The 56389-nt window shown below is 60.6% G+C and carries 53 protein-coding genes, 4 tRNA genes and 1 riboswitch (1 of these 58 cut by a window edge); of the genes, 34 read left to right on the top strand and 23 right to left on the bottom strand.

The annotated features are described in order from the left end of the window. The 5 genes from QWI20_RS06010 to QWI20_RS05990 all read right to left on the bottom strand — a co-directional run. Positions 1-365 carry the 5' end (the start) of a sensor histidine kinase gene (locus QWI20_RS06010; RefSeq protein ID WP_369304648.1) on the bottom strand. Its footprint begins 973 nt before the window's first position, so the window shows 365 of its 1338 coding nt (coding positions 1-365); it begins with the start codon at positions 363-365; the stop codon falls past the left edge of the window. Between the two features lie 93 nt (positions 366-458). After that, on the bottom strand, positions 459-902 hold the full coding sequence (locus tag QWI20_RS06005) for a Spy/CpxP family protein refolding chaperone (RefSeq protein ID WP_369304646.1): 444 nt from the start codon (positions 900-902) through the stop codon (positions 459-461). Positions 903-1145: 243 nt separating this feature from the next. Further along, the gene (locus QWI20_RS06000) at positions 1146-1823 is read right to left on the bottom strand and encodes a response regulator transcription factor (protein ID WP_074890298.1); all 678 of its coding nucleotides are present in this window, start codon (positions 1821-1823) and stop codon (positions 1146-1148) included. A 273-nt stretch (positions 1824-2096) separates the two neighbouring features. Beyond that, positions 2097-2396, bottom strand: a complete 300-nt coding sequence (locus QWI20_RS05995) for a YciI family protein (protein ID WP_369304645.1) — start codon at positions 2394-2396, stop codon at positions 2097-2099. Position 2397: 1 nt separating this feature from the next. Further along, positions 2398-3006 carry a septation protein A gene (locus QWI20_RS05990; protein WP_369304644.1) on the bottom strand — a complete coding sequence of 203 codons (609 nt, stop codon included), beginning with the start codon at positions 3004-3006 and terminating at the stop codon, positions 2398-2400. A gap of 65 nt (positions 3007-3071) precedes the next feature. Between QWI20_RS05990 and QWI20_RS05985 the strand changes: the two genes are divergently transcribed. From QWI20_RS05985 to rluB, 6 genes are all read left to right on the top strand, one after another. Beyond that, on the top strand, positions 3072-3932 hold the full coding sequence (locus tag QWI20_RS05985) for a PHP domain-containing protein (protein ID WP_369304643.1): 861 nt from the start codon (positions 3072-3074) through the stop codon (positions 3930-3932). A gap of 13 nt (positions 3933-3945) precedes the next feature. Then, a complete protein-coding gene (locus QWI20_RS05980) occupies positions 3946-4578 on the top strand; it encodes an L-threonylcarbamoyladenylate synthase (protein ID WP_108121457.1) in 633 nt (210 codons plus the stop codon). A 140-nt stretch (positions 4579-4718) separates the two neighbouring features. Next, complete coding sequence (locus QWI20_RS05975; protein WP_192171059.1) at positions 4719-5417, top strand: ScpA family protein; 699 nt, start codon at positions 4719-4721, stop codon at positions 5415-5417. A gap of 17 nt (positions 5418-5434) precedes the next feature. Then, a complete protein-coding gene (gene scpB, locus QWI20_RS05970; protein WP_369304642.1) occupies positions 5435-6226 on the top strand; it encodes an SMC-Scp complex subunit ScpB in 792 nt (263 codons plus the stop codon). 54 nt (positions 6227-6280) lie between these two features. Beyond that, positions 6281-6469: a DUF1289 domain-containing protein gene (locus QWI20_RS05965; protein ID WP_369304641.1), complete on the top strand. Its 189-nt coding sequence runs from the start codon at positions 6281-6283 to the stop codon at positions 6467-6469. 213 nt (positions 6470-6682) lie between these two features. After that, positions 6683-7930, top strand: coding sequence for a 23S rRNA pseudouridine(2605) synthase RluB (gene rluB / locus QWI20_RS05960; protein ID WP_369304640.1), 1248 nt, complete (start codon positions 6683-6685; stop codon positions 7928-7930). An 83-nt stretch (positions 7931-8013) separates the two neighbouring features. Here rluB and QWI20_RS05955 read toward each other — a convergent pair whose 3' ends face one another. Continuing rightward, positions 8014-8982 (bottom strand): leucyl aminopeptidase, encoded by a 969-nt coding sequence (locus tag QWI20_RS05955; protein WP_369304639.1) that lies wholly within the window; start codon positions 8980-8982, stop codon positions 8014-8016. A gap of 70 nt (positions 8983-9052) precedes the next feature. After that, positions 9053-9190, bottom strand: coding sequence for a hypothetical protein (locus QWI20_RS05950; RefSeq protein ID WP_163022139.1), 138 nt, complete (start codon positions 9188-9190; stop codon positions 9053-9055). 517 nt (positions 9191-9707) lie between these two features. Between QWI20_RS05950 and QWI20_RS05945 the strand changes: the two genes are divergently transcribed. Both QWI20_RS05945 and arfB read left to right on the top strand, forming a co-directional pair. Further along, on the top strand, positions 9708-11132 hold the full coding sequence (locus QWI20_RS05945; RefSeq protein WP_369304638.1) for an amino acid permease: 1425 nt from the start codon (positions 9708-9710) through the stop codon (positions 11130-11132). A gap of 53 nt (positions 11133-11185) precedes the next feature. Continuing rightward, positions 11186-11599 carry an alternative ribosome rescue aminoacyl-tRNA hydrolase ArfB gene (gene arfB / locus QWI20_RS05940; RefSeq protein ID WP_065986956.1) on the top strand — a complete coding sequence of 138 codons (414 nt, stop codon included), beginning with the start codon at positions 11186-11188 and terminating at the stop codon, positions 11597-11599. 15 nt (positions 11600-11614) lie between these two features. Here the strand turns inward: arfB and QWI20_RS05935 are convergent, their stop codons facing one another. The 5 genes from QWI20_RS05935 to phhA form a co-directional block, all read right to left on the bottom strand. Beyond that, a complete protein-coding gene (locus QWI20_RS05935; RefSeq protein WP_369304637.1) occupies positions 11615-12829 on the bottom strand; it encodes an MFS transporter in 1215 nt (404 codons plus the stop codon). Positions 12830-13064: 235 nt separating this feature from the next. Beyond that, positions 13065-13202, bottom strand: coding sequence for a hypothetical protein (locus QWI20_RS05930; RefSeq protein WP_192170990.1), 138 nt, complete (start codon positions 13200-13202; stop codon positions 13065-13067). 180 nt (positions 13203-13382) lie between these two features. Further along, entirely contained in the window at positions 13383-14579 is a 1197-nt protein-coding gene (locus QWI20_RS05925; RefSeq protein WP_369304636.1) for an amino acid aminotransferase, read from the bottom strand. Further along, the gene (locus tag QWI20_RS05920; protein ID WP_369304635.1) at positions 14580-14936 is read right to left on the bottom strand and encodes a 4a-hydroxytetrahydrobiopterin dehydratase; all 357 of its coding nucleotides are present in this window, start codon (positions 14934-14936) and stop codon (positions 14580-14582) included. Between the two features lie 52 nt (positions 14937-14988). After that, positions 14989-15777 (bottom strand): phenylalanine 4-monooxygenase, encoded by a 789-nt coding sequence (gene phhA, locus QWI20_RS05915; RefSeq protein ID WP_369304634.1) that lies wholly within the window; start codon positions 15775-15777, stop codon positions 14989-14991. Positions 15778-16049: 272 nt separating this feature from the next. On the opposite strand from phhA, the gene QWI20_RS05910 reads away from it, so the two are divergent. After that, positions 16050-17603 (top strand): sigma-54-dependent transcriptional regulator, encoded by a 1554-nt coding sequence (locus QWI20_RS05910; protein ID WP_346631111.1) that lies wholly within the window; start codon positions 16050-16052, stop codon positions 17601-17603. A 148-nt stretch (positions 17604-17751) separates the two neighbouring features. On the opposite strand, the gene QWI20_RS05905 is transcribed toward QWI20_RS05910, so the two are convergent. Next, positions 17752-18018 carry a DUF2790 domain-containing protein gene (locus QWI20_RS05905; protein ID WP_369304632.1) on the bottom strand — a complete coding sequence of 89 codons (267 nt, stop codon included), beginning with the start codon at positions 18016-18018 and terminating at the stop codon, positions 17752-17754. 446 nt (positions 18019-18464) lie between these two features. On the opposite strand from QWI20_RS05905, the gene acs reads away from it, so the two are divergent. The 14 genes from acs (at position 18465) to astE (ending at position 35158) form a co-directional block, all read left to right on the top strand. Beyond that, positions 18465-20420, top strand: a complete 1956-nt coding sequence (acs, locus tag QWI20_RS05900) for an acetate--CoA ligase (RefSeq protein ID WP_122624629.1) — start codon at positions 18465-18467, stop codon at positions 20418-20420. A gap of 1339 nt (positions 20421-21759) precedes the next feature. Beyond that, positions 21760-22536, top strand: a complete 777-nt coding sequence (locus QWI20_RS05895) for an ABC transporter substrate-binding protein (RefSeq protein WP_369304629.1) — start codon at positions 21760-21762, stop codon at positions 22534-22536. Between the two features lie 91 nt (positions 22537-22627). Beyond that, a complete protein-coding gene (locus QWI20_RS05890; protein ID WP_065986205.1) occupies positions 22628-23317 on the top strand; it encodes an ABC transporter permease in 690 nt (229 codons plus the stop codon). Further along, complete coding sequence (locus QWI20_RS05885; protein ID WP_133773343.1) at positions 23314-24012, top strand: ABC transporter permease; 699 nt, start codon at positions 23314-23316, stop codon at positions 24010-24012. Before QWI20_RS05890 ends, QWI20_RS05885 begins: the two co-directional genes overlap by 4 nt. Before the next feature lies 1 nt (position 24013). Beyond that, a complete protein-coding gene (locus tag QWI20_RS05880) occupies positions 24014-25126 on the top strand; it encodes a succinylglutamate desuccinylase/aspartoacylase family protein (RefSeq protein ID WP_369304628.1) in 1113 nt (370 codons plus the stop codon). A gap of 21 nt (positions 25127-25147) precedes the next feature. After that, positions 25148-25912 (top strand): ABC transporter ATP-binding protein, encoded by a 765-nt coding sequence (locus QWI20_RS05875; RefSeq protein ID WP_192170999.1) that lies wholly within the window; start codon positions 25148-25150, stop codon positions 25910-25912. A gap of 147 nt (positions 25913-26059) precedes the next feature. Continuing rightward, on the top strand, positions 26060-27043 hold the full coding sequence (gene argR / locus QWI20_RS05870; protein WP_369304627.1) for a transcriptional regulator ArgR: 984 nt from the start codon (positions 26060-26062) through the stop codon (positions 27041-27043). A 223-nt stretch (positions 27044-27266) separates the two neighbouring features. Further along, positions 27267-28487 carry an aspartate aminotransferase family protein gene (locus QWI20_RS05865; RefSeq protein ID WP_369304626.1) on the top strand — a complete coding sequence of 407 codons (1221 nt, stop codon included), beginning with the start codon at positions 27267-27269 and terminating at the stop codon, positions 28485-28487. Between the two features lie 211 nt (positions 28488-28698). Beyond that, entirely contained in the window at positions 28699-29730 is a 1032-nt protein-coding gene (gene aruF / locus QWI20_RS05860) for an arginine/ornithine succinyltransferase subunit alpha (RefSeq protein ID WP_369304625.1), read from the top strand. 121 nt (positions 29731-29851) lie between these two features. Further along, entirely contained in the window at positions 29852-30877 is a 1026-nt protein-coding gene (gene astA / locus QWI20_RS05855; protein ID WP_369304623.1) for an arginine N-succinyltransferase, read from the top strand. Then, positions 30874-32343, top strand: a complete 1470-nt coding sequence (gene astD, locus QWI20_RS05850; RefSeq protein ID WP_369304622.1) for a succinylglutamate-semialdehyde dehydrogenase — start codon at positions 30874-30876, stop codon at positions 32341-32343. The genes astA and astD overlap by 4 nt, the downstream gene beginning before the upstream one ends. A 70-nt stretch (positions 32344-32413) precedes the next feature. Further along, on the top strand, positions 32414-33760 hold the full coding sequence (astB, locus tag QWI20_RS05845) for an N-succinylarginine dihydrolase (protein WP_369304621.1): 1347 nt from the start codon (positions 32414-32416) through the stop codon (positions 33758-33760). A gap of 76 nt (positions 33761-33836) precedes the next feature. After that, positions 33837-34130 (top strand): topoisomerase II, encoded by a 294-nt coding sequence (locus QWI20_RS05840; RefSeq protein ID WP_237250524.1) that lies wholly within the window; start codon positions 33837-33839, stop codon positions 34128-34130. 20 nt (positions 34131-34150) lie between these two features. Further along, positions 34151-35158, top strand: coding sequence for a succinylglutamate desuccinylase (astE, locus tag QWI20_RS05835; protein ID WP_369304620.1), 1008 nt, complete (start codon positions 34151-34153; stop codon positions 35156-35158). 314 nt (positions 35159-35472) lie between these two features. Here the strand turns inward: astE and QWI20_RS05830 are convergent, their stop codons facing one another. Then, positions 35473-35967 carry a 6,7-dimethyl-8-ribityllumazine synthase gene (locus QWI20_RS05830; protein ID WP_065986193.1) on the bottom strand — a complete coding sequence of 165 codons (495 nt, stop codon included), beginning with the start codon at positions 35965-35967 and terminating at the stop codon, positions 35473-35475. A gap of 126 nt (positions 35968-36093) precedes the next feature. Continuing rightward, positions 36094-36253: riboswitch (FMN riboswitch) on the bottom strand. Between the two features lie 183 nt (positions 36254-36436). Here QWI20_RS05830 and ltaE point away from each other — a divergent pair. The 7 genes from ltaE to QWI20_RS05795 all read left to right on the top strand — a co-directional run bounded on the left by ltaE (position 36437) and on the right by QWI20_RS05795 (position 42445). Next, entirely contained in the window at positions 36437-37441 is a 1005-nt protein-coding gene (gene ltaE, locus QWI20_RS05825; protein ID WP_369304619.1) for a low-specificity L-threonine aldolase, read from the top strand. A gap of 142 nt (positions 37442-37583) precedes the next feature. After that, complete coding sequence (alaS, locus tag QWI20_RS05820) at positions 37584-40202, top strand: alanine--tRNA ligase (protein ID WP_369304618.1); 2619 nt, start codon at positions 37584-37586, stop codon at positions 40200-40202. A gap of 90 nt (positions 40203-40292) precedes the next feature. Further along, complete coding sequence (locus tag QWI20_RS05815; RefSeq protein WP_122537559.1) at positions 40293-41525, top strand: aspartate kinase; 1233 nt, start codon at positions 40293-40295, stop codon at positions 41523-41525. Between the two features lie 178 nt (positions 41526-41703). After that, positions 41704-41892, top strand: a complete 189-nt coding sequence (csrA, locus tag QWI20_RS05810; protein ID WP_002554426.1) for a carbon storage regulator CsrA — start codon at positions 41704-41706, stop codon at positions 41890-41892. A gap of 62 nt (positions 41893-41954) precedes the next feature. Next, positions 41955-42045: transfer RNA gene (locus QWI20_RS05805), tRNA-Ser, on the top strand. A 107-nt stretch (positions 42046-42152) separates the two neighbouring features. Continuing rightward, a tRNA-Arg gene (locus tag QWI20_RS05800) sits at positions 42153-42229 on the top strand. A 139-nt stretch (positions 42230-42368) separates the two neighbouring features. Continuing rightward, positions 42369-42445 (top strand) — tRNA-Arg (locus QWI20_RS05795). A 41-nt stretch (positions 42446-42486) separates the two neighbouring features. Here QWI20_RS05795 and QWI20_RS05790 read toward each other — a convergent pair. Further along, the gene (locus tag QWI20_RS05790; protein ID WP_369304616.1) at positions 42487-42972 is read right to left on the bottom strand and encodes a DUF4124 domain-containing protein; all 486 of its coding nucleotides are present in this window, start codon (positions 42970-42972) and stop codon (positions 42487-42489) included. 321 nt (positions 42973-43293) lie between these two features. On the opposite strand from QWI20_RS05790, the gene mgtE reads away from it, so the two are divergent. Next, complete coding sequence (gene mgtE / locus QWI20_RS05785) at positions 43294-44736, top strand: magnesium transporter (protein WP_074890355.1); 1443 nt, start codon at positions 43294-43296, stop codon at positions 44734-44736. 125 nt (positions 44737-44861) lie between these two features. Here the strand turns inward: mgtE and QWI20_RS05780 are convergent, their stop codons facing one another. The 3 genes from QWI20_RS05780 to QWI20_RS05770 all read right to left on the bottom strand — a co-directional run bounded on the left by QWI20_RS05780 (position 44862) and on the right by QWI20_RS05770 (position 46121). Continuing rightward, entirely contained in the window at positions 44862-45188 is a 327-nt protein-coding gene (locus QWI20_RS05780) for an Arc family DNA-binding protein (RefSeq protein ID WP_192171010.1), read from the bottom strand. A gap of 413 nt (positions 45189-45601) precedes the next feature. After that, positions 45602-45799 (bottom strand): PA3371 family protein, encoded by a 198-nt coding sequence (locus tag QWI20_RS05775; protein WP_369304613.1) that lies wholly within the window; start codon positions 45797-45799, stop codon positions 45602-45604. Between the two features lie 73 nt (positions 45800-45872). Continuing rightward, positions 45873-46121 (bottom strand): hypothetical protein, encoded by a 249-nt coding sequence (locus QWI20_RS05770; protein ID WP_369304612.1) that lies wholly within the window; start codon positions 46119-46121, stop codon positions 45873-45875. Positions 46122-46407: 286 nt separating this feature from the next. Here QWI20_RS05770 and QWI20_RS05765 point away from each other — a divergent pair. After that, positions 46408-46479, top strand: a tRNA-Arg gene (locus QWI20_RS05765). An 87-nt stretch (positions 46480-46566) separates the two neighbouring features. On the opposite strand, the gene QWI20_RS05760 is transcribed toward QWI20_RS05765, so the two are convergent. The 4 genes from QWI20_RS05760 to QWI20_RS05745 all read right to left on the bottom strand — a co-directional run bounded on the left by QWI20_RS05760 (position 46567) and on the right by QWI20_RS05745 (position 52629). Further along, positions 46567-48042 (bottom strand): diguanylate cyclase, encoded by a 1476-nt coding sequence (locus QWI20_RS05760; protein WP_369304887.1) that lies wholly within the window; start codon positions 48040-48042, stop codon positions 46567-46569. 124 nt (positions 48043-48166) lie between these two features. Continuing rightward, positions 48167-48763, bottom strand: a complete 597-nt coding sequence (locus QWI20_RS05755; RefSeq protein ID WP_369304611.1) for a chemotaxis protein CheB — start codon at positions 48761-48763, stop codon at positions 48167-48169. Between the two features lie 206 nt (positions 48764-48969). Next, complete coding sequence (mqo, locus tag QWI20_RS05750; RefSeq protein WP_369304609.1) at positions 48970-50610, bottom strand: malate dehydrogenase (quinone); 1641 nt, start codon at positions 50608-50610, stop codon at positions 48970-48972. 378 nt (positions 50611-50988) lie between these two features. After that, positions 50989-52629 carry a methyl-accepting chemotaxis protein gene (locus QWI20_RS05745; RefSeq protein WP_369304607.1) on the bottom strand — a complete coding sequence of 547 codons (1641 nt, stop codon included), beginning with the start codon at positions 52627-52629 and terminating at the stop codon, positions 50989-50991. A 311-nt stretch (positions 52630-52940) separates the two neighbouring features. Between QWI20_RS05745 and QWI20_RS05740 the strand changes: the two genes are divergently transcribed. Continuing rightward, positions 52941-54545 (top strand): response regulator, encoded by a 1605-nt coding sequence (locus tag QWI20_RS05740; RefSeq protein WP_369304606.1) that lies wholly within the window; start codon positions 52941-52943, stop codon positions 54543-54545. Further along, complete coding sequence (locus tag QWI20_RS05735) at positions 54542-55234, top strand: sensor histidine kinase (RefSeq protein WP_369304605.1); 693 nt, start codon at positions 54542-54544, stop codon at positions 55232-55234. Before QWI20_RS05740 ends, QWI20_RS05735 begins: the two co-directional genes overlap by 4 nt. 90 nt (positions 55235-55324) lie before the next feature. Here QWI20_RS05735 and QWI20_RS05730 read toward each other — a convergent pair whose 3' ends face one another. Next, a complete protein-coding gene (locus tag QWI20_RS05730) occupies positions 55325-56047 on the bottom strand; it encodes a FadR/GntR family transcriptional regulator (protein ID WP_369304604.1) in 723 nt (240 codons plus the stop codon). Positions 56048-56389 lie beyond the last annotated feature (342 nt).

Genomic DNA, 56389 nt, shown 5'->3' with positions numbered 1-56389 from the left:
TCACTGGTGTATTCGGTGGTCAGGCGCCGCCACGGCAGTGGCCGTGTGTCGTCATTCTGCCGCTCTTCAAAGGCCGCCGCGCGGGGCGGGAAGGTGCCGGGGATCACCGCTTCGCCGCTGTCGTTCAGCACCTGAACGTCGATGTGGTATTTGCGCTTGAGATCTTGCAGATAGTCCTGGGCAGATTTTTCGCCTTGGCCTTCGTACAGCTCGACCCACTTCTGCGGCAAGTTGTGCAGACCGGGATGGCGACTGAGGATCCAGGCGTCCTGATTGAGCACATGCCCCATCAGAATCGACAGGCCCGCCACCAACGCGATCGCCAGCCAGAAGCTGGCCAGGATTCTCCAGAACAATGAACGCACGTGCTGCCCTCGACCCGGTTCGTCAAATAGAAAACCCGACACGCCGGGGAGCGTGTCGGGTTGGGGGAAGTGTAATGCCGCGCCAGCAGCCGGTTACTGGGTTTTTTGCGCTTTCTGCGCTTTCCAGGCTTCGAACTCGGCGCGGTCCGCACGGCGCTGGGCTTCATCCTTCTGGATCTGGTCGAAGGTCTTTTGTTGCTCCGGTGTTAGCAGTGCACGGATGTCGGATTGGGTTTTGGCCCGGGCAGCTTCCTGTTCATCCTTCATCGCTTTTTGGTCGGCAGCCGACAGCTTGGCCAGGTACTTCTGGGTGATCTCGTTGCGGCCGTGCCATTGAGCGCCCATCAGCCTGTCGACTTGCTGACGTTGCTCCGGAGTCAGGTTCAGCTGTTCCAGAGGACCTTTGCGGTGATGCATGCCAGGGCCATCAAAGCCTGGACCACCAGGGCCACCCATCGGGCCGCCTTCCGGAGGCATGGCCATTGCAACGGTAGGCAGGGCCGCGGCGAACATCAAAGCCATCAAAGTCTTGCGCATGGTGAATCTCCTTGTCTCGATTTCGGCTCTGTGCCGGTTGAGGCCAGTGTAGGGAGATCAAGGTCAAGGGAGGTCAGGCGTCGGTAAAGCTTGGGTAAAGGGGGCGCGCTGGTGTGTTGACGTAGTGTGCCTGCTACCGAGTGCGCGGCCAGCTGCAAGCTCCAAGCGGCAAGCTACAAGAAGTGCGCGTCGCTGGTGTTGCTTTTACTTGCAGCTTGCAGCTTACCGCTCCCAACTCCCTCGTCAGAGGCTGTAATAGTACCCACGACTGCGCAGGGCCACGATGCGCGGGCGGCCGTCGGCGTGGGGGCCGATCTTCTTGCGCAGGTTGCTGACGTGCATATCAAGGCTGCGGTCGTAGAGCGTCAGCTTGCGACCCAAGGCCAGTTGCGCCAGCTCCTGCTTCTCCAGCGGCTCGCCGGGCTGGCCGAGCAAGGCCTCCAGCAGACGCGCTTCGGACACGGTCAGGGTGAATTCCTGCTCATCAATCGTGACCACCCCCCGCGCCGGGCTGAAGCACAGGTCGCCCAGCTCGATCTGCGACGAGACCGCCGTCGGATGGCTGCGGCGCAACACCGCGCGCAGACGCGCTGTCAGTTCACGGGGATCGCAGGGCTTGGCCAGGTAATCGTCGGCACCCAGTTCCAGACCGAGGATGCGGTCCAGCGGTTCGCCGCGCGCCGACAGCATCAGCACGGGGAGGTCGGGGTGATCGGTGCGCAATTGTTTGAGCAGTTCCAGACCGCTGCCGTCGGGCAGCATCACGTCCAGCACCACCGCAGCGGGTGCGGATTCGGCGAGCGCCTTGCGCGCGCTCTGGCCGTCGTGGCAGGCGCGCACGGCGAACCCTTCCTGACTCAACCAACTGCTCAGGAGCTCACAGAGCTCCTGGTCATCATCAATAAGTAACAGCTCGCTCATGACTCACTCAATTTAACCGTTGCCGACGACGTCTACGCCGGCCGCTGGCAAAGATACCGCACTGGAGGGCCACCCTTGTTGCGCGGCCCCTCGCTACAAATCGTTGTTGTTCGATCAATACCCGCAAAGGCATGACCGCCCGTGCCTCTTTGAGCCGCCGTCAAAGCTCTTGGTTCTAGCAACTTATCGGCAGGCCAGTGCGAAGGGTGAGCAATGTAAAGCGGGTTGAAGGCGGTCCGGCTCATGTACGGAGCCGGGCGCTGATCAGGCCTATCAGGGCAGGACTTGCTTGAACGGTTTCACGACCACGCCGGCGTAGACACCGGATGCAACGTAGGGATCGGCATCAGCCCAGGCCTGGGCATCCTTGAGGGACTCGAATTCCGCGACGATCAGGCTGCCGGTAAACCCTGCAGTGCCCGGGTCGATGCTGTCCACTGCAGGCATCGGGCCGGCGAGAACGATGCGGCCTTCAGCCTTCATCGCGTTCAGGCGATCAAGGTGCGCAGGGCGGGCGGCCAGGCGTTTTTCCAGCGAGTTGGCGACGTCGGTTGCCACGATTGCGTAGAGCATGTCAGTCCTCTCTTTTCTTGTTTGAAGGCTGGGTGGACGGGTCGGCGTCATGGATGTGGCGGGCCAGGTAAATGCCCTGGCCCACCAGGAACAGCAGGGTCATGCCCAGGCTGCCGAACACCTTGAAGTCGACCCAGAATTCTTGATAGGTAAAGGCCACATAGAGATTGGCTGCGCCGCAGAACAGGAAGAACACGATCCACGCGATGTTCAGCTTGGTCCAGACCGCCTGCGGCAGTGTGAGCGCGTGGCCCATGATGCGTTGAATCAACAGACGGTCGCCAATGAAGTGGCTGCCGGCAAAGATCAGCGCGAAGACCCAGTTGACGACCGGGGCTTTCCACTTCAGGAAGGTTTCGCTGTGGAAAGCCAGGGTCAGGCTACCGAAGACCAGACAGGCAATCAGCGTCAGCCACTGACTTTTTTCCAGTTTGCCCTGACGGACATAAAGAACGCCGTAAACCACGAGGGAGCTGGCGATCAGCATCGCAGTGGCGCTGTAAATCCCGCCTACCATGAAGCTGTGGCCAAGGACATCGACGGCTTGCGGGCTGATTTTGTAAACGATGAAGAACAGGATGAGCGGGATGAAGTCGATGAATTGTTTCACAGTAAGAGCCAGAAGCTGGATGTGACGGCATAATAACAAACATCAATGACTGCGAAAGCGCCCCTATGAACGTCGATCTGCACTGCCACAGCACCGCTTCCGATGGCGCCCTTGCGCCCGCGGTACTTGTCGCACGTGCCCACGAGCACGGCGTGAAAGTCCTCGCGCTGACCGATCACGACACCCTCGAAGGCCTCGCCGAGGCCCGTGCTGCGGCGCTTGCGCTGGGTATGCAGCTGATCGACGGCATCGAATTGTCCTGCACCTGGGGCGGTGCCACCATTCATGTGTTGGGCTATGCGTTCGATGTGAACGCCCCGCAATTGCGTGAGGCCATCGAGCAATTGCACACCGGCCGCTGGTTGCGGGCCGAGGAAATAAGTCGCAAGTTAGCGATGAAAGGTATGCCCGGTGCGCTCGAAGGTGCGCGCGCGGTGCAGCAGGCCCTGGGCGACAGCGGCAATGCGCCGGCCCGACCGCACTTTGCCGACTTTCTGGTCAATCAGGGGTTCGTCAAAGACCGCGCCGAAGCGTTCCGCAAATGGCTCGGCGCGGGCAAACTGGGCGACGTCAAGCAACACTGGCCGACCCTTGAGGAAACGGTGGCGACCCTGCGCGCCGCCGGGGCCTGGATCAGCCTTGCGCACCCTTCGCATTACGATTTCACCCGCAGCAAGCGTCGCAAGCTGGTCGCCGACTTCATCCAGGCTGGCGGCCACGCAATAGAAGTGGTCAACGGCCTGCAGCCTGCCGATCAGGTCGGCAGTCTGGCGATTCTGGCCCGTGAGTTCGGTCTGCTGGTCAGTGCCGGCAGTGATTTTCATGCCCCAGGCGCATGGTCTGAAATCGGCGTTTATCGCCCATTGCCCGAAGACCTGCCGCCCCTTTGGTGTCGGTTCAAACATGACCAGCCTACTGCCGTCTGAACAGGAAATTACCGTGAGTCAATTTTTCCAGGTCCACCCGGAGAATCCGCAAGCGCGCCTGATCAAGCAGGCCGTGGAAATCATCCGGGCGGGCGGTCTGGTGGTGTATCCCACCGATTCGTCCTACGCGTTGGGTTGCCAGATGGGCGACAAGACCGCCGTCGAGCGCATCCGTCGCCTGCGTCAACTCGATGACAAACACAACTTCACGCTGATGTGCAGCGACCTGTCCCAGCTCGGGTTGTTCGCCAAGGTCGACACGGCGGCGTTTCGCGTGCTCAAGGCGCACACGCCGGGGCCGTACACCTTCATCCTCGGCGCCACCCGTGACGTGCCGCGTCTGGTCTTGCACCCCAAGCGGCGCACCATTGGTTTGCGCGTTCCGGGCCATCCCATTGCGCAGGCGCTGTTGCAGGAACTGGGCGAGCCGCTGATGAGCGTGAGCCTGATCATGCCCGGCGAGACCATTCCGATGAGTGACCCTTACGAGATGCGCGGGATCCTCGAGCATCAGGTGGACCTGATCATCGACGCAGGCGAGGGCGGCATTTCGGCCTCGACCGTGGTCAACCTGACCGATGGCGAGCCTCAGGTGGTGCGCGTGGGTTGCGGCGATCCGACGCCGTTCGGGGTCGAAGTCGAGTGACCCAGGCGCAAACGCTGGATGTTCAGACCGACGCTCACATCGACCCGCAGGCCAACGCCCAGCAAGAGCTGCCGTTTGCCATGGTCTACGGTCAGGCCGTCACGCAGATGCCGGTCGACCTGTACATCCCGCCGGATGCGCTGGAAGTGTTCCTCGAAGCCTTCGAAGGCCCGCTGGACTTGCTGCTTTACCTGATTCGCAAACAGAACATCAACATCCTCGACATCCCCGTGGCGGAAATCACCCGTCAGTACATGGGTTACGTCGAGCTGATGAAAACCGTGCGCCTGGAGCTCGCCGCCGAGTACCTGGTCATGGCGGCCATGCTTGCCGAGATCAAATCGCGCATGCTCCTGCCGCGCTCGGAAATGGCTGAGGAAGAAGAGGGTGACCCTCGCGCCGAGCTGATTCGCCGCTTGCAGCAATACGAGCGGTTCAAGGCGGCAGCTGAAGGCATCGACCAGCTGTCTCGCGTGGGCCGTGATGTCTTTATACCCAGGCTTGAGGCGCCCGAAGCGCGAGTGCGCAAGTTGTTGCCGGACGTCGCCCTCGAAGAGCTGTTGATGTCGATGGCCGACGTGCTGCGCCGTGGCGACATGTTCGAAAGCCATCAGGTCAGCCGCGAGGCGCTGTCCACCCGCGAGCGCATGAGTGATGTGCTGGAGCGCTTGAAGGGCGCGGGGTTCGTGCCCTTCGCCGAGCTGTTCACGGCAGAAGAGGGGCGGCTGGGCGTGGTGGTGACGTTCATGGCCGTGCTGGAACTGGTCAAGGAGCAACTGGTGGAGCTGGTGCAAAACGAGGCCTTCGCCGTTATTCATGTGCGGGCGCGAGCCGAATAAAGAGCAAGAGCTGATCAATGAACCTGAATGAACCCCGCGATCTGGCGCCGTTGCTCGAAGCGTTTTTGCTCGCCTCCGGAAAACCGCAGTCCCTGGAGCGGCTCTACGAGCTGTTCGAAGAGGGCGAGCGGCCCGAACCTCCGGTCTTCAAGAAGGCCCTGACGCTGCTGGCCAAATCCTGCGATAACCGCGCCTTTGAACTGAAAGAAGTTGCCACCGGATACCGCTTGCAGATCCGCGAGAAGTTCGCGCCATGGGTCGGGCGCTTGTGGGAAGAGCGGCCCCAGCGTTATTCCCGGGCCCTGCTGGAAACCATGGCGCTGATCGCGTACCGCCAGCCGATCACCCGTGGCGAGATCGAGGACGTGCGCGGCGTTGCGGTCAACACCAACATCGTCAAAACGTTGATGGAGCGCGAGTGGATCAGGATCGTCGGCTACCGTGACGTCCCCGGCAAGCCGGCAATGTTTGCCACCACCAAAGCCTTTCTTGACCACTTCAACCTGAAAAACCTCGACGAACTGCCACCGCTGGCCGACCTGCGCGAGATGGAAACCGAGCCGGTGCTGGAATTCGACGACGCGCCGGTGCCCGCGCATTTGCAGGCGTTGGCCGACGCCAGCCTGCCGCTCGATGCTGACGCAGAGCCTGAAGCGCCCCGGGATGAGACCAGTTTCCGCAGCCTGCTGGCCGAGCTGGATACCATGGAGCAGGGCCTGAAAATCGACTTCGACGATTTATTGCTCGATGAGGCCGATAAAGAGTCTGAATTGGAAGAACCGCCGCAGGACGATGAAGATCCGCGGTGACGAACGCTGTGGCGGAAATGTGCGCAGCGCCCAATTCCTCACTCAGGCGAACCCATGAGCACCAAGAATCCCTGCATCAGCCTCTGCAAATTCGACGAGGACATTTGCCTCGGCTGCGGTCGCAGCAAGCGCGAAATCAAGTCCTGGAAGAAGATGGAGAAGGACGAAAAGCGCTCGGTGCTCGCCGAGTCGGCTCTGCGGCTGATCAAACTCAAGGGCGCCAGTCGGCGGAAAAAGAAGTGAGCCTGAATTTTTCATCTAGTCTCTGGTGCGCAACGCGCGTCAGGCGCGTATGATTCGCGACCTTTTGGCGATCCACACGCGCCAGGGATTTCAGTTTTCTGCCCGTTCCGCCTCAGAGTTGTTCTGATCCGGAGCCGCTCTCGTCCAGAGAGCCGGGCCACAGGCCATGCCCACTCGCGCATGCCCTGATTCGACACACCGGGAGGTGCCCAGATGAGTGAACAAGACAAGCAAGACAAAGAGATCGGCCCAGCAGGCGAAAAACTGCAGAAAGTCCTGGCGCGCATTGGCGTCGGTTCCCGTCGCGACGTTGAAGCCTGGATCGGCGAAGGCCGCATCAAGGTCAATGGCGTTCAGGCCACGCTCGGTCAGCGCGTCGACCTGCACGACGCCATCACGGTCGACGGTCGCGTGATCCGCCGCGAAGAAGCCGCCGAAACCGTTCGCCGCGTCGTCATGTACAACAAACCAGACGGTGAAATCTGCACCCGTGACGACCCTGAAGGCCGTCCGACCGTATTTGATCGCCTGCCGCGCCCGAAAGAAGGCCGCTGGATCAACATCGGTCGTCTGGACATCAATACCACCGGCTTGCTGATGTTCACCACCGACGGTGAACTGGCCAACCGCCTGATGCACCCCTCGTTCGAAATGGACCGCGAGTACGCCGTGCGCGTCCGTGGCGAAGTCGACGACGACATGCTGGCGCGCCTGAAGGCTGGCGTGGTGCTGGAAGACGGCCCGGCGCGTTTCACCGACATTCAGCAGGCGCCGGGTGGCGAAGGCTTCAACCACTGGTACCACTGCGTGGTCATGGAAGGCCGCAACCGTGAAGTTCGCCGGTTGTGGGAATCCCAGGGGTTGGTGGTGAGCCGCCTGAAGCGTGTGCGTTTCGGTCCGGTGTTCCTCAATTCCGATCTGCCGATGGGTCGCTGGCGCGAAATGAGTCAGCAGGAAGTCGACATCCTCAGCGCCGAGGTCGGCCTGACGCCGGTCGCGATGCCGCAGATGAATGCCAAGACCAAGGACAAGCTGGAGCGTTTGCAGCGCCAGTCCTCCCGTCCGTTGGGCAAGGGCGAGCGCGTGCGTCAGCTGCGTCCGGCCAAGGATGCGGTGTCCCCGGATCGTCCGGCCCGCGAGCCGCGTCTGGCTGATGGCGAGCGCCCTGCGCGCAAGCCTGCGGAAAACGGCCGTCCGGCGCGCACCCCGCGTCCGGCCATCGGCGGCCGTGGCGACACTGCGCGTGGCGGCAATCCACGTGGCGACAGCGCTCGCAGCGACAACGGTCGTGGCACGCCAGTTGCGGAACGCCCAAGCGACATGAACAAGCGTCCTGCCAAGCCGAAGCCTTCGCGTCCCGGCATCGGTCTGGTGGACGACAAGACCCCGTCGGGCAAACGCCGCGGCCCGCCAAGCGGCTCCGGTCAACGTCCTGGCTTTGGTCGTCGTAAGCCTGAGTAATGCCGTTGTGAAACACTGACAGCGGTCTGCACTACGAAAAACGCCAGTCGAGAGACTGGCGTTTTTTTATGCCCGCTTGGGAGTCAGACGACGTAGGCAGTCCCGTCGAACACCACGCGCTTGTCCACGGCCAGTGATCCGCTGTTGAAAATCAGGTCCATGTGATGGCTGCCCTTGGCACCACCGCCCAGTCCGAGATGCAGCCCGCAGTGGCGCTCTTCAAAGCCTGCGTTGCGCGCGTACAGCTGACTGACGCCTTCGTTGGTGCCGATCCCCAGTTCTTCGATACGCCGGTTCGAGGGGTTGGCGTCCAGGTATTTATTGAAGTCGTGCTCCAGCCCCGGTACGTCAGTGGCGATGCGGGTCACCACGGAGTTCTCGATCCACAACTCCAGCGGCGATTCGATGATTCCGTATTTGCGCGCGAAAGGGATGGTGCTGAGAAACGTCCCGAGAAACCGCACATGACCGTTGATGGATTCGCTGTGGGTGGCGATCTCGCCGGACGCCAAGTCGTAGTTGCCGACGCCGTTGATGTTGGTCCACTTCTTCAACTCGCGCAGCGGGGCCTCTAAGTACGAACCGTGGTCGTCACTGAAGCTGAGGGTCTCGCCTTGGTTCATGGTGTCGATCAGCGCCGCATTCAGCTGCGCGATGCGCTCGGGCTCAACGCTGAAGGCGTCGTAGAAATAGTCGCCGTAATCTTTGAACAGCAGAGACTTCTTCCACTGCGCCGACATCACCTCCTGCAACTGGCGAATGAACGGCGGCCCCTCCGCGCGAGGATTGGGCAGCGTTGAGGAATCGTAGAACAAGACGAAGAGATCGGAACCGGTGATGGCCTCTGTCAGCTCGCCGACCGGGGTGGTGTCCAGCGGCAAGGTGCTGAAGCGAAAGAAATCCCGCGCCGTCGAGCTTTCGATAATGCCGTCGACGATGCCGCGATATTCCGGGGTGTGGGCCAGTAGTACTTGGGGAGTTGTCATGCCTGTGACGGCGGGGTGGCGTTGCAGGTAATACAGGAAATGTTCGATGGCGCTGCTGTTGTCCATGGGTGCGCTCCGCTCCGAATGCTTAAAACAAGAGGGCGAACGCGTTAGCCACGTTCGCCCTTCAGCTGTTTTAGAACGGCCACATCGCGGTGCCAAACGGCACTACGGCGTCAGCCTGCATCATCTCCACAGCGGCATCATGAGTCGGTGCTTCAAACCAATCGTCCAATTGCAGTTCTTCTTCCAGAGCCAGTTCAACTGTTTGCATAGGTGAATCTCCTGAGAATGACGTACTTGCCGAATGCAGCGAGGACGAAAGGGCTGAGCCCCGGTCCTCGTCATGGAAGCACACTGACCTTCGTGGCCAGCAAGCACTGAAAAAACTAGTGCAAGAGTCAGACTGTTGCAACGTTAAATTTGGCTGCCAAATGCTGGCATTTCGCCGGACTTATTGAAACTTGTAGGGAAAACAACGTTAGGGAGCTTTCGATTTCAGTGAATTATTTTCGCGACAGAATTGTGTCGGGGGTTGGCATAGAACAGCTTCCCGGCTGAAGCCGGTCTCTACAAAAGCACCGGTCGAATAAGGTGGGAGCGGCGTCAGCCGAGAATTCTTCGCCGCCAATCGCCATGTGAGCGGTGTACAATGCGCGCCCGTTTTTTCTGTGATCCACCGGCGTATGGACGCCAATCCCTCGGGGTTACCCACTCCGTTTCCCTCCGGCGCGTCATGAGCGCGTCGGGTTCGATTCCGTCACAGACAAGCGCGCCAAGGTGGTTTGCCAATGAGTGAAAACATGTCCCATTCGGGTGACTTGAAGCGTGGTCTGAAGAACCGTCACATCCAGCTGATCGCCCTCGGTGGCGCGATCGGCACGGGTCTGTTTCTGGGCTCGGCAGGGGTGCTGAAGTCCGCTGGCCCATCGATGATTCTTGGTTACGCCGTCTGCGGCTTCATCGCCTTCATGATCATGCGCCAGCTCGGCGAAATGATCGTCGAAGAGCCGGTGGCCGGGTCGTTCAGCCATTTCGCCCACAAATACTGGGGCGGCTTTGCCGGTTTCCTGTCGGGCTGGAACTGCTGGGTCCTGTACATTCTGGTGGGCATGTCAGAGCTGACCGCCGTTGGCAAATACATCCAGTACTGGTGGCCCGAGGTCCCGGCGTGGGCCTCGGCCGCGGTGTTCTTCGTGATGATCAACGTCATCAACCTGGCCAACGTAAAAGTCTTTGGCGAGGCCGAATTCTGGTTCGCGATCATCAAGGTCGTGGCGATTCTGGGGATGATCGCCCTGGGCAGCTATCTGCTGGTGAGCGGCGAGGGTGGGCCGCAAGCATCGGTCAGTAACCTGTGGGATCGGGGCGGCTTCTTCCCCCATGGCGTGAGCGGGCTGGTCATGGCGCTGGCGTTCATCATGTTCTCGTTCGGTGGCCTTGAGATGCTCGGCTTCACCGCAGCCGAAGCGGATCAGCCGCGAACCATCATTCCCAAGGCGATCAATCAGGTCATCTACCGGATTCTGATTTTCTACATCGGCTCGCTGGTGGTGCTGCTGTCACTGACGCCATGGGACGCTTTGTTGATCGACCTCAATGCCTCCGGCGATGCCTACAGCGGCAGCCCGTTCGTGCATGTGTTCTCGATGCTGGGCAGCACGACGGCGGCGCACATTCTCAACTTCGTGGTGCTGACGGCGGCGTTGTCGGTCTACAACAGCGGCACGTATTGCAACGCGCGCATGCTGTTTGGCATGGCCGAGCAGGGCGATGCGCCGCAGTCACTGGCGCGGGTCGACAGCCGGGGTGTCCCGGTGCGGGCGATTCTGGTGTCGGCGGCGGTGACCCTGATTGCCGTGCTGCTCAACTACCTGATGCCGCAAAATGCCCTTGAGCTGCTGATGTCGCTGGTGGTCGCCACGCTGGTGATCAACTGGGCGATGATCAGCTATTCGCACCTCAAGTTCCGCCAGCACCTGACCCGGGTCGGCCAGCAGCCGCTGTTCAAGGCACTGTGGTACCCGTACGGCAACTACGTCTGTCTGGCGTTTGTGGTGCTGATTCTCGGGATCATGCTGATGATTCCCGGCATCCGGATTTCGGTGTACGCGATCCCGGTCTGGCTGGCGGCGATGTGGGTGTTCTACCTGATCAAGAACAAGCGTCGGGCCAATAGCGAGTCAATGGCCCAGCGGACGTCGATCATCAAATAAGGCGAGAGCCGCCGGTGACGTCGCGGCGGCTTCGAACCAGGACACAGATTGCCATGCTGATCATCTCCAACAACATCCATCTGCCGGACAGCGACGTCGAGCTGACCGCCATCCGTGCCCAGGGTGCCGGTGGTCAGAACGTCAACAAGGTGTCCAGCGCCATGCACCTGCGCTTCGACATCAACGCTTCGTCGTTGCCGCCGTTCTACAAGGAACGCCTGTTGGCGCTGCGTGACAGCCGCATCACCAGCGACGGCGTGCTGGTCATCAAGGCGCAGCAATACCGCACGCAGGAACAGAACCGGGCCGATGCGCTGGAGCGTTTGAGTGAGCTGATCATCAGTGCGGGGAAGGTCGAGAAGAAGCGTCGGCCGACCAAGCCGACCCTGGGCTCGAAGACCCGCCGGCTGGAATCAAAAACCAAGCGCGGGTCGATCAAGGCAGGGCGGGGCAAGGTGGATTTTTGAGTGTCGCTTGCGGGATCAGCTGGCGACCGGCTTTTCCCGCGTCCTGTTCGCGTGCTTGTACAGATACACACTCAGCCCCAGCCCGCTCAGCGAAGCCAGCGCGGCGAACAGGAAAATCGACGCAAAGCCGAAACCTGCCGCCACGGCGCCCGCCACCGGCCCGGTAATCCCCAGCGACAGGTCGATAAACAGCGAATAAGCCCCGACTGCCGCACCGCGACTGGCGGGCGGTACCAGATTGACCGCTTCCACGCCCAGCGCCGGGAACACCAGCGAGAAGCCGAAGCCGGTCAGTGCCGCGCCCGCCAGCGCCAGATTCGGGCTGGGCGCCAGCCACAGCAGCAACAACCCCAACGTCTCCACTGACAGGCAGGCAATCGCCACGCGGAAGCCGCCGATGCGGTTGATCAGGTTGCCGAACAGCAGGCGTGCGCCGATGAAGCAGGCGCCGAACAGGCTTAGACACAGCACGGCATTCGGCCAGGTGTGGCTGGCGTAGTACAGCGTGATGAAGGTCGCGATGGTGCCGAATCCGATCGAACCCAGCGCCAGCCCGGTGCCGTGGGGCAGCACGCGGCCGAGCACGTGAAGAAAGGGCAAACGCTCCCCATGCACCAGCGGCGCCGGGGTTTTCTTCCAGGCCAGGGAAATACCCAGCGCCGCCAGCAGCATGATGCTGACGCCCATGCTCCACAGCCCCAGCGCGTTGACCAGCAACACACCCACGGGCGCGCCGATGGCCAGTGCGCCATAACTGGCGATGCCGTTCCATGAAATCACTTTGGCCGTATTGGCGGCGCCAACGCGGCCGATGCCCCAGCCGATCGAGCCGGAACCAACCAGGCTCTCTGCACTGCCAAGCACCAGCCGGCCCACGAACAAGCTGATCAGGCTGACCATCGGCCAGGCGTCGAGCCAGTCGGCGAGCAGCATGAACACGCCACTCAACCCGCAGCCGAACAGGCCGATGATCACCGCTTTCTTCGGGCCCCGGGTGTCGATGAGGCGCCCGGCGTAGGGGCGGCTGAGCAGGGTTGCGAGGTATTGCACGCTGATCACCAGCCCGGCGGCGACCGCGCCGAAACCAAGGTCGGTGTGCACATAACCGGGCAATACGGCCAGCGGGATACCGATGTTCAGGTAGCCGATGAAGGTGAACAGCACGATGGAAACAACCTGCAGCGTGACAGCCATAGGACGTTGAGGGGCAGCGCTCGAAGCGTCTGGCATGGGCATAGATCCACGGTTACGACGGAAAAAGAATAGCGAGGGGGGAATCGGGTTGAAGCGTAGACGCTTGAATCCGCGCGAGGGCACATGATAACGAGGCACGGCGGTTCATGGGAGTGGCGGATGGGTGGATATGGGTCGGGGTGGAGCAGAGGTGAAACCTGTCGCGGATGATTCAGCCCTTATGGAAATACACCTTGAAGACGCTCTTCCATAGGGGCTGGACAATTAGCCTTCAGCGCGGGCTTTGGGCTTTGCTGCTCTCGTTGCGTTTACCGCTGGCCTTCATCTCGATCGGCTGACCGAGTTCCTGGCGGGCTGCTGCGCTTTGCTGGGTTTGGCTTGGGAAGGGGAAGTTCGGGATTTCATGCATATCGTCGCTCCTCACAAGTGTGTTGCGGCTGAATTGAACAGCGCGTCCGAAAACGCTCAGTGAGGATACAGCAGTACAAATGACAATCAGACTTTTAAATGCGGGCCGCCGGTCATGTAGTGAGGATGGGTTCCTGCAACATGCGCGCGGCCCGCTAAGCGCGTCGGTTCGGTGATTGCTTCAGTCCTTGCAAACCGCTGCAAACGCTGCCGCCAGCTCGTCCAGTCGCGTGGCGTCGATGCCCGCAACGTTGGCTCGACCCGCCGCCACCATGTACACGCTGTGCTCGTTGCGCAGACGCGCCACCTGATCGTCGTTCATGCCGGTGTAAGAAAACATGCCGCGCTGCACGCCGATGTGAGCGAAACGTTCGCCCAGGCCAAGCGGTGTCAGTGCTTCCACCAGCCCGACCCGCAGTTGCGCAATGCGGCTGCGCATGGCTTCCACTTCTTCAGCCCACAGGGCTTTTAACGCAGGATCGCCCAGAATCTCCGCCACCACCGCGGCGCCATGATCCGGCGGGTTCGACCACAGATTACGGGCAGTCGCCGACAGCTGACTGCGCACATCCATCAGCTTCTCGGGGGTGTAAGCGCAGACCAGCAAGGCGCCGGTGCGTTCGCGATACAGGCCGAAGTTTTTCGAGCACGAACTGGTGATCAGCAGCTCAGGCAGTTCGCCGGCAAACAGACGAACCGCCCAGGCGTCTTCTTCAAGACCGTCGCCAAAACCCTGATACGCGAAGTCGATCAGCGGCAGCAGGTTGCGTTGCTTGACGATGTCCAGCACCGCGTACCAGTCATCACGGGACAGGTCGAACCCGGTCGGGTTGTGACAGCACGCATGCAGCAGGACAACGTCGCCTTCCGGAATAGTCTTCAACGTCGCCAGCATGGCCTGCACGTTGAGCGTGTTGTCGCTGCCCACGTAGGGGTAGTGACTGACCTTCAGGCCTGCAGCAGCGTAGATGGTTTCGTGAATCGGCCAGGTCGGATCGCTCAGCCAGATGCCTTTGCCCGGCAGGCAGTTGGCAATGAAGTCGGCGCTCAACCGCAGCGCGCCCGTGCCGCCAGGGGTCTGGGTCGCGCCGACGCGTTTGCTGGCGATCAGCGGTGAATCGGCGCCCATGACCAGCTCACAGATCAGCGTGCCGAAACGCGGTTCGCCATGGCCACCGATGTAGCTCTTGGTGGGCTGGGAATCGACCAGCCGTTGCTCGGCGATTTTCACCGCGCGGGGGATGGTGGTCAGGCCCTGCGCATCTTTATAGACGCCCACGCCCAGGTCGAACTTGTTCGGATTCGGGTCTTTGGCGTAGGCCTGAATCAGGCCCAGGATGGGATCGTCCGGTACGCGCTGGATCTGTGAAAAATGCATTTACTTACGGCCCTCGGCGCTTTTGGCCACCTCGTCTGTGCGGGAGGCCATGATGAAATCGTTGCGGTGCAGCCCCTTGATGGAGTGGCTCCACCAGGTCACGGTCACTTTGCCCCATTCGGTCAGCAGACCCGGGTGGTGACCTTCAGCCTCGGCAATTTCGCCAACCGCGTTGGTAAACGCCAGCGCAAATTTGAAATTCTTGAACAGAAAGACTTTTTCCAGCTGCATGACGCGGTCACGCACTTCGATGTTCCAGTCCGGGATCTGCTTGAGCAAATCCGGCAGCTCGGCATCGCTGACCTGTGGGGCGTCGGCGCGGCAGGCTTCGCATTGGGATTGGTTGAGAGCGGTCATTGAAAGATTCCTTGATCGGGTTCGGGCTGCTTTTTTTGGGGCGGCTTTTGTTTTAAGCGGCTTTATTTTTCGGTGGAAATTTCGGCGCGTGCAGCCCCCGTTCAGCCGCCGTGCGGGCCATGCCCATGATGTCTTCATGGGCTAGGTCGAACAGGCGCTTGAGGTCCGGCAGCACAAAATACACCGGCTGCAGAATGTCGATGCGGTAGGGCGTGCGCATGGCTTCAATCGGGTCGAAGGGTTGATGTTCAGGGGTTGTCGACACGCTGTAAACGGTTTCCCTGGGCGAGGAGAGGATGCCGCCGCCGTAGATCTTGCGCCCCTGGGGCGTGTCGACCAGGCCGAATTCGATGGTCATCCAGTAGAGGCGGGCAAGATACACGCGCTGCTCTTTGCTGGCTGCCAGACCAAGCTTGCCGTAGGTGTGGGTAAATTCTGCAAACCAGGGGTTGGTCAGTAAGGGGCAGTGTCCGAAAACCTCGTGGAAGATGTCGGGCTCTTGCAGGTAGTCGAGTTCTTCTTCGCTGCGAATGAACGTGGCGACCGGAAATCGCTTGCTCGCCAATAGCTCGAAAAAGGTCTGAAAGGGGATCAGCGCCGGCACGCGCTCGACTTGCCATCCCGTGGTTGCGCCCAGCACGCGGTTGACTTCGCCAAGCTGCGGAATACGGTCGTGGGGCAGGGCGAGCTGCTCGATGCCCTCCAGGTACTCCTGACACGCACGACCTTCGATCACCTTGAGCTGGCGGGTGATCAGGGTGTTCCAGATTCTGTGCTCGGCTTCCGAGTAATGAATGAATCCGGTGGCGTCCGGCTCGCGGGCGACGTACTGCGTACTCATGGGGCTCTCCTGATGGCTTGTTCTTATATGGAGCAATGCGATTGGGGGTAAAACTGATTGGGCTATTGATAGCTGATTTGGCGCCTCTCAACTGCCAGGCTCCAGCCCGATCTGCGCAGCCCTGTCCGAGAATTCGTAAAGAAATCGTGACGGTTAATCTGCTTCGCCTGAATACATCCGCCGTGCTGCCTCATTCGGCCCTTGCGCTGTAACATATTCTTGACGCTAAACTCGCTCGATTCCGAAATCGATGTCACGCCGGCGAGCCCTCCATGCGTATCAAAGTCCACTGTCAGAACCGCGTCGGTATCCTGCGCGACATCCTTGAGCTGCTGGTCGCTTACGGCGTCAATGTCTCCGGCGGAGAAGTCGGCGGTGAGCATGGCGACGCGATCTACCTGCGCTGCCCGAACCTGATCAATCTGCAGTTCCAGGCGCTGGTGCCGAAATTCGAGACCGTCGCCGGGGTATTTGGTGTCAAGCGTGTGGGACTAATGCCCAGCGAGCGTCGGCACATGGAGCTAAACGCCTTGCTTGGCGCCCTTGAGTTTCCCGTGCTCTCCATCGACATGGGCGGCTCCATCGTCGCGGCCAACCGCGCCGCGGCGCAGTTGCTGGGCGTGCGGGTCGATGAAGTACCGGGCATTCCGCTGTCCCGTTACGCCGAGGATTTCGACCTGCCGCAACTGGTGCGCGCCAATCGCTCGCGCATCAACGGTCTGCGCGTGAAGGTCAAAGGCGACATCTTTCTGGCTGACATCGCGCCCCTGCAATCCGAGCACGAAGACAGCGAAGCCATGGCCGGCGCGGTGCTGACGCTGCACCGCGCCGACCGGGTCGGCGAGCACATCTATAACGTGCGCAAGCAGGAGCTGCGGGGGTTCGACAGCATCTTTCAAAGCTCGAAAGTGATGGCGGCCGTGGTCCGGGAGGCCCGGCGCATGGCGCCGCTGGATGCGCCGTTGCTGATCGAAGGCGAAACCGGAACGGGTAAAGAACTGCTGGCGCGGGCCTGTCACCTGGCCAGCCCTCGCGGCCAGTCCCCGATGATGGCACTCAACTGCGCAGGGTTCTCCGAATCCATGGCCGAGACCGAGTTGTTCGGCTATGGCCCCGGCGCGTTCGAAGGTGCCCGTGCCGAAGGCAAGTTGGGGTTGTTGGAGCTAACCTCGGGCGGCACGTTGTTTCTCGACGGCGTTGCGGAAATGAGTGCCCGGTTGCAGGCGAAACTGCTGCGCTATTTGCAGGAAGGCTGCTTTCGACGCGTAGGCAGCGACGAAGAGGTGTACCTGGACGTGCGCATCATCTGCGCGACGCAAGTGGACTTGTCCGAACTCTGTGCCCGAGGCGAATTCCGCCAGGACCTCTACCACCGGCTGAACGTGTTGTCGCTGCACATTCCGCCCCTGCGCGACTGCCTGGACGGCCTCGCGCCGCTGGTTGAGCACTTTCTCGATCAGGCCAGCCGGCAGATCGGCTGCACCTTGCCCCGGCTGGCGCCTGCGGCAATGGAACGCCTCAGTCAATACGATTGGCCCGGCAATGTACGGCAACTGGAAAACGTATTGTTCCAGGCTGTTTCCCTGTGCGACGGCAAATGGGTGAAAGCCGAACATATTCGTCTGCCGGATTATGGCGTGCGCCCACCCTTGGGCGACTTCTCTCTGGAAGGCGGGCTGGAAGATATTGTCGGGCGATTCGAGAAGGCAGTACTTGAGCAGCTCTATGCGGCACACCCGAGCAGCCGTTTATTAGGCAAGCGATTGGGTGTTTCCCATACAACTGTCGCCAATAAGTTGAAGCACTATGGAATAGGCCAGAGTTGATAGTTGTTCATGACTGTAGAAGCGCGCATGTTCGCGAATTCGTAATGCTGCCAGCGGATATATAAACTCATACACCGCAATTCGCGGGCAAGCGCGCCGCGCTCTTGCAAGTAAGCGACGCGCTCAACTGATCAACAGGGCGTACTGATCAACCGTTGCTGCAACCGTTGCCCATGACCTGATACTCAAGCACGTGGCGTTTGCCCTGCGAGTCTTCGTAAGTCATGTGCTGCGGGACGACCCGGCAGACGTTCGGCACTTCATCCACCGAAATGACCTTGGCGATATCCAGTTTGGTGGAGTAGGTGTACTCCTCGACACGCTGTTGCTGAGCCGCCACTTTCGCGCCGGATTCTTCTGCCATTGCCATGGCGCTGAAACCACAAAGAGCCATTACAACCAGTGCAGCTTTCATTACTCATTTCCTCTAAGTTGCTTCATTCACACTGCGTCGCAAGAAGTGCGGCCGACAGGGTGCACAAAACCTTTTTGGGGCTCTGCGTGAAGCGAATCATGACCGGGTAGGTTAAGTTGATTGACAGTCCAGTGTGGGGGGCTGTTATTTATCAATCATTTGCCGTGTTGGCGGAACGGATTCTATGCCCTCGTTCTGAATTCATATAGAAACCATTCTGATAAAGTCTATTGAGCAAAACGGCAACAATCGCCGTTTTCGGGTTGTGGCAGCGTTCGATGGGTTCTTCAGTCGTAGCCGGGATGAAGATTTGCCTGGAGTCGGGCACTGGACCTGCTTTCGGCGCTATGCTCGGAGTCGGTAAGACCATCGTCGAATGGCCTTTGCAGCCATCGGCGGATACAACAGGGTCATAAAACAACAACATTTCCACCGAGGTAAGAAAGATGAGTGCGGCTTCCCTGTACCCCGTCCGCCCTGAAGTGGCAGCCAATACGCTGACTGACGAGGCGACCTACAAGGCGATGTACCAGCAGTCGGTGGTCAATCCCGATGGCTTCTGGCGCGAACAAGCCCAGCGCCTTGACTGGATCAAGCCATTCACCACCGTTAAACAGACCTCGTTCGACGACCACCGCGTCGACATCAAGTGGTTCGCCGACGGCACCCTGAACGTTTCCTACAACTGCCTCGACCGCCATCTGGCCGAGCGCGGCGATTCGATCGCGATCATCTGGGAAGGCGACGATCCTTCCGAGAGCCGCAACATTACCTACCGTGAGCTGCACGAAGAAGTCTGCAAGTTCGCCAACGCGCTGCGCGGGCAGGATGTCCATCGCGGCGATGTCGTCACCATTTATATGCCGATGATTCCCGAAGCCGTGGTTGCCATGCTGGCCTGCGCGCGCATCGGTGCCATTCACTCCGTGGTGTTCGGTGGTTTCTCCCCGGAAGCACTGGCCGGTCGCATCATCGACTGCAAATCGAAAGTGGTGATCACCGCTGACGAAGGGCTGCGTGGCGGCAAGAAGACCGCCATGAAGGCCAACGTCGACCGTGCGCTGACCAATCCGGAAACGGCGAGCGTACAGAAGGTCATCGTGTGCAAACGCACCGGCGGCGACATCGAGTGGAACCGTCATCGCGACATCTGGTACCACTCGCTGCTGGACGTGGCATCGAGCACCTGCGCACCGAAAGAAATGGGCGCCGAAGAATCGCTGTTCATCCTTTACACCTCGGGCTCCACTGGCAAACCAAAGGGCGTGTTGCACACCACTGCGGGCTATCTGCTGTACGCGGCGCTGACCCACGAGCGCGTGTTCGACTATCGTCCGGGCGAAGTGTACTGGTGCACCGCGGACGTCGGTTGGGTCACCGGCCACAGCTACATCGTCTACGGCCCGCTGGCCAATGGCGCGACCACGCTGCTGTTCGAAGGGGTGCCGAATTACCCGGACATCACCCGCGTGTCGAAGATTGTCGACAAGCACAAGGTCAACATCCTCTACACCGCACCGACCGCCATCCGCGCCATGATGGCCGAGGGCACCAAAGCCGTAGAGGGCGCGGACGGTTCGAGCCTGCGCCTGTTGGGTTCGGTGGGCGAGCCGATCAACCCGGAAGCCTGGAACTGGTACTACAACACGGTCGGCAAAAAGAACTGTCCGATTGTGGACACCTGGTGGCAAACCGAAACTGGCGGCATTCTGATCAGCCCGCTGCCTGGCGCCATTGCCTTGAAGCCTGGTTCGGCGACGCGTCCGTTCTTCGGCGTGATTCCGGCCCTTGTGGATAACCTGGGCAACCTCATTGAAGGCGCAGCGGAAGGCAATCTGGTGATTCTCGACTCGTGGCCAGGTCAGTCGCGCAGTCTTTACGGCGACCACGACCGTTTTGTCGACACGTACTTCAAGACCTTCCGCGGCATGTATTTCACCGGTGACGGCGCCCGTCGCGACGAAGACGGTTACTACTGGATCACCGGCCGCGTCGACGACGTGCTCAACGTGTCCGGCCACCGCATGGGCACCGCCGAGATCGAGAGCGCGATGGTGGCCCACCCGAAAGTTGCCGAGGCGGCTGTCGTGGGTGTGCCTCACGATCTGAAGGGGCAGGGGATCTATGTCTACGTCACCCTCAATGGCGGTGAGGTGCCGGACGAAGCGTTGCGTATCGAATTGCGCAACTGGGTGCGCAAGGAGATCGGGCCGATCGCTTCGCCGGATGTGATTCAGTGGGCACCGGGTCTGCCGAAGACCCGTTCCGGCAAGATCATGCGACGCATCCTGCGCAAGATCGCTACCGGGGAGTACGACGCGCTGGGCGACATCTCCACGCTGGCCGATCCGAGCGTGGTTGCGCATCTGGTTGAGACCCACAAGACCATGACTGCGGCCTGACGGTCGTGCTTCCGGAGCGACAATCGCTAAGATCAAGAGCGTCTGCCTAACGGCAGACGTTTCGCCTTCGGCGAGTTACTTGGAAAAGCACCCCAAGTAACCAAGGGTGCTTGCTCCTGGCTTGGTTCCTCCTTCGTCGGAATACCCTCACTCCGGTCCCGCTCCGTGGGCCCGCGCCGAACGGACATCCATGTCCTGACGGCGCTCTCGCCGCATCCATGCGGCTCAGCCCACTCCGCGAGACCTCCGTTCAGCCTGCACCCAAGTCGCGTTTTGCGGTGTCTGGACTATCGCGTAGAAGATCAACTGCAAAAGCAAAAGCTTCCCGGCTGAAGCCGGTCCTACAGTCGGAGCCAGTCCTACTGACTGAACGCGCTGCTGTCAGTGGGACCGGCTTTAGCCGGGAAGAGGCCAGTCCAGGCGCCAACAATTTTGCTGATCGCACCCCCTCCCTGTGGGAGCGAGCTTGCTCGCGAATGCTGTATTCCAAGCACCAGATATTCGATGGATGTACCAACCCCTTCGTGAGCAAGCTCACTCCCACAAGTCCATGGCGACTGATCCGCCCTCGATCCGCCCTCGATCTGCCTTCGATCTGATCTTGATCTTCATACGCAAGAGGTTCTAACACCGCCAATCGCGACTTTGGTGCAGGCCGAACGCAGACGACGCGGAGTGGGTCGAGCCGCATGGATGCGGCGAGAGCGCCGTCAGGACATGGATGTCCGTTCGGCGCGGGCCCACGGAGCGTCGTCGGAGTGAGGGAACCCGACGAAGTCGGGCCAAACCGAGAGCAGGCACCCTTGGTTACTTGGGGTGCTTTTCCAAGTAACTCGCCGAAGGCGAAACAGTCCGCCCCCAGGCGGACGCTCTTGAGCTTAAGAACCCGGACGGTCCCCCGAAGAATCGGGAATTATCGATTTGTTACCGCACATCCGCCCTCGTAACCTCCCGCCGCGCTGTGGGGCCTTTCCACCCGAAAACAGCGCATTTCATCGCCCCGAATCAACCCGCTCCCACGCTGGACTTGCCGGATCATAAGGCTTTGCCAATAATGGGCGCGTTATTTGCTTCGTTGATAGGTTTGCCAACTCTGGCACTTGCATAAAGCTTTTTGGATGTCAATTGGCCTGATCACGATTTCATGTGCTTCTGTAACTAGTTGTCGCATTGAAGAAATATCGACTTTCAGCCTGCCGCTAAAATGCCGACCACTCGCCGAAGGCTTGTCGGGTCCAGAGACCCGCCGGCACCTCGCGTCGCAATTTCTGATTCCTCCTGTTCATTGAGCGTCTCGCTCACTGCCATTTGTCGCGTTATACCGATGGAGTTCCAAGAAATGAAAAAGCTCATGCTGCTGGGTGCGCTGGCACTGACCGTATTGGCACAGCCCGTGTTCGCCGATGAAAAGCCCATGAAGATCGGCATCGAAGCGGCGTACCCTCCGTTTGCCTCCAAGGCGCCGGACGGCAGCATCGTCGGTTTCGACTACGACATCGGCAACGCCCTGTGCGAAGAGATGAAGGTCAAGTGCGTATGGGTCGAGCAAGAATTCGACGGCCTGATCCCGGCGCTGAAAGTGCGCAAGATCGACGCCATCCTGTCCTCGATGTCCATCACCGAAGACCGCAAGAAGTCCGTCGACTTCACCAACAAGTACTACAACACCCCGGCCCGTCTGGTCATGAAGCAGGGCACCGTCGTCAGCGACGGTTTGACCGAACTCAAGGGCAAGAACATCGGCGTGCAGCGCGGCTCGATTCACGAGCGTTTCGCCCGCGAAGTCCTGGCCCCGCTGGGTGCTGAAATCAAGCCGTACAGCTCGCAGAACGAAGTCTATCTGGACATCGGCGCCGGTCGTCTCGATGGCACCGTGGCGGATGCCACCCTGCTGCAGGACGGCTTCCTCAATACCGAATCGGGCAAAGGCTACGCATTCGTCGGCCCGGCCTTCACCGACGTCAACTACTTCGGCGACGGCGTCGGCATTGCCGTGCGCAAAGGCGACAAGGCTGATCTGGACAAGCTCAACGCAGCCATCGCGGCCATTCGTGCCAACGGCAAATACAAAGCCATTCAAGACAAGTACTTCGACTTCGATATCTACGGCAAGTAACGTGGTTTGAAGCCGTCAATGGCGCAAGCAGCCGGTCACCGCACCGACTGATTGCGCCATTTTTCTATCCCGCGCTTGAGGGCCAAACAACATGTTGAAAGGTTACGGAGCCGTCATCCTCGACGGTGCATGGCTGACCTTGCAGCTCGCTCTGTGCTCCATGGCGCTGGCGATCGTGCTCGGCCTGATCGGCGTGGCATTGCGGCTGTCGCCGGTGCGCTGGCTGGCATGGCTGGGCGATCTGTATTCCACCGTGATCCGCGGCATTCCCGATCTGGTGCTGATTCTGCTGATCTTCTACGGTGGCCAGGACCTGCTCAACCGCATCGCGCCGCTGCTCGGTCACGACGACTACATCGACCTTAACCCGCTGGTGGCCGGTATCGGCACGCTGGGTTTCATCTTTGGCGCGTACCTGTCGGAGACCTTCCGCGGCGCGTTCATGGCCATCCCCAAAGGGCAGGCCGAAGCAGGCATGGCCTACGGCATGAGCAGTGGCCGGGTGTTCTTCCGCATTCTGGTGCCGCAGATGATTCGTCTGGCGATCCCCGGGTTCACCAATAACTGGCTGGTACTGACCAAGGCCACCGCGCTGATTTCCGTGGTCGGTCTGCAGGACATGATGTTCAAGGCCAAGCAGGCGGCCGATGCCACCCGCGAACCCTTCACTTTCTTCCTCGCAGTCGCGGCCATGTACCTGGTGATCACCAGCGTCTCGCTGCTGGTACTGCGCTATATCGAAAAACGTTACTCGGCCGGCGTGAGGGTGGCAGACCTATGATTTTCGATTACAACGTCGTCTGGGAAAGCCTGCCGCTGTACTTCGGCGGCCTGCTGATCACCCTCAAATTGCTCGCGCTGTCGCTGTTTTTCGGTCTGCTCGCCGCACTGCCGCTGGGCCTGATGCGCGTGTCGAAAATCGCCTGGGTCAATCTGCTGGCGTGGAGCTACACCTACGTCATTCGCGGCACGCCGATGCTGGTGCAGCTGTTCCTCATCTACTACGGACTGGCGCAATTCGAAGCGGTGCGTGAAAGCATCCTGTGGCCATGGCTGTCGAGCGCGACCTTCTGCGCGTGCCTGGCCTTCGCCATCAACACCAGCGCCTACACCGCTGAAATCATCGCCGGCAGCCTGAAATCCACGCCGCCGGGCGAGATCGAAGCAGCGCGGGCAATCGGTATGTCCAAAGCCAAGATGTACCGCCGAATCCTGCTGCCATCGGCCCTGCGCCGGGCGCTGCCGCAGTACAGCAACGAAGTGATCATGATGCTGCAGACCACCAGTCTGGCTTCCATTGTCACGTTGATGGACATCACCGGTGCGGCGCGCGCGGTCAACGCGCAGTTCTACCTGCCGTTCGAGGCCTACATCACCGCAGGCGTTTTCTACCTGTGCCTGACGTTCATTCTGGTGAAACTGTTCAAGCTGGCCGAGCGCCGCTGGCTCAGTTACCTGGCACCGAGGAAGCACTGATATGCAGCGCATCGATCACGATCTGCCGTGGGGCAACCTCGGCACCCAGCGCACCTTGAGTGTGTTCCGTTTCGGGCAGGGCGAGCGCAAGGCCTACATCCAGGCCAGCCTGCACGCCGATGAGCTGCCGGGCATGCGCACCGCCTGGGAATTGAAGAAACGCCTGACCCAGCTGGAAGAACAGGGCCTGCTCAAGGGCGTCATCGAGCTGGTGCCGGTTGCCAACCCGATTGGTCTGGGCCAGTTGCTGCAGGGCAACCACCAGGGCCGTTTCGAGTATGGCAGCGGCAAGAACTTCAATCGCGATTTCACCGAGCTGAGCGAGCCGGTCGCCCAGGCGCTGGCGGGCAAGCTCGGTGACGACCCCCACGCCAACGTCAAACTGATTCGTCAGGCCATGGCCGACGTGCTCGAGCAATTACCGCCGGCCGGCAGCGAGCTGGCCGGTATGCAGCGCGTCTTGCTCAGTCATGCCTGCAACGCCGACGTGGTGCTGGACCTGCATTGCGACACCGACGCTTCGCTGCACATGTACGCCTTGCCGCAGCACTGGCCGCAATGGCGTTCGCTGTCGGCGCATCTGGGGGTGACCGTCGCGCTGCTGGCCGAAGATTCCGGCGGCAGCTCGTTCGACGAAGCCTGTTCGCTGCCGTGGTTGCGCTTGTCCAAGCAGTTTCCGGACGCGCAGATTCCGCTGGCGTGCCTGGCGACTACCCTCGAACTGGGCGGCCAGGCCAACACCGGCAAGGCCGAAGCCGAGGCCTACGCCGAAGGCATTCTGGCGTTTCTGGCCGAGCAGGGTCTGATCAGCGGCGAGTGGCCGCAACCGAGCCACGAAGCCTGCGAAGGCATGCCGTTCGAAGGCACCGAAATGATTTATGCGCCTCATCCCGGCGTGCTGACGTTTTTACGTCCAGCGGGAGCGTGGGTCGAGCTCGGCGAGCCGCTGTTCGAAGTCATCGACCCGTTGACCGATCGCGCCACCACCGTCTGTTCCGGCACCGCCGGGGTGCTGTTCGCCATCGAAAAACTGCGTTACGCCCAGCCGGGTTTCTGGATGGCCAAGGTGGCCGGCCGCACACCGTTGCGCAGCGGCCGCCTGCTCAGTGACTGATTACTTGTGAGAACCGACATCATGAACAAACTGGAAGTCCAGGACCTGCACAAGTGCTATGGCAGTCACGAAGTGCTTAAAGGCGTTTCGCTGACCGCCAAGGCCGGCGATGTCATCAGCATCATCGGCTCCAGTGGCTCGGGCAAGAGTACGTTTCTGCGCTGCATCAACTTGCTGGAGCAGCCGAAATCCGGCCGCATCCTGCTCAACAACGAAGAGCTCAAGCTGGTCTCCAACAAGGACGGCGGCCTGAAGGCGGCTGACCCGAAACAGCTGCAGCGCATGCGCTCGCGCCTGTCGATGGTGTTTCAGCACTTCAACCTGTGGTCGCACATGACGGCGATGGAAAACATCATTGAGGCGCCGGTGCATGTATTGGGCGTGCCGAAGAAAGAAGCGCTGGAAAAGGCCGAACATTATCTGAACAAGGTCGGCGTCTATCACCGCAAGGATGCTTATCCAGGGCACATGTCCGGCGGCGAACAGCAGCGCGTGGCGATTGCCCGGGCGCTGGCGGTGGAGCCTGAAGTCATGCTGTTCGACGAACCTACCTCGGCGCTGGACCCTGAGCTTGTCGGCGACGTGTTGAAAGTCATGCAGGCGCTGGCCCAGGAAGGCCGGACCATGGTGGTGGTCACCCACGAAATGGGCTTCGCCCGTGAAGTGTCGAATCAGCTGATCTTCCTGCACAAAGGCCTGGTCGAGGAATCCGGCAATCCTCGTGAAGTGCTGGTCAATCCGAAATCCGAGCGTTTGCAGCAGTTCCTGTCCGGCAGTTTGAAGTAACCAGCCCGCCATCTGAGAGCGGTGCGTTTTGCTTCAGAACGGTTCATGCTGCGCGTCATTCAGACCGCAGCCATTGACTGAACGTTACAGATTCCCATCGCACCTGACGTGCGACCCCTTTTAGCGACACGTTTCGGATTGCACGCCATGACTGCCCATCGAATCGGATTTCTCATCTGGCCCGGCACCAAAGCCTTGACCCTGGCGCTGGCGGAGGAAGCCCTGCGTGTTGCTCAGCGCGTTCACCCCGAAGTGGTGTACGAACTGTCGTTTCTGCAGGCCGAACCGCCCGTTGATGGCACCGGTTGGCAATTGCCGGGCGAGCCCTGGGTCGGTCGTCTGGAAGGGTTTCAGAAGCTGTTTCTGCTGGCGGACGAGCCGCCGGCGCCGATGTCTTCGGCCCTGGGTGGCGCGCTAAAGCAACTGGTCCGCGCCGGCTGCGTGATCGGTGGGTTGTCGGCGGGCGTCTATCCGCTGGCGCAACTGGGTTTGCTCGACGGTTACCGTGCCGCGGTGCACTGGCGCTGGCAGGACGATTTCGCCGAGCGCTTCCCCAAGGTCATCGCCACCAGTCATTTGTTCGACTGGGATCGCGATCGCCTGACGGCCTGCGGCGGGATGTCGGTGCTGGATCTGTTGCTGGCCGTGCTGGCCCGTGATCACGGCGCCGAGCTGGCTGGCGCGGTGTCGGAAGAACTGGTGGTGGAACGCATTCGTGAAGGCGGCGAGCGCCAGCGGATTCCGCTGCAGAACCGTCTCGGCTCCAGCCACCCGAAGCTGACCCAGGCAGTGCTGTTGATGGAAGCCAACATCGAAGAACCGCTGACCACCGACGAAATCGCCCAGCACGTGTGCGTGTCGCGCCGTCAACTGGAGCGCATCTTCAAGCAGTACCTCAATCGCGTGCCGAGCCAGTATTACCTCGAATTGCGCCTGAACAAGGCCCGGCAGATGCTGATGCAAACCAGCAAATCGATCATTCAGATCGGCCTGTCCTGCGGGTTCTCTTCGGGGCCGCATTTCTCCAGCGCCTACCGCAACTTCTTCGGCGCCACCCCCCGTGAAGACCGCAACCAGCGCCGCAGCAGCAGCCCGTTCGAATTGTCATCGGTGCCGGCCGAGCGCGGTTGATGTCCGGATGCGTCCCTTTCAGCTCAACACTGCTACACGCGCACGCCAACGTTTAAACTGCGCCTTTGTGACGCAATTTGTCGCATTGCCGAAAACCCCGTAAAAAGCCGGTTTGGCGCTATAAGAAGTTGTCGCTTGGCGGCAAGGCCCGGCCCGAATCAGTCCTTACAATCCTTCCATCGCTCGCCAGTCCCAGGCAGGCGTTCCTCTTCAGGAGACTCCGATGTCCGTTGAGCAAGTACCGGTGCAACGTGCCGATTTCGACCAGGTGATGGTCCCCAACTATGCCCCGGCAGCGTTCATCCCCGTCCGCGGTCAGGGTTCTCGCGTCTGGGATCAGTCGGGTCGCGAACGGGTTGATTTCTCCGGCGGCATCGCGGTCAACGTGCTGGGCCATGCGCACCCTGCGCTGGTCGGCGCGCTAACCGAGCAGGCCAACAAGTTGTGGCACGTCTCCAACGTCTTCACCAACGAACCGGCGCTGCGTTTTGCCAAGAAGCTGGTTGACGCCACCTTCGCCGACCGCGTGTTCTTCTGTAACTCTGGCGCCGAAGCCAACGAAGCCGCCTTCAAGCTGGCCCGTCGCGTGGCCCACGACCTCTACGGCCCGGACAAGTACGAAATCGTCGCTGCCCTGAACAGCTTTCACGGCCGCACCCTGTTCACCGTGAGCGTCGGTGGTCAGCCGAAATACTCCGACGGCTTCGGCCCGAAAATCACCGGCATTACCCACGTCCCTTTCAATGACCTCGACGCGCTGAAGGCCGCCGTCTCGGACAAGACCTGCGCGGTGGTGCTCGAGCCGATCCAGGGCGAGGGCGGCGTACTGCCGGCCGAACTTGAATACCTGCAAGGCGCGCGCAAATTGTGCGACGAGCACAACGCGCTGCTGGTCTTCGACGAAGTCCAGAGCGGCATGGGCCGCAGCGGTCACCTGTTTGCGTACATGCATTACAGCGTGACGCCGGACATCCTCTCCAGCGCGAAAAGCATCGGCGGCGGTTTCCCGATGGCGGCCATGCTGACCACTGAAAAACTCGCCAAGCACCTGGCCGTTGGCGTTCACGGCACCACCTACGGCGGCAACCCGCTGGCGTGCGCGGTGGGCGAGGCGGTCATCGACGTGGTCAACACCCCAGAAGTATTGGCGGGCGTGAAGGCCAAGCATGAATTGTTCAAGGCTCGTCTGGAGAAGATCGGTCAGCAATACGGCGTGTTCAGCCAGGTGCGCGGCATGGGTCTGTTGATCGGTTGCGTGTTGACCGACGCCTGGAAAGGCAAGGCCAAGGACTTCTTCAATGCCGCCGAGCAGGAAGGCGTGATGGTGCTTCAGGCCGGTCCCGATGTGGTGCGTTTCGCGCCGAGCCTGGTGGTTGAAGACGCCGACATCGAAGAAGGCCTGAACCGCTTCGAACGGGCGGTTGCCAAGCTGGCCGGGGCGTAAGTCTTTCGGTCGACCGGGACACACCCTTCGGCTGATGTCGTACGCATTCCCTGTAGGAGTGAGCTTGCTCGCGATCGCGGTGTGTCAGCGAAACGGTTGCATCTGACCTACCGCTATCGCGAGCAAGCTCACTCCTACGAATTGTAGCCAGACAGAACTTTTTTCTTTATCGCCGATAAACCGGCCCGATTTTTTCTCAAGGAGTGACACCATGCTGGTGATGCGCCCCGCGCAAATGGCGGATCTGAGCGAGGTTCAACGACTCGCGGCAGACAGCCCGATTGGTGTCACGTCCCTGCCGGATGACGCTGGACGTCTGGGTGACAAGATTGCTGCGTCCGAAGCCTCGTTCGCGGCGGAAGTCAGTTTCAACGGTGAAGAGACCTACTTCTTTGTCCTCGAAGACACCGAGTCCGGTCGTCTGGTGGGCTGTTCCGGAATCGTCGCCTCGGCGGGCTATTCCGAGCCCTTCTACAGCTTTCGCAACGAAACCTTCGTCCACGCCTCCCGTGAACTGAAGATTCACAACAAGATCCACGTGCTTTCGCAGTGCCACGACCTCACCGGCAACAGCCTGCTGACCAGCTTCTACGTGCTGCCCGAGTTGGTCGGCACGCTGTGGTCGGAGCTCAACTCCCGCGGCCGCCTGCTGTTCGTCGCCAGCCACCCGGAGCGCTTCGCCGATTCAGTGGTGACCGAGATCGTCGGTTACAGCGACGACCACGGTGACTCGCCGTTCTGGGACGCCATCGGCCGCAACTTCTTCGACATCAACTACGCCGAAGCCGAGCGTCTGTGCGGCCTGAAAAGCCGGACCTTCCTCGCCGAGCTGATGCCCCATTACCCGATCTACGTGCCGCTGCTGCCCGATGAAGCGCAGGAAGCCATGGGCCAGGTTCATCCTCGTGCGCAGATCACTTTCGACATCCTGATGCGCGAAGGCTTCGAGACCGACCATTACATCGACATTTTCGACGGCGGGCCGACCCTGCACGCGCGGGTGTCCGGCATTCGCTCCATCGCCCAGAGCCGCGTTGTGCCGGTCAAGGTCGACACGGTCAGTACCGGTGATGCGGTCAAGGGCGGGCGGCCTTATCTGGTTTCCAACGGCCAGTTGCAGGATTACCGCGCGGTGATGCTGGAACTGGACTGGGTGCCGGGCAAGCCAGTGGCCCTGAGCCTGGCCGCGGCCGAAGCGCTGGGTGTCGGCGAAGGCGCCAGCGTGCGCATTGTCGCGGTCTGAACGCCGGGCTCGATGGATGAGATGAGTTGACGGTGGCAGGCGCTGCGATAGCAGGCCTACGCCGTAAAGCAGGTTAGCGAGTTCGCCGGGGATTGCAGAACCCACGGCATGAGGAGAAAGCATGATCGTTCGTCCCGTACGCAGCAGTGACCTTCCGGCGCTGATCGAGCTGGCGCGCAGCACCGGCGCAGGCCTGACCACATTGCCGGCCAATGAAGAGCGTCTGGCGCACCGGGTCGGCTGGGCCGAGAAAACCTTCCGTGGCGAGGCCGGGCGGGGCGACGCTGACTACCTGTTCGTGCTCGAAGATGACGACGAGAAAGTCGTGGGCATTTCCGCTGTCGCGGGCGCTGTGGGGCTGCGCGAGCCCTGGTACAACTACCGGGTGGGCCTGACGGTCAGCGCTTCTCAAGAGCTGAATATCTACCGGGAGATCCCGACGCTGTTCCTGGCCAATGACCTCACCGGCAACTCCGAGCTGTGCTCGCTGTTCCTCCACGCCGACTACCGCAATGGCCTCAATGGCCGTTTGCTGTCCAAGGCGCGGATGCTGTTCATCGCCGAATTCCCGGAGCTGTTCGGCACCAAGACCATCGCTGAAATGCGCGGCATCTCCGACGAGCAGGGTCATTCGCCGTTCTGGGAAAGCCTGGGCCGACACTTCTTCAAAATGGAGTTCAGCCAGGCCGACTACCTCACTGGTGTCGGCAATCGCGCCTTCATCGCCGAGCTGATGCCCAAGTTTCCGCTGTACAGCTGCTTCCTTTCAGAAGCCGCGCGCGAGGTCATTGGCCGCGTACACGTCAGCACCGAACCGGCGCTGGCCATGCTCAAGGCCGAAGGTTTCAGCTATCAAGGTTACGTCGACATTTTCGACGCCGGCCCGGCCATCGAGTGCGAAACCAGCAAGATCCGCGCAGTCCGCGACAGCCAGGCGCTGGTGCTGGCCGTCGGCACACCGGGCGACGACGCGACGCCATTCGTTATCCACAACCGCAAGCGCGAAGACTGCCGCGTGACCGCTGCGCCTGCGCGCCTTGCCGCCGGCACATTGGTGGTCGATCCACAAACGGCCAAGCGCTTGCGCCTCAGCGCCGGTGATCAAGTCCGCGCCGTGCAACTGTCGCCCGCTCGGGAGAGTATTTGATGAACACTTTGTACATTGCCGGTGCCTGGCAGGACGGGCAGGGCGACGCATTCGATTCCCTGAACCCGGTGAGCCAGCAGGTCATCTGGTCGGGTAAGAGCGCAACGGCTGAACAGGTCGACGCGGCGGTCAAATCCGCCCGGCAGGCGTTTCCGGCCTGGGCGACGCGCAGTCTGGACGAGCGCATTGCCGTGCTCGAAGCCTTCGCCGCTGCGCTGAAGAACCGCGCCGATGAAATCGCCCGTTGCATCGGAGAGGAAACCGGCAAGCCGCTGTGGGAATCGGCGACTGAAGTGACCAGCATGGCCAACAAGGTGGCGATTTCGATTCAGAGCTACCGCGAGCGGACCGGCGAGAAGAGCGGCCCGCTGGGCGACGCCACCGCTGTGCTGCGGCACAAGCCCCACGGTGTGGTGGCGGTGTTCGGTCCTTACAACTTTCCGGGTCACCTGCCTAACGGCCATATTGTCCCGGCGCTGCTGGCGGGCAACACTGTGGTGTTCAAGCCGAGCGAGCTGACCCCCAAAGTCGCCGAGCTGACGGTGCAGTGCTGGATCGAAGCCGGGCTGCCGGCGGGCGTGCTCAATCTGCTGCAAGGCGCTCGGGACACCGGCATCGCACTGGCCGGCCATGCAGGCATCGACGGGTTGTTCTTTACCGGTTCGAGCCGCACCGGCAATTCCCTGCATCAACAGTTCGCTGGCCGCCCGGACAAGATTCTGGCCCTGGAGATGGGTGGCAACAACCCGCTGGTGGTCGATCAAGTCGCCGATGTCGATGCCGCGGTTTACACCGTGATCCAGTCGGCCTTTATTTCTGCCGGCCAGCGCTGCACATGCGCTCGTCGTCTGCTGGTGCCCGAAGGTGCCTGGGGCGATGCATTCCTGGCGCGGCTGATGGAAGTGACCTCGACCATTCAGGTCGGCGCGTTCGATCAACAGCCGGCGCCGTTCATGGGCTCGGTGATTTCCCTGGCCGCTGCGCAAGCACTGATCGATGCCCAGGAAGTGATGCTGGCCAACGGCGCAGTTGCCCTACTCGAAATGACCCAGCCTGCCGCGCAATCAGCGCTGCTGACGCCGGGGATCATCGATGTCAGCGACGTGGCAGATCGTGAGGATGAGGAACTGTTCGGGCCGCTGTTGCAGGTGATTCGCTACGCTGAGTTCGACGCAGCCATCGAAGAGGCCAATGCCACGCAGTACGGGCTGGCGGCGGGGCTGTTGTCGGATTCCCAGGCGCGCTATCAGCAGTTCTGGCTGCAGAGCCGTGCAGGCATCGTCAACTGGAACAAGCAACTGACCGGCGCGGCGAGTACGGCACCGTTCGGCGGTGTCGGCGCGTCGGGCAACCATCGCGCCAGCGCCTACTACGCGGCGGATTATTGCGCGTACCCGGTGGCGTCGCTGGAGACCGAAACCCTGGCACTGCCTGCCAGCCTGACGCCCGGCATCACCCTGAACTGACCGCGCTCCTTGATAGCGCAGCGCACATCGAAGAATGTGCACATAAAAACAGATCCACGGAGCCTCACCGATGAAATCCTGTGAAGTCAACTTTGACGGTCTAGTGGGCCCGACCCACAACTACGGTGGGCTGTCCTACGGCAACGTCGCGTCCCAGAACAACTGCCAGCAATCCTCCAATCCGCGCGAGGCCGCTTTGCAGGGCCTGGCCAAAATGAAAGCGCTGATGGAGATGGGTTTCACCCAGGGCGTGCTGGCCCCGCAGGAACGCCCCGATGTGGCCGGTTTGCGCAGGCTGGGCTTCAGCGGCAGCGACGCGCAGGTCATCGAGCGCGCGGCTAAAGAGTCCATGCCGCTGCTGGCCGCCAGTTGCTCGGCGTCGAGCATGTGGGTGGCCAACGCCGCCACGGTCAGCCCGAGCGCCGACACCGCCGACGGCCGCGTGCATTTCACCGCCGCCAACCTCAACTGCAAATACCACCGCAGTATCGAGCACCCGACCACCAGCCGCGTCCTCGGCGCGATGTTCGCCGATCAGCAGCATTTCGCCCACCACGCGGCGCTGCCTGCCGTCGCCCAGTTCGGCGACGAAGGCGCGGCCAACCACACGCGCTTCTGTCGCAGCTACGGTGAGCCCGGCGTCGAGTTTTTCGTTTACGGCCGCGCCGCGTTCGACAGCCGTTTTCCCGCGCCGCAGAAATACCCGGCACGCCAGACCCTCGAAGCGTCCCAGGCCGTTGCGCGTCTGCACGGCCTGAGCGCCGAGGGCGTGGTCTTCGCCCAGCAGAACCCGGCCGTGATCGATCAGGGCGTGTTTCATAACGACGTGATCTCGGTGGGCAATGGCGAGGTCCTGTTCTATCACGAGGACGCATTCCTCAATACCGAGCCCATGCTCGCCGAGCTGCACAACAAACTCGGTCAGCGGGGCGGTCGCTTCCAGGCCATTTGCGTGCCGCACAGTGAAGTGGCCGTGGAAGACGCGGTGCGTTCGTACCTGTTCAACAGCCAGTTGCTGTCCCGCGCCGATGGTTCGATGCTGCTGATCGTGCCGGAAGAGTGCCGCAGCAACGAACGCGTGTGGCATTACCTGCAGCGCCTGCTGGCGGACGACAGCCCGATCAGTGAGGTGAAGGTATTCGATCTCAAGCAGAGCATGCAGAACGGCGGCGGCCCGGCGTGCCTGCGTCTTCGCGTGGCGCTGAATGAAACCGAACTGGCAGCGGTCAATCCAGGCGTTATCATGACCGCGCCGCTGTACGACACGCTGACGCAGTGGGTCGACAAGCACTATCGAGACCGCATGAGCGACAGTGATCTGGCCGATCCCCAACTGCTGATTGAATGCCGTACGGCGCTGGACGAGTTGACGCAGCACCTGAAACTGGGCGCGGTCTATCCTTTCCAGATCAACTGATGCACCCCCTCCGTTACGCCTGCGCCCAAGCGGCGTCAGGCGGCGATGTTTTTGCTTTTACAGAGAGAGTTTTGCCATGACCGACGCGCTGCGTTTGATCCTTGAAGACACCGACGGCACTCAGCTGGAAACGTCCTGCACCCGTCTTGCCGTTATCTGGCAGGGCAAAGAGGTCTGGATTCAACAAGACGGCCGTGGTCAGTTGCTGATCGGCGTTGACGTCGAAGAAGGCGACGCCGAATACGCCAACCTGTTGCTGCGTCCATTGGCGACCAATCTGGTCAGCCTGCAGCTGGAAATGGAACCGGCTGACATGAGCGGCGACGACGAAGACGGCCACGTGCACGGCCCAGACTGCACCCACGACTAAGCCTGCGCAGGAAGCTCCCCATGCTCGCCCTCGGCAAACTGCTTGAACTGACCCTCGCGGGTCGCGAACCCGCGGAAAAGACTCAGCTGACCGTCGACGGCGTTCGCATGCGCTGGCTCGCCGAGGGGGCGCTGGAAGTCCGGCCTCCCGAAGCGCGTGATAATGGCACCGACCTGCTGTTGTCCGCCGGCATCCACGGCAATGAAACCGCGCCCATCGAGCTGCTCGACGCGCTGATTCACGCCATCGCCCGAGGCGAACTCAAGCCTCGCGCACGTATTCTGTTCCTGTTCGGCAACCCCGAAGCGATGCGTAGCGGCGGGCGTTATGTCGAGCAGGACGTCAACCGGCTGTTCAATGGCCGTCATGAACACAGCGGCGGCAGCGAAGCCTTGCGCGCCTGCGAACTCGAGCGTCTGGCCGCCAGCTTCTTCAACATTCCGGGCCGCTACCGCCTGCACTACGACCTGCACACGGCGATTCGCGGCTCGAAGATCGAGCAGTTCGCGCTGTACCCGTGGAAGGAAGGTCGCGCTCATTCACGCCGCGAACTCGCCCGGCTGCGCACTGCCGGCATGGAAGCGGTGCTGCTGCAGAACAAGTCCTCGATCGTGTTCAGCGCCTACACCTACGACAAGCTCGACGCCGAAGCCTTCACCCTGGAACTGGGCAAGGCGCGCCCGTTCGGGCAGAACCAGCAGGTCAATCTCGACAAGCTGAAGTCCTGCCTCGAACGCCTGATCGCCGGCACCGAAGCCGATGAGCATGCGGATCTGAACGGGTTGCAGCTGTTCAGCGTGGCCCGGGAGATCATCAAGCACAGCGACGCCTTCCGCCTGCACTTGCCGGCGGACATCGAGAATTTCACGGAACTGGAAAAAGGCTACGTGCTGGCCGAAGACCTGGCCGATTCACGCTGGGTGATAGAAGAAGAGGGCGCCCGGATCATCTTCCCCAATCCGAACGTCAAAAATGGATTGCGGGCGGGGATTCTGATCGTGCCGGCGACTGACGAGACATTGGCCTGACGCGCCGATACCGGTTCTCCCTCACCAATATCAGGGGCACCGGCACTTTCCCGCTGAACGCTGACTGTGGGAGCCGAGCTTGCTCGCGAAGGGGCCTGTATATCGCTACATTCGCAGCGGCTGGAATGCCACCTTCGTGAGCAAGCTCACTCCCACAGGGGCCGGTACAGCCGCTAAATTTGTAGCGGCTGAAATGCCGTCTTCGTGAGCAAGCTCACTCCCACATGACCGTGTTCACTGCGCCACATTGTGGTGTCTTCAACGGCCCTATATATCTTGCCGTTGAAGTGCCGTTTCAGTGGGCGCCTGCGTAATCAACCCGCCGCTTTCTGCACCTCACCGACCCGACGCACTGCACGCAGTTTAGTCAGCGTGTCCGCGCAGGTCTTGGCCGCTTCCTGACCCTTGTGTACGAAGTGATCGAAGAAGAACTTCTGATGCTCTTCACCGGCGTGGAAGTGGTGCGGGGTCAGCACGACCGAGAACACCGGCACTTCGGTTTCCAGCTGAACCTGCATCAGCGCGCTGATCACCGATTGCGCCACGAACTCGTGACGGTAGATGCCGCCGTCGACCACCAGACCGGCCGCCACGACGCCGCCGTAGCGACCTGACTTGGCCAGCAACTTGGCGTGAAGCGGGATTTCGAACGCGCCGCCAACTTCAAAGAAATCGATGTCGGTCTCGGCGTAACCGTGTTGCGCCATCTCGGCGACAAAGCCCTTGCGCGCCTGATCGACGATTTCCTTGTGCCAGCAGGCTTGAATGAAGGCGATGCGCTCGTGAGCGTGAATGGCGGTAGGTTGCATGTGTTCTGACTCCTGTTTAATGAAAAAAACAGGGCGTTTTGGATCGAATGGGATGCCAGGGTACGTGCAAGACAGTCCACGACGCCAAGCGCCTGGAGGTGTCTCGAAACGATCCTGCTGTGCCAGTCCCGTTCTCTCTTCATCCGGACTATGACCGTCGGCCCCGGGATCACACCGGGTCTGCTGACCTTGCATCGAGAGTAAGCCCGCTGCAAGCGCTCGCGGGCTAGACGCATTGCGCGCCATTACCGCCGGTGGGGAATCGCACCCCGCCCTGAGAACGTTACCAACGGCGTTTTCCGTCGGCGTGCAGTTTGTAACATAGATTTCCGGGATTCGCTTGGAGCCTTTTTGATGGTTTTCATCAGCTTTTCTTATAAGGCGGCTTGGCATTCCAGTCCCAAGCCTTGATTATCGATGCCCCGGGCCTCAGAACTGAGGCTCGACCCTAATGAACGGGAGCTTCATCGTGGCGGTTATCGATCTGCGCAGTGACACCGTGACTCAACCCTCGGCCGGCATGCGCGACGCCATGGCCAGCGCGCCCCTTGGCGATGACGTGTATGGCGAAGACCCGACGGTCAACCGGCTGGAATCGTGGCTGGCGGAGCGTCTCGGTTTTGCCGCCGCGCTGTTCGTGCCAACCGGCACCATGAGCAACCTGCTCGGCCTGATGGCTCACTGCGAGCGCGGTGACGAATACATCGTCGGTCAGCAGGCGCACACCTACAAATACGAAGGCGGCGGCGCGGCGGTGCTCGGCTCGATCCAGCCTCAACCCCTCGACAACCAGGCGGACGGATCGCTGGACCTGAATCAGGTCGCCGCCGCCATCAAGGCCGACGACTTTCACTTCGCCCGCACCCGGTTGCTGGCCCTGGAAAACACCATGCAGGGCAAGGTCCTGCCATTGGAGTATCTCGCGGCCGCCCGGGCATTCACCCGGGAAAAAGGGTTGAATCTGCACCTCGACGGCGCTCGCCTGTACAACGCCTCCGTCAAACTGGGCGTGGACGCGCGTGAGATTACCCGGCATTTCGATTCGGTTTCCGTGTGCTTGTCCAAAGGGCTCGGCGCGCCGGTCGGCTCAGTGCTGTGCGGCTCGAGTGAGTTCATCGCCAAGGCGCGGCGCCTGCGCAAGATGGTCGGCGGCGGCATGCGCCAGGCCGGCATCCTGGCAGCGGCGGGGTTGTACGCGCTGGAGCATCAGGTCGAGCGTCTGGCCGACGACCACGCCAATGCCACCGCCTTGGGGAAGGCGCTTGCGGACCTCGGTTTTGACGTCGAGCCGGTGCAGACCAACATGGTTTACGTACGGATCGGCGATCGCGCCCAGGCGCTCAACGCCCTGTGTGCCGAGCGCGGTATCGTGCTGAGTGCTGCGCCGCGGCTGCGCATGGTCACCCATCTGGATGTGACGGCTGCGCATCTGGACAAGGTGGTTGCGGCATTTGCCGAATTTGGCGTTCGCTGATCGGGTGATCAGCCCGATTGCCGGTTTCTATCGAATAACACGCTGTACCGAGCGTACAACGCCTATATAATGCGGCCCTTTGCCGTCGCTGCGTCGAACGACGCTATGCATGTGCCAGGCCGCAGTTTCCGTGGAAGAACCTATGAAAAGCGCAGAAATCCGTGAAGCCTTCCTTCGCTTCTTCGAAGAGCAAGGCCACACCCGAGTCGCCTCCAGCTCCCTGATCCCGGGCAACGACCCGACCCTGCTGTTCACCAACGCAGGCATGAACCAGTTCAAGGATTGCTTCCTCGGCCAGGAAAAACGGGCCTACACCCGCGCCGTCAGCAGCCAGAAGTGCGTGCGTGCCGGTGGCAAGCACAACGACCTGGAAAACGTCGGTTACACCGCGCGTCACCACACCTTCTTCGAGATGCTGGGCAACTTCAGCTTCGGCGACTATTTCAAGCGCGACGCCATCACCTACGCCTGGACCTTCCTCACCGGCGTGCTGAACCTGCCCAAGGAAAAACTCTGGGTCACGGTCTACGCCTCGGACGACGAAGCCTACGACATCTGGACCCAGGAAATCGGCGTGCCGGCCGAGCGCATGGTGCGCATCGGTGACAACAAGGGCGCGCCTTACGCCTCCGACAACTTCTGGACCATGGGCGACACCGGCCCGTGCGGCCCCTGCACCGAGATCTTCTACGACCACGGCGCCGACATCTGGGGTGGCCCGCCGGGTTCACCGGAAGAGGACGGCGACCGCTACATCGAGATATGGAACAACGTGTTCATGCAGTTCAACCGCACGGCCGACGGCGTTCTGCACCCGCTGCCGGCGCCATCGGTCGACACCGGCATGGGCCTTGAGCGCGTCAGCGCCGTGCTGCAACACGTCAATTCCAACTACGAAATCGACTTGTTCCAGAGCCTGCTCGCCGCTGCTGCAAAAGCCATCGGTTGCAGCAACGACAATCAGGCTTCCCTGAAAGTCGTCGCCGACCACATCCGCTCGTGCGGCTTCCTGATTGCCGACGGCGTGCTGCCGTCCAATGAAGGCCGTGGCTACGTGCTGCGCCGCATCATTCGTCGCGCTTGCCGTCACGGTAACAAGCTGGGCGCCAAGGGCAGCTTCTTCTACCAGATCGTCGCCGCACTCGTTGCCGAAATGGGCGAAGCCTTCCCTGAACTGAAAAACCAGCAGGCGCATATCGAGCGCGTGCTCAAGGCCGAAGAAGAGCAGTTCGCCAAGACCCTGGAGCAGGGCTTGAAGATCCTCGAGCAGGATCTCGCCGAACTCAAGGGCACCATCGTCCCCGGCGACGTTGTGTTCAAGCTCTATGACACCTACGGTTTCCCGATGGACCTGACCGGCGACATCGCCCGCGAACGCAACCTGACCCTCGACGAGGCCGGTTTCGAACGTGAGATGGACGCTCAGCGTGAACGTGCGCGTTCCGCCAGCGCCTTCGGCATGGACTACAACAGCCTGGTCAAGGTTGACGTGGCCACGCAGTTCACCGGCTACAAAGCTACCGCAGGCGAAGCGAAGGTCGTCGCGCTCTACAAAGACGGCATCGCGGTCGAGCAACTAAGCGAAGGCGAGGACGGCGTGGTCATCCTCGACCAGACCCCGTTCTACGCAGAATCCGGTGGCCAGATCGGCGACAGCGGTTACCTGACCGCGGGCGATGCGCGCTTCGACGTGAGCGACACCACCAAGACCGGCGGCGCGTTCCTGCACCACGGTGTGCAAGTGTCGGGCAGCCTGAAAGTCGGCACCACCGTCAGCACCGAAGTGGCTGCCGAAGTGCGCCAGGCCACGTCGTTGAACCACTCCGCCACGCACTTGCTGCACGCGGCGTTGCGCCAGGTGTTGGGCGATCACGTTCAGCAGAAAGGCTCGCTGGTCGACAGTCAGCGCCTGCGTTTCGACTTCAGCCACTTCGAAGCCATCAAGCCCGAGCAGATCAAGGCGCTTGAAGACATCGTCAACGCCGAAGTCCGCAAGAATACGGCCGTCGAGACTGAAGAAACCGACATCGAGACCGCCAAGAAGAAAGGCGCCATGGCATTGTTCGGCGAGAAGTATGGCGACAACGTCCGCGTGTTGAGCATGGGCGGCGGGTTCTCGGTCGAGCTGTGCGGTGGCATTCACGCCAACCGTACCGGCGATATCGCGCTGTTCAAGATCATCAGCGAAAGCGGTGTGGCCGCAGGCGTGCGCCGTATTGAAGCGGTCACCGGCGCCGTGGCGCTGGAGTACCTGAACGCTGCTGAAGAGCAACTGAAGGAAGCCGCGAACCTGGTCAAAGGCAATCGCGACAACGTTCTGGACAAGCTGTCGGCGGTGCTGGAACGCAACCGTCTGCTGGAAAAACAGCTGGAACAGTTGCAGGCCAAGGCGGCCAGTGCTGCGGGCGACGATCTGTCGGGCTCGGCAGTGGACGTCAAAGGCGTCAAGGTTCTCGCTGCCCGTCTCGACGGTCAGGATGGCAAGGCGCTGCTGGCCCTGGTTGACCAATTGAAGAACAAGCTCGGCCGCGCAGTGATCCTGCTCGGCGGGGTGCATGAAGACAAGGTCGTCCTGGTGGCAGGCGTCACCAAAGACCTGACTGGCCAACTCAAAGCCGGTGATTTGATGAAGCAAGCGGCTGCCGCTGTAGGCGGTAAAGGCGGCGGTCGTCCTGACATGGCGCAAGGCGGCGGTGTTGATGCTGCCGGACTCGAAGCAGCGCTGGCACTGGCTGTTCCGTTCGCCGAACAAGGTATTTAAGTCGACCCACCCGGAGCCTGTCATTCGGGTTCCGGCGCTTCGCGGTTTGAATGATAACGGGCGCCCTTCATGGGCTGAGGCGGCTTTGAGATGGCTTTAATCGTACAAAAGTTTGGCGGCACCTCGGTGGGCTCGGTAGAGCGCATCGAACAGGTGGCCGACAAGGTCAAGAAATTCCGTGATGCGGGCGATGATCTGGTGGTCGTGCTTTCGGCCATGAGCGGCGAAACCAATCGCCTGATCGAACTGGCTCGGCAGATCAGCGATCAACCGGTGCCACGTGAGCTGGACGTCATCGTTTCCACCGGCGAGCAGGTCACGATCGCACTGCTGGCCATGGCGCTGATCAAGCGCGGTGTGCCGGCTGTGTCGTACACAGGTAATCAGGTCCGCATCCTGACCGACAGCGCCCATAACAAGGCGCGTATTCTGCAGATCGACGATCAGAAAATTCGCGCTGACCTGAAGGCTGGTCGTGTGGTGGTGGTCGCCGGTTTCCAGGGCGTCGACGAAGACGGCAACATCACGACCTTGGGTCGTGGCGGTTCCGACACCACCGGCGTGGCGCTGGCCGCGGCCTTGAAAGCCGATGAATGCCAGATCTACACCGACGTCGATGGCGTCTATACGACTGACCCGCGTGTTGTGTCGCAGGCCCAGCGTCTGGACAAGATCACCTTCGAAGAAATGCTGGAGATGGCGAGCCTCGGCTCCAAGGTCCTGCAGATCCGCGCGGTCGAGTTCGCCGGCAAGTACAACGTCCCGCTGCGCGTACTGCACAGCTTCAAGGAGGGTCCAGGCACCCTCATTACCATTGATGAAGAGGAATCCATGGAACAGCCGATCATTTCGGGCATCGCCTTCAACCGCGACGAAGCCAAGCTGACCATCCGTGGCGTGCCAGACACCCCGGGCGTTGCGTTCAAGATTCTCGGCCCGATCAGCGGCGCGAACATCGAAGTCGACATGATCGTGCAGAACGTTTCGCACGATAACACCACCGATTTCACCTTCACCGTACACCGCAATGATTACCAGGCGGCGTTGCAGGTTCTGCAGAACACGGCCAGTGAAATCGGCGCACGCGAAGTGATCGGCGATACCAAGATTGCCAAGGTTTCCATCGTCGGTGTCGGCATGCGTTCCCATGCCGGGGTTGCCAGCCGCATGTTCGAAGCGCTGGCCAAGGAGAGCATCAACATCCAGATGATCTCGACCTCCGAGATCAAGGTATCGGTGGTGATCGAAGAGAAGTACCTGGAGCTGGCCGTGCGCGCGCTGCACACTGCCTTCGAGCTCGACGCGCCGCGTCAGGGCGAGTAAGCCTTGGGCAGAGGGCGCGGTTTCTGCTGCGCCTTCTGCAAGTGGATGTGCGCAAGTCGCTATTCTTTTTCCGGCGCTGGTCGATACTGAGGCATGGACCTACGGCTTCTGGCTCGGGATCATGCTGTATGTCTGTGCAGACTGTAATCCCTTGAATGTAAGCCGTAAGGAGATAGGTATGCTGATTCTGACTCGCCGGTGCGCGGAAAGTCTGATCATTGGTGATGGTGAAATCACCGTGACCGTGCTCGGGGTAAAAGGCAATCAGGTGCGCATTGGGGTCAACGCGCCCAAGGAAGTGGCTGTTCACCGCGAAGAGATTTACCTGCGTATAAAGAAAGAGAAGGACGAAGAACCAAGCCATTAATTTTTATTGAATTTTTGGTTTGCAAACGGGGAAAAGGGTGGTTATTATACGCCCCGTGTTGCGGAGAGCTGGCCGAGTGGCCGAAGGCGCTCCCCTGCTAAGGGAGTACACCTCAAAAGGGTGTCGGGGGTTCGAATCCCCCGTTCTCCGCCATTATTTGCGTAGTACGTTGTAATCTGGCTTGATCGGTAAGTTGTTGAATTTACTAGAAAAAGTGCTTGACCAAGAGATTTGACGGCCTATAATGCGCGGCAACAAATGCACTCGTAGCTCAGCTGGATAGAGTACTCGGCTACGAACCGAGCGGTCACAGGTTCGAATCCTGTCGAGTGCACCATTTAAGCGTTGTTTGTAGTGATACGAATAACAGTCTTAAGTTAGAAAGAGCCTGGCTTCAACAGGCCTTCGGAAGCACCACTCACTTCCAGAAGTAAAATGCGATGCCCAGAGGTGAACTGGTTTAAAAAGCGCCATCTGCACTCGTAGCTCAGCTGGATAGAGTACTCGGCTACGAACCGAGCGGTCACAGGTTCGAATCCTGTCGAGTGCACCATAAAACGAAAAGCCCGCATGCAAATGCGGGCTTTTTGCTTTCTAGCGTTTGCCTTTTACGCAGCCGTGCTCATCAAAAGACAACTGTCTGCTGCGACCCTTCTTCTCGTCATACACATAACGGACCTCAGCGTTACGGCTGATGATCTTGTCCGGTCGCCCCAGTAAATTTTCCACGTCGCGTTTGCTCATTCCCGTTGGCGTCTGCTGATTGATGATCGCCTTGCGCCGTTGCTCCGCACTCAGCATATTTCCGCAACCATCATCGCGCTGACCCACGACCACCACTTCGCTACTTTTGCGCTTTTGCAGGGTGTCCGTTTTTGCAGGTGGAGGAGGGAGTATAAAGAGCATGCCCGATGTGGGATTGACACCCTGTGGCGTTATGACTTGCCCACTGGGGCAAGCCAGTGTGGTGAAGGTCACGCTGCCGCTCTGATCCTGGCAGCGATTGACGGTGGTGGCGCCTGCGCTGAGTGGCGAAAAAAGCAGCAGGGTAATGAAGAGCTTTTCAGTGTTCAGCGGCATCGCGATGTCCTCCCTGACCAGTGTCCGGCAAGGGTAGCGATGAGGAATTCTCACGGCGAGCGGGTTTTGTTCACCGGATGTGACCGGGCGGCATCGCTGACTCGGACAGCGATGAACGTTGTGTTGCAACCGATTGTTTCACGTTGAATTTTTAGCCTCCCGCCACAGCAAGCGGTGTATGATTGCGCCCGTCAGCCCCGCCGGGGCTTGTGGACTACCTCCATGGACTTACCCAGTAGCAACTCAACACTAAGTTTCACCAATCAAGAATCGACTGATTGATCTTCTGGCGGGTTCCACTGCTGGGAGTGGAGTTCGCCTATGACCCAAATCGAAGTAAAAAAGACGCAGGAAAGCCTTCAGGATCGCCTTGCCCAAGTCATCGACTTGCTGCAACGTCAGCGTATCGTCGAAGACCTGACACACCGTCAGGAAGGCCAGCACCAGGATCGCGTCGAGAGCCTCGTTCACCGGCAGAACCTCGTCGAGCTGCAGCGTAAGCTCGACGACCTGCACTCCGCCGACGTGGCCTATATCCTCGAAGCACTTCCCCTCGAAGACCGTCTGACGGTCTGGCAGCTGGTGAAGGCCGAGCGTGACGGCGACATCCTTCTCGAAGTGTCCGATTCCGTTCGGGAAACCCTGATCGCCGACATGGACGATCACGAGCTGCTGGCCGCCGCCAAGGAGATGGACGCCGACGAGCTCGCCGACCTTGCGCCAGAGCTGCCGCGCGATGTTGTCCATGAGCTGATGGAGGCGCTGGACAGTCAGCAGCGCGAGCGCGTGCGCTCCGCCCTGTCCTATGACGAGGAGCAGGTCGGCGCCCTGATGGACTTCGAGATGGTGACCATCCGCGAGGATGTCAGCCTGGAAGTCGTTCTGCGCTATCTGCGCCGTCTTAAAGAGCTGCCCGGTCACACTGACAAACTGTTTGTGGTCGATTCCGACGGCGTGCTCAAAGGCGTGCTGCCCATCAAGCGCCTGCTGGTCAACGACCCCGAGAAGCAGGTGTCGGAGGTCATGGCCAGTGATCCGGTGAGTTTCCATCCTGATGGCGATGCGTATGAAGCCGCCCAGGCGTTCGAACGTTACGACTTGATTTCTTCCCCGGTGGTCGACAAGAACGGCAAGCTGATCGGCCGTTTGACCATCGATGAAATGGTCGACCTCATCCGTGAGGAGAGCGAAACCGAAGTGCTCAACATGGCGGGTCTGCGGGAGGAGGAAGACATCTTCGCTTCCGTCTGGCGTTCACTGCGCAACCGTTGGTCCTGGCTGGCCGTCAACCTGATTACCGCCTTTCTCGCCTCGCGGGTCATCGGCCTGTTCGAAGGCTCCATCGAAAAGCTGGTGGCGCTGGCAGCATTGATGCCGATCGTGGCAGGGATTGGGGGCAACTCGGGCAATCAGACCATCACGATGATTGTTCGGGCCATGGCCCTCGATCAGGTCAACACTGGCAACACCTCACGCTTGATGCGCAAGGAGCTGGCAGTCGCGCTCATCAACGGCCTGGTGTGGGGCGGGGTGATCGGGATCGTCGCTTACCTGCTGTATCACAGCTGGTCCCTTGGGGTGGTGATGACCGTCGCCATGACATTGAATCTGCTGTTGGCAGCGTTGATGGGTGTGCTGATCCCCATGACACTTTCCAGGCTTGGTCGCGATCCGGCGATGGGCGCCAGTGTGATGATTACGGCCATGACCGACAGTGGCGGGTTTTTTATCTTTCTGGGGTTGGCGACGGTGTTTCTGCTCTGACCCCACGGTTCAAACAAAGCCGCCTTCAGGGCGGTTTTTTAATGGGCGCGAAACACCGACGGCATTAATTTCAGGCACAAAAAAGCCAGCAGAGCGCTGGCTTTCAAGTCTCTGGTTTAAACGACTTATTTGTCGTCGTTTGCCAGGCTAGTGTCGTGTGCAATCAGGGAAACCAGTGCGTTCTGCTGGCGGTGAGCCAGCTGACGGAAGCGCTGCAGCAGCTCGCGTTCGTGAAGCGAAAGCTCGGGGCTATCCAGGCGCAGACTTGGCTCGTCACCCAGTGAACCTTCCTGAATCAAACTCTGCTCAAGACGCGCAATAATTTCCGAGTTCATGCTGCGATGATGATGTTTGGCAACGTCCGCAATACGCTCGCGCATGCCTTCCGGTAGACGAACTACGAACTTGTCAGCTGTGCGACTGGAATAATTGGCCTGTTTCATAGGGCTCATATATTTAACCGAATTAGTTCAAAGAGAGAGGCGGTTCTTGCATTAGGCCGCGAGATGTCATGCTCTGACTGTCTTTTAGCTGAAATGTTCAACCACCCGCATAAAGGACCGCCATCCTGCATCAATACGTCGGATCCTTGGCGTCAAATGTGTGACAAATATTGAACTAGATAAAGGCTTTTAGCCAGCACCAATTATCCGAAATGCGTTCTGGTTTGCAAAGTGGATAATGAACATCCCGACAGAGCTGGACAACGCCGTGATGGCTATCTGTCTCCAGCGTAGTGGGAGAGTGAGGATAATACGAGGGGCGAGTCAAGAAAGAGACGAAGGGTCGAATGAGGCGAGGCAGCTCCGGCGTCAGGAAGCCGCCGGAGAGATGACGATTGCCTTGGCGCCAGATCAGAGAGCGCTCAGGGCTTGGCCTGGCGTAATACCGGATCAAACTTGATACGGCGGCCTACGAACAGCGCTGCCACGAACAGGCTGGCAAAAACCCCGGCTGCTGCTTTAGCCAAGGTGCTCAGAGTTTCCATTGACGGATCCAGGAGCTGGTCTGCGGCGATGGCCATCAGGGCCAGGATCAGGAACGAAATTGCTGGTTTGGACATGGCTGCTCTCTAATGGGTGCTCTCTGACAGAGGGCGGGTCGGAGCCGTTGGAATGATTGACAGTGACTGCCGATCAAAACACCCAGCTTTCCGAGCGGGTAACCGGCACGGCATCTTCATTGTCATGGGCCAGAATGGCTTCTGTGCCCTGGCCTGGCATGGCCGCGAACCGCGGGGTCTGTTGCAGGAGGTAATGAGGCTGAGCCTGGACGACGACGGTCTCTGACTTCACCGCCTCTGACTGGCTGCCATCATCCTGAAAATGAAAGGCGACCAATGCGACAAGCGCGGCAGCGTTGAGCAGGGACAGTGTCATGTTCATCTCGGGTACCTTCGCTGGGACGGCGTTCAGAGGGGTGGTGCGCGAAGAAGAGTAGTGCAGTCCGCGTGCCAACATATGAGGCGGATAAATCCCTTATAAATCAACAATATAGATCGTATATTCGGGATTGTAGGGTTGCGATTTGCAATATGGCCCATGGCCGCCCTTGCATTCTGCACGATAGCCCTCTGATGTGACTGGCGGGCAGCATCCTACGGCGCCTGTTGATAATGACGACATGACAAGCCAGCGCCTTGTCGTTAAGATGCACGCCGTCTGTTTTGGTGTCCTCTTAGTTCAACGGATAGAACGAGCCCCTCCTAAGGGCTAGATGCAGGTTCGATTCCTGCAGGGGACATATCTGATCTACTCCTCCTCTCGCCTCAGCACGTCATCTTTCACATAAAGCCTCTCGGCCCCCCGGCCATTCGAAACACTCCCTCGTTTAGGCCCGCGCGCTCGCGTCAGTGTGCTGATCCGCGTACCACCGATTGCGACCATTATTTTTCGCGTAATAAAGATAGGCATCCGCTGCTTTGATCATGCCGGCAGGCGTCGTGTCCTCCAGCGCCGGGAATCTGGCTGTGACGCCGGCACTTGCAGTGACAATCTGCTCGGGGTGATCGGCGTGAGCCAGCGCGAGCCCCCGAATGGCCAGCAGGATATCCTCGGCGAGACGGCCCGCGCCCTGGATGTCAGTATCCGGCAGCAGCACGGTGAATTCCTCGCCACCGTAGCGAACGGCGAGGTCGGCAGGGCGTTTCAAAACCCCGCTGATGGCCTGGGCGACCTGCTGGAGACAGTCGTCACCTGCCGCATGGCCGTAGCGGTCGTTGAAGCGTTTGAAGTAATCGATGTCGAGCATGATCAAGGCGAGCGGGTAACGCTGCCGTTTTGCGCGACCGATCTCGCTGTTGAGCGCCATGTCGAGTCGCCGCCGGTTGCCCAGTCGGGTCAGGCTGTCGGTCAGCGCCATGTCTTTGACCGCCTGATGGGCAAAGCGAATCTCGCTCTCCATGGCCATGCGGCCGCGCAATTGCGTGAGCACGATGTAGGCAAATCCGATAAACCCGGCGATCAGGACCAACAGCACGAGTCCGGACTTGAGCAGGTCATGACGCCACGGCCCGACGAAGGATTCTCTCGACAGCCCGGCTGCGACCACCAGCGGATAACTCGACAGCGCACGAAAGGCGTACAACCGGTATGTGCCGTCCACCACGGCTTTGATCTCCACAGTCCCTTCATTGGCGGTCGGCAGGTAGCGTTTGAAGATCTCGCTGTCGGCCAGGCTTTGCCCCACCACGGAATCCATGAACGGGCGCCTGACCAGGATCGTGCCGTCCCGCATCGCCAGCACCAGCGCGCCGCGGTCATCAATCTTGAAGTCGCCGTAATAATCCATGAAGTAGCTGAGCTTGATGGTCCCGAGCAGCACGCCCGCGAACGAGCCATCAGGATTGTTCAGCCGACGGGAGACGGGGATGATCAACTCGCCGGTGGAACGGCTCTTGACCACGTTGCTGATGCGCACGTTTTGATCGGTATGGGTGCGGTGATAGTTGAAGTAGTCCCGGTCTGCGTTGTTTGCGGTGTCCGGGGCCACGTCTTTGTCGGTCACGATCCATCGCCCGTCGGCGCCGTAGATGAACAACCCGTGGAGCTGAGGCATGAGTTTGGATTGCTGCACCATCAGCGCGTGGATACGTGGAACGTTGATATTGGCCAGACCATCGCTCTCGACACGCTCACCGATGGCGTAGGTCAGGATGTCGACCTGCCTGATGGCGTCCTCAGCGTGCTGCGCCGTGGCACGGGCCAGGTTGGTGACCGAGTCCCGGGCGAAGTCGTAGGCGTGGTTGTAGTCGCGCCAAGCGCGCCACCCCTCCACCGAAACGAACGTCAGCAGCACCAGAATCATGAATGCGAGAGTGAGGCGAAAGACGGCCGTGTTGCGCCCCGGGCCCAGGTCCAATAGATCGAAGGCGCCTGACGGCGGTGGGTGCTGTTCGCCTCCTGGCATGCTCACTGGCCTCCTTTGATAGTCAGCTGTGGACGCTGCCGACCGCTTTGATCAGCGCGTCTGCCATTTCTTCCGCGCTCAGTTGAGGGCTCAACACGGTTTTGCGCATCGTCTCGATCGGCATGCTGGGCACGGGCGCTTCCTCGGGCCGCTGCACGAAACTCAACCCGCCGGCGTTCCTGACCTCTACCGCGCCATCCGCACCATCGGAATCGCCGCCTGACAGCACGACGCTGATCACCCGCTCGCGAAATACGTCGGCAGCTGTGGCGAACAGGCGATCGGCGGCAGGACGTGCGAGGTGCAGCTTGGGGCCGTCGCCTAGATGAATGATCCCGGGCGAGACGACCTCCAGATGCCGGTCAGGAGGTGCCAGATACACACGGCCAGGCAATACCGGCTCGCCTTCTTTGCCGTAGCCGACAGACAGCGTCGAGTAGCGACCGAGCACCGACGCCATGTAGTCCGGACCTGTCGGGTTCGTGTGAATCACGATGAGCACGGCAGCGGGAAAATCCTTCGGTAGCTTGGCGAGCAGCTGTCGCAGGGCTTCCGTGGCGCCTTGCGCACCACCGATCACGATCACATCCCTCATCACTTGCGTGTTTTTAGCGTCCATACCTTTCTTCCTGAATGGTTCCATAGGATGGACACAGCGCAAGCACTTGCCGTTCATTTTCACGTCTTCAAGCGCTGATGAACGTCACAACGCGCGTCGGGCGGCCGTGGTGCTGTTCAACAGACAATAAAAAAGCCACGAGACGCGCAGTCTCGTGGCTTTCGTAAACAGCCGTATCAGCGTAGATGCAAACCGGTCAGGCGTTGTTACAGCGCCATGTCGCTGGCGGGCTTGCTTTCAGCAGGCTTGCCCGGCGCGGCAGTGCTGGTGCCGACGCTCTGATCGAGCACTGGCGGTTTGCCCAGTTGCAGCACTTCGGCGGTGTAGTTCCACTCTTGCTGAACAGCGGCTGGCGAGTCATTCAGCTTGGTGCCATAGCTCGGCACGATCTGATGGACCTTCGCTTGCCACTCAGGCGTCGCGAGCTGGGTCTTGAACAGCTTTTCCAGGACGTTGAGCATGATCGGTGCAGCGGTCGACGCGCCTGGCGATGCGCCCAGCAGGGCAGCGATGGTGCCGTCCTGAGAAGAAACGACTTCGGTGCCCAGTTTAAGCACGCCGCCCTTGTCGGCATCACGCTTGATGATCTGCACGCGCTGACCGGCTTGCCACAGGCGCCAGTCTTCTTTCTTGGCGTGCGGGAAGTATTCCTGCAGCGCCTTGAAGCGGTCGTCGTCGGACAGCATTAACTGACCGGCGAGGTACTCGACCAGCGGGTACTGCTCCACGCCCACTTTGGTCATCGGCCAGAAGTTGTGGGTGGTCATGCTGCTGAACAGGTCGAAGTACGAACCTTCTTTCAGGAACTTGGTGGAGAAGGTGGCGAACGGGCCAAACAGAATGACGCGCTTGCCGTCGAGCACGCGGGTGTCCAGGTGCGGAACCGACATGGGCGGCGCGCCAGTGGAGGCGATGCCGTAGGCCTTGGCCATGTGCTGCATGGCAACGGTCGGGTTCTCGGTCACCAGGAACGAACCACCAACCGGGAAGCCTGCGTAGTCCTGGGCTTCGGGAATGCCGGATTTCTGCAGCAGCTTCAATGCGCCGCCGCCTGCACCGATGAACAGGAACTTGGCGTCGGTACCGGTGGTGGTGCCGTCTTTCAGGTTCTTGTATTCAACGTGCCACGAGCCGTCGTCGTTGCGGGTGATGTCGTTGACTTCGCTGGACAGCTTCAAATCGAAGTTCGGGCGGGTCTGCAGGTACGACACGTACTGGCGGGTGACTTCACCCCAGTTGACGTCGGTGCCGATCGGCGTCCAGGTGGTCGCTAGCTTCTGCGAAGGATCACGGCCTTCCATCATCAGCGGGACCCACTTGGCGATCTGTGCCGGGTCTTCGGAATACTGCATCGGGCGGAACAGCGGGCTGGCTTGCAGCGCGTCATAACGCTTTTTCAGGAATTTGATGTTGTCATCGCCCCACACGAAGCTCATGTGCGGTGTGGTGTTGATGAACGAAGGCGGGTTCTTCAGGACGTTCTGGCGGACCTGCCAGGACAGGAACTGACGGGTGACCTGGAAGGCTTCGTTGATCTCGATGGCTTTGGAGATGTTGACCTTGCCGTCTTTGTCTTCAGGCGTGTAGTTCAGCTCGGCGAGGCCGGAGTGACCGGTGCCGGCGTTGTTCCAGCCGTTGGAGCTTTCTTCGGCGACGGCGTCGAGGCGCTCGACCATTTCCATCGACCAGCCTGGTTCGAGTTCATTGAGCCAGACGCCCAGGGTCGAACTCATGATGCCGCCGCCGATCAGCAGTACATCGACTTTCTTGCTTTCTGCGGCATGGGCTTGCAGGAAGGTGGCCGAAATCGCGAGGCCCAGTAGAGCGGTGCTCGTTTTCTTGAACATCGAATCATCCAATAGATAGAAAGTTATCCGCCTGCAGCATTCGTCGCGCAACGTCCTGCGATGCCGGGCGCCAGTGTGCGGCGCGAACGTCAGACAGGCTTCGCTCTCGGAAAACGAGGAGGAAGGGTCAAGAGGCCAGTAAAAAAGTCGACCTCGTGTTCTATGTCCCTCGGTGCTGTGCTTTTTATTCGATCATTGGAATCAGCAGCTTGAGTAAACATCATCCACCGCAGGACCTGGTCATCAGGTCCATCCCCTGCGGCGGGCGGGGATTGTACCCGAAATGTCATTTTCGACAAATCGGGTGCCAAATTAGTCAATACGCCATTTTGTCTCAGGGTGGCGATTGGCTGGCCGGGCGCCGAGACGCCAAGCCGTTTACAGGGTGAATTTGCCCACCATGGAGTGGAAGGAAACGGCCAGCCGCGACAGCGCCTGACTCGACGCGCTGGTCTGATTGGCGCCCGCTGCGGTCTGCGTTGACAGGTCCTGAATGTTCACCAGATTGCGGTCCACCTCACGGGCCACTTGCGCCTGCTCTTCCGCCGCGCTGGCGATCACCAGGTTGCGTTCGTTCATCTGGCTGACGCCTTCGCTGATGCGTTCCAGTGCATGGCCGGCTTCGGTGGCCAATGATTGGGTGTGCACGGCGATCGCCTGGCTCTTGCCCATGGCCTGCACGGCTTCTTCGGCGCCATTGCGCACCTTGGTGATCATCGACTCGATTTCGCCGGTGGAGGTTTGAGTGCGGTGGGCGAGGGCACGTACCTCGTCTGCCACCACCGCAAAGCCACGGCCTTGCTCGCCGGCGCGGGCCGCTTCGATAGCGGCGTTGAGCGCCAGCAGGTTGGTCTGCTCGGCGATCCCGCGGATTACGTCGAGGACTTTGGTGATGTCGCGGATCTGCCCGGCCAGCGCTTCGACGCGTTGGGTCGATTCGGTGATTTCCACGGTCATGGTGTTCATCGCGGTGACAGCCTGCTGCACTTGTTGCTGGCCCTTGATGGCATCTTCGGAGGTCTGCGCAGACACCTGCGAAGCGCTCGCGGCGTTGCGCGCCACTTCTTCCACCGCAGCGGTCATCTCGTTGACGGCCGTGGCGGCTTGCTGAATTTCATCGTTCTGACGCATCAGCCCGCGGGTGCTGTCGTCGGTCACCATGGTCAGTTCTTCAGCGGCGGACGCCAGTTGATCCGAAGCGGTGGCGATCTGCTGAACCGTGCCCTTCAGGCTGCCCTGCATGTTGGACAGCGCCTTGAGCAACTGGCCGGTTTCGTCCTGACCGCCGACCTCGATGGCCTGACTCAGATCACCGCCCGCCACTCGGGTGGCGCTGGCCACGGATTGATAGATCGGTCGGGTGATCATTCGCGTGACGATCAGCCCCAACGCAATGGCGCACACCACCGCGATCAACGAACCGATGATCAGAATCCACGTCACCTGCTTGTCCGTTTCGATGCCTTCCTGGGCCTGTTCATTGGCTTGCCGAGCGTTGGACTGGATCATGATCTTCAGCTCGCCCATGGTCTTGCGATAAGTCGGGGTCACGCTGGTGGCAGCCAACTTGCTGGCTTGTTCGAGATCGCCGCTTTGCACCACCGACAGGGCGTTGAGGGCAGCGCTGATGTAAGCGGCCCAGTCGCGTTCGAAGTCATCGCCAGCGGCTTTTTCATCCGGGTCCAGCGGCGTGGCCCGGTAAGCCTTGAAGTCAGTCTCGGCCTGCGCCTGGTTTTCCTTCAATGACTGGATCGCCGCGTTGATGTCATCCGGGTTGGCCTTGAGCGCGCTCAGTCCGATGACCTTGAAGAAGTCACGGTTGGTTGCGATGACGTTGGCTTTGACCGAATCGACTGTGGCGATTGAGTAAAGGTTATCGCTGACGGTGTTCTGGAAAAGATCGTACAGCCGGGAAATACCGCTCTGCCCCAGTACACCCACCACCACGGTGATCAGTGCGCACAGGCAGAAAGCCGAAAGGAGCTTGGTCTTCAATTTCAGGTCGGTCAGCCAGGACATGGAGTGCACTCGGACGGGGATAGGGGCTGCGGCTGTTTGGATACGCGCTGCATGACTGGCTATCGGCGGAGGGCTCAAGGACTTTACCCGTTTGCGTATGCCTCCTTTCGCGTCGATGCCCCGTCAACACGGCGCGAGGGCGTGATTTTTTCCCGCATGGCGTGCCTAAGCTTTGCCCTGCTGCCGCCGATAACTCGGACAAGTGGCGTCATGCCGCAACTTTATTGGCCCTCTCTGCCCAGACCGGGAACGAGACCGCCGCCCTTGCAAGTGCCTCAGGGCCGACTATTTATCCGGTGACAGGAATCTCGATGCTGGCGTGGAACCAAAAAACCTTTCTGATCGTCGACGATTTTTCCGACTTCCGCAGTTCGGTCCGCTCGATGCTGCGCGAGTTGGGCGTCAAGGCGGTGGACACTGCCGACACCGGCGAGGAGGCGCTGAAGATGTGCGCGCAGAAGCGCTACGACTTCATCCTCCACGACTTCAATCTGGGTGACGGCAAGAAGAACGGCCAGCAGGTGCTCGAGGATCTGATGACCGATCGACTGATCAGCCACGAAAGCGTGTTCGTCATGGTCACTGCCGAGAACAGCCAGGCGATGGTGATGAGCGCGCTGGAGTGGGAGCCGGATGCGTACCTGACCAAGCCGTTCAACCGTGCGAGCCTGGCTCAGCGTCTGGAGAAGATCGTCCAGCGCAAGACCCTGCTCAAGCCGATCCTCCAAGCGCTAGACCGTGGCAATCCGACCGAAGTGTTGACGGCCTGCGCTGCGCTGACCAAGCAGGACCCACGTTTTGCGCCGCTGTGCCTGCGCTACAAGGCCGATGCACTGCGTGACCTTAACCAACACGAGCCGCTGGAAGCCTTCCTTAAGTCGATCCTCGCCGACCGCCCGCAACCCTGGGCGTATGTGGCGCTGGGCAAGCTGCTGTTCAAGCGCGGGCGCAACGCTGAAGCGCAGGGCGTGTACGAAGAAGCGATTCGCGCCTTCAATGCCATGCCGGTGCTGTACGACGGGCTGGCCGACGTGTTGGTGGCCAGCGGCGACAACAAGCGTGCGCAGAAGATGCTGGAAGAGGCGGTGCGGTTATCGCCGTACGCGGTGCGCCGTCAGCGTCTGCTGGGCAAGCTGGCGCTGGAAAACGAGGACTTCGATGGCGCTTCAAAGGCCTATCGCCAGGCCGTTTCCCAAGGCCAGTTCTCCCGCTTCAAGGACCCCGAAACCAACCTCGGTTTTGCTCAGGCACTGATCAGCCGTGGCGGCGAGCGCGGGCTGGATGCCCGCACCCGCATCGAGATCAACCAGACCCTCACCGAAGTCGCCAAGGAAAACGGCAACGACGCCGGCCTGCAAGTGCGCGCGCGTCTGATGAAAGCCACCAGCGTCGCGTCCTCCGATCCGGAAATGGCCGCGAAGCTGACCGAGCAGGCAATGGAACGGCTTGAGGGCATGGAGCAGTTTCTCAGTGCTGATGCAGCGCTGGCGGTGGCTTCGCAGCTCAAGGCGCTTGGTCAGGAGGACGCTGGCGCGGGCATTCTGAAAAGCTGTGCCGAAATCTACGGCGACGATCCAGTGGTGATGCAGAACATCGCCCGGCAGACCGACGATCCCGAGATTCTCGGCGCCGGCAAAGCGGCCATCGATTTCAACATCCAGGGCATTCGCTGCTACCGCGCCGGCAAGCTCGGCGAGGCGCAGGACTTGTTCCGTCAGGGCCTGGCCCTGCAACCGAAGAACATCAGTATCGCCCTGAACATGGCACAGTCATTGCTGCACATGGGCGTCCAGAATCTCGACGCGGCGAGCCTGGCGGAATGCCAGAGCAGTCTCAAGATGGTCGGCAAGATGCCGGAGACCGACCCGCGCTTCGAGCGTTTCCAGAAACTGCGACTCAGGGCTTTCGGCGAATGAAAGATCAGGATCTCGGGCTCGACTTCTCGATGGTGATTGCGTCCACCGTTCACGACATGAAGAACGCGCTGGGGTCGTTGATCCAGGCCCACGGCCAATGGGTCAAGCAGCTTCCGGAGGCCTGTCGTGGTACGCCGGATCAAGGCGTCATCGATTACGAGTTCGCCCACCTCAACGGCATGCTGGTGCAACTGCTCGGGCTGTATAAGCTGGGGGTCAACCAGCTGCCGTTGCGCCCCGATTATCACGAGCTGGATGACTTCATCGAAGCGCAGCTGGCGTTCCATCAGGAAGTGCTCGTCAGTCGTGGCATCACGGCGCGCTATGCGGTGAACGACTTCGGTTTGCCGGGCTTCTTTGATCGCGAGCTGGTCGGTTCAGTGGTGTCCAACGTGGTGATCAACGCCATTCGCTTTGCGCGCAGTGAAGTGTTGATTACGGCAGGGCAGGTCGGCGAGCAGTTGGTGATCAGCATCAACGACGACGGACCGGGGTTTCCGCTACGCATGATCGAGGAACAGACCGATTACGTGCTGGGTATCAACCAGAACAGCGGGAGCACTGGGTTGGGCTTGTATTTCGCGGCGAACATCGCCAGACAGCATCAGCGCAAAGGCGTCCCCGGCCACATCGAAATCGCCAACGGCGGCGAGTTGGGCGGCGGGCTGTTCAGCATTTATCTGCCATGAGATTAAGGGCAGCTTTGCTGCGGTCGAGAGCAGATCAAAGGCTTCCCGGCTAAAGCTGGTCCTACGAAGTGCACGCGTCGTTTTGTGGACTTACAACTTCACGCCTTTGCCCAGCACCACATTCAGCGCGTTGCGCGCATCGTCCAGTTGCACCAGCGTGGCGTGATGGGCGCCCAGCGCATCGCGGTTTTCGATGGCGGTGAGGATCGCACGATGGCGGGGCAATGCCAGTTCGTGCAGGTTCGGGCGTTTGTTGGAATGCTTCAACGCTTCGCGCAGTGCCAGCGAGAGCATGTTGCACAAGTGCGCGAGCAAGTCGTTGTGGGTCGCGTCGGCGATGCGGCTGTGGAAATCGAGGTCCGGCTGCAGCACGTCTTCAACGGTCGGCGCGGCGGCCATGCGATCGTAGGCCTCGCCGATGGCGGTGATGTCTTCAGGGGTCGCGTGTTGCGCGGCGAGGGCGGCGGCGGCCGGTTCGATGATGCTGCGCACGCTGGTGAGCAGGGCGAAAAACTCGTTCTGCGGCGAGCTTTGCATCAGCCAGTGCAGCACGTCGGGGTCGAGGATGTGCCATTCGCGGCGCGGCTTGACCACCGTGCCCACCCGTGGCCGGGAATACACCAGCCCTTTGGCGACCAACACCCGCGTGGCTTCGCGCAGCACCGGACGACTGACGGCATATTCTTCACAGAGCAGGGCTTCGGCGGGGAGTTTGTCATCGGGCTTGAAGCGGCCCGAGACAATCTGCATGCCGATGTCCTGGACAATGCGCGAGTGCATGCTTTTACGGTCGGAGGGCTTACGGTAATCCATGGGGCGCGGGGCAATCCTGAGCGGTGAATGCGGCGCATCATAGCATTGGCGGAGAGAGAGGCGCGCCGCTCGAAATGACCTGAGATTGTGCGGCTGAACAAACGCGATTCCCTTGACTGACGCAGATTCTGTGGGAGCGAGCTTGCTCGCGAAAGCGTCAGTCCAGCCACTGCATCTTTAGTGGCGGAACATCAGCATTCGTGAGCAAGCTCGCTCCCACGAGACCGTGGCTGACTCGAGATTTCGAGCCATCCCGAGGACCTGTGGGAGTGAGCTTGCTCACGAAGACGCCAGTCCAGCCGCTGGATATCTAGCGGCTGAAAGTCAGTATTCGCGAGCAAG

The sequence above is a fragment of the Pseudomonas sp. W2-17 genome (assembly GCF_041060445.1).
In the GTDB taxonomy this organism is placed as follows: domain Bacteria; phylum Pseudomonadota; class Gammaproteobacteria; order Pseudomonadales; family Pseudomonadaceae; genus Aquipseudomonas.
This window is presented reverse-complemented; position numbering and strand designations above follow the sequence as displayed.

What these genes read in the sequence shown, in the direction of transcription:
- QWI20_RS06005 (WP_369304646.1), bottom strand. Translation starts at nt 902, where the DNA reads ATGCGCAAGACTTTGATGGCTTTGATGTTCGCCGCGGCCCTGCCTACC.
- QWI20_RS06000 (WP_074890298.1), bottom strand. Translation starts at nt 1,823, where the DNA reads ATGAGCGAGCTGTTACTTATTGATGATGACCAGGAGCTCTGTGAGCTC.
- QWI20_RS05995 (WP_369304645.1), bottom strand. Translation starts at nt 2,396, where the DNA reads ATGCTCTACGCAATCGTGGCAACCGACGTCGCCAACTCGCTGGAAAAA.
- QWI20_RS05985 (WP_369304643.1), top strand. Translation starts at nt 3,072, where the DNA reads ATGAACGTCGATCTGCACTGCCACAGCACCGCTTCCGATGGCGCCCTT.
- scpB (WP_369304642.1), top strand. Translation starts at nt 5,435, where the DNA reads ATGAACCTGAATGAACCCCGCGATCTGGCGCCGTTGCTCGAAGCGTTT.
- QWI20_RS05965 (WP_369304641.1), top strand. Translation starts at nt 6,281, where the DNA reads ATGAGCACCAAGAATCCCTGCATCAGCCTCTGCAAATTCGACGAGGAC.
- rluB (WP_369304640.1), top strand. Translation starts at nt 6,683, where the DNA reads ATGAGTGAACAAGACAAGCAAGACAAAGAGATCGGCCCAGCAGGCGAA.
- QWI20_RS05955 (WP_369304639.1), bottom strand. Translation starts at nt 8,982, where the DNA reads ATGGACAACAGCAGCGCCATCGAACATTTCCTGTATTACCTGCAACGC.
- QWI20_RS05950 (WP_163022139.1), bottom strand. Translation starts at nt 9,190, where the DNA reads ATGCAAACAGTTGAACTGGCTCTGGAAGAAGAACTGCAATTGGACGAT.
- QWI20_RS05945 (WP_369304638.1), top strand. Translation starts at nt 9,708, where the DNA reads ATGAGTGAAAACATGTCCCATTCGGGTGACTTGAAGCGTGGTCTGAAG.
- arfB (WP_065986956.1), top strand. Translation starts at nt 11,186, where the DNA reads ATGCTGATCATCTCCAACAACATCCATCTGCCGGACAGCGACGTCGAG.
- QWI20_RS05935 (WP_369304637.1), bottom strand. Translation starts at nt 12,829, where the DNA reads ATGCCAGACGCTTCGAGCGCTGCCCCTCAACGTCCTATGGCTGTCACG.
- QWI20_RS05930 (WP_192170990.1), bottom strand. Translation starts at nt 13,202, where the DNA reads ATGCATGAAATCCCGAACTTCCCCTTCCCAAGCCAAACCCAGCAAAGC.
- QWI20_RS05925 (WP_369304636.1), bottom strand. Translation starts at nt 14,579, where the DNA reads ATGCATTTTTCACAGATCCAGCGCGTACCGGACGATCCCATCCTGGGC.
- QWI20_RS05920 (WP_369304635.1), bottom strand. Translation starts at nt 14,936, where the DNA reads ATGACCGCTCTCAACCAATCCCAATGCGAAGCCTGCCGCGCCGACGCC.
- phhA (WP_369304634.1), bottom strand. Translation starts at nt 15,777, where the DNA reads ATGAGTACGCAGTACGTCGCCCGCGAGCCGGACGCCACCGGATTCATT.
- QWI20_RS05910 (WP_346631111.1), top strand. Translation starts at nt 16,050, where the DNA reads ATGCGTATCAAAGTCCACTGTCAGAACCGCGTCGGTATCCTGCGCGAC.
- QWI20_RS05905 (WP_369304632.1), bottom strand. Translation starts at nt 18,018, where the DNA reads ATGAAAGCTGCACTGGTTGTAATGGCTCTTTGTGGTTTCAGCGCCATG.
- acs (WP_122624629.1), top strand. Translation starts at nt 18,465, where the DNA reads ATGAGTGCGGCTTCCCTGTACCCCGTCCGCCCTGAAGTGGCAGCCAAT.
- QWI20_RS05895 (WP_369304629.1), top strand. Translation starts at nt 21,760, where the DNA reads ATGAAAAAGCTCATGCTGCTGGGTGCGCTGGCACTGACCGTATTGGCA.
- QWI20_RS05890 (WP_065986205.1), top strand. Translation starts at nt 22,628, where the DNA reads ATGTTGAAAGGTTACGGAGCCGTCATCCTCGACGGTGCATGGCTGACC.
- QWI20_RS05885 (WP_133773343.1), top strand. Translation starts at nt 23,314, where the DNA reads ATGATTTTCGATTACAACGTCGTCTGGGAAAGCCTGCCGCTGTACTTC.
- QWI20_RS05880 (WP_369304628.1), top strand. Translation starts at nt 24,014, where the DNA reads ATGCAGCGCATCGATCACGATCTGCCGTGGGGCAACCTCGGCACCCAG.
- QWI20_RS05875 (WP_192170999.1), top strand. Translation starts at nt 25,148, where the DNA reads ATGAACAAACTGGAAGTCCAGGACCTGCACAAGTGCTATGGCAGTCAC.
- argR (WP_369304627.1), top strand. Translation starts at nt 26,060, where the DNA reads ATGACTGCCCATCGAATCGGATTTCTCATCTGGCCCGGCACCAAAGCC.
- QWI20_RS05865 (WP_369304626.1), top strand. Translation starts at nt 27,267, where the DNA reads ATGTCCGTTGAGCAAGTACCGGTGCAACGTGCCGATTTCGACCAGGTG.
- aruF (WP_369304625.1), top strand. Translation starts at nt 28,699, where the DNA reads ATGCTGGTGATGCGCCCCGCGCAAATGGCGGATCTGAGCGAGGTTCAA.
- astA (WP_369304623.1), top strand. Translation starts at nt 29,852, where the DNA reads ATGATCGTTCGTCCCGTACGCAGCAGTGACCTTCCGGCGCTGATCGAG.
- astB (WP_369304621.1), top strand. Translation starts at nt 32,414, where the DNA reads ATGAAATCCTGTGAAGTCAACTTTGACGGTCTAGTGGGCCCGACCCAC.
- QWI20_RS05840 (WP_237250524.1), top strand. Translation starts at nt 33,837, where the DNA reads ATGACCGACGCGCTGCGTTTGATCCTTGAAGACACCGACGGCACTCAG.
- astE (WP_369304620.1), top strand. Translation starts at nt 34,151, where the DNA reads ATGCTCGCCCTCGGCAAACTGCTTGAACTGACCCTCGCGGGTCGCGAA.
- QWI20_RS05830 (WP_065986193.1), bottom strand. Translation starts at nt 35,967, where the DNA reads ATGCAACCTACCGCCATTCACGCTCACGAGCGCATCGCCTTCATTCAA.
- alaS (WP_369304618.1), top strand. Translation starts at nt 37,584, where the DNA reads ATGAAAAGCGCAGAAATCCGTGAAGCCTTCCTTCGCTTCTTCGAAGAG.
- QWI20_RS05815 (WP_122537559.1), top strand. Translation starts at nt 40,293, where the DNA reads ATGGCTTTAATCGTACAAAAGTTTGGCGGCACCTCGGTGGGCTCGGTA.
- csrA (WP_002554426.1), top strand. Translation starts at nt 41,704, where the DNA reads ATGCTGATTCTGACTCGCCGGTGCGCGGAAAGTCTGATCATTGGTGAT.
- QWI20_RS05790 (WP_369304616.1), bottom strand. Translation starts at nt 42,972, where the DNA reads ATGCCGCTGAACACTGAAAAGCTCTTCATTACCCTGCTGCTTTTTTCG.
- mgtE (WP_074890355.1), top strand. Translation starts at nt 43,294, where the DNA reads ATGACCCAAATCGAAGTAAAAAAGACGCAGGAAAGCCTTCAGGATCGC.
- QWI20_RS05780 (WP_192171010.1), bottom strand. Translation starts at nt 45,188, where the DNA reads ATGAGCCCTATGAAACAGGCCAATTATTCCAGTCGCACAGCTGACAAG.
- QWI20_RS05775 (WP_369304613.1), bottom strand. Translation starts at nt 45,799, where the DNA reads ATGTCCAAACCAGCAATTTCGTTCCTGATCCTGGCCCTGATGGCCATC.
- QWI20_RS05770 (WP_369304612.1), bottom strand. Translation starts at nt 46,121, where the DNA reads ATGAACATGACACTGTCCCTGCTCAACGCTGCCGCGCTTGTCGCATTG.
- QWI20_RS05760 (WP_369304887.1), bottom strand. Translation starts at nt 48,042, where the DNA reads ATGATTCTGGTGCTGCTGACGTTCGTTTCGGTGGAGGGGTGGCGCGCT.
- QWI20_RS05755 (WP_369304611.1), bottom strand. Translation starts at nt 48,763, where the DNA reads ATGGACGCTAAAAACACGCAAGTGATGAGGGATGTGATCGTGATCGGT.
- mqo (WP_369304609.1), bottom strand. Translation starts at nt 50,610, where the DNA reads ATGTTCAAGAAAACGAGCACCGCTCTACTGGGCCTCGCGATTTCGGCC.
- QWI20_RS05745 (WP_369304607.1), bottom strand. Translation starts at nt 52,629, where the DNA reads ATGTCCTGGCTGACCGACCTGAAATTGAAGACCAAGCTCCTTTCGGCT.
- QWI20_RS05740 (WP_369304606.1), top strand. Translation starts at nt 52,941, where the DNA reads ATGCTGGCGTGGAACCAAAAAACCTTTCTGATCGTCGACGATTTTTCC.
- QWI20_RS05735 (WP_369304605.1), top strand. Translation starts at nt 54,542, where the DNA reads ATGAAAGATCAGGATCTCGGGCTCGACTTCTCGATGGTGATTGCGTCC.
- QWI20_RS05730 (WP_369304604.1), bottom strand. Translation starts at nt 56,047, where the DNA reads ATGGATTACCGTAAGCCCTCCGACCGTAAAAGCATGCACTCGCGCATT.